The following is a 55886-nucleotide window of genomic DNA, read 5'->3' as shown; positions in this document are numbered from 1 at the left end:
GATCGACTCGACCGGAAAAGCATGCGCCTGCGAAATTGCCGAAAGGTTAACGAAGGCTTTCCGGGCCGCGGCCTGCCTTTCGCGTGAAGGGCGTCTCGGACACCGGCGTCAGGGCCGCGCCGCGCTCGAACCAGGCGAGGAGATTGTCCGCCACGAGATCGGCCATGGCATCGCGCGTCGCCACCGAGGCCGAGGCGACATGCGGCAGGAGCGAGACGTTCGGCAGGTCGAGCAGCGCCTGCGGCACATTCGGCTCGTCATAGAACACGTCGAGCCCCGCCGCCGCGATCACGCCGTCCTTCAGCGCTCCGGCAAGCGCATCCTCGTCGACCGTCCAGCCGCGCCCGACATTGATCAGCACGCCGTCCGGCCCCAGCGCGCGCAGGATGTGCGCGTCGATCGTCTTGTGCGTCTCGGCCGTCTTGGGCACGATGGCGATCAGGATATCCACCGCCTCCGCCAGTTCGGCGAGCGAGGGATGGTAGGCAAAGGGCACGCCCGCCCGCGGGCGCCGCGTGTGATAGGCGATTTCGATGCCGAAACCCTTCAGCCGCTCGGCGATCGCCATGCCGATGCGGCCGAGGCCGTAGATGCCGGCCCTGCGGCCGCGCAGGCTGAGCGGCGTCAGCGGGAAGGCGCCCTCGCGCACCCAGCGCCCCTCGCGCAGCCAGGCCTCGGCCTGCGGGAAACGGCGCAGCGTGTTGAGCAGCAGGCCGATCGTCGTGTCGGCCACCTCGTCGTTCAGCACGTCCGGCGTGTTGGTTACGGTTATGCCGCGCGCGGCCGCGGCCGCCACGTCCACGCCGTCATAGCCGACGCCGAAGCTCGAAATGATCTCCAGCGCCGGCAGGTGCTCGATCATCGCCGCATCGAGCCCGCCGGAGACGGCGACGCCGGAAATGCTCGCCGCCTCGGAACGGGCGAGCAGCGTCGGGTCGGACCGTTCGATGCGCACCACGTCGAAGGCGTCCTTCAACCGGTCGAGCACGCGCTCGCGGATCGTACCGGGCACGAGAAGACGTGTCTTGGCCGTCATGGCGGAATCTCCCTTTGCCTGGTGCTCAGCCTTCCGGATGGGGCTTCAGCGGACCGGTGGATTGCCGGATGCGCATTTCCGGCTTGATGAGGTGGATGCCGTCAGGCTCGTGGCTGCCCGAGAGCTTGTCGAGCAAAGCGCGGGCGGCGTTGCGCCCGACCTCGGACTGGCCGTTCCAGACGGTGGTGAGCGCGGGCGTGGCGATCGCCGCCTCCTCCAGGTCGTCATAGCCGGTGACGGAGACGTCGCGGCCGGGCACGAGGCCGGCGCGGGCGATGCCGTTCATCAGACCGATCGCCACGAGATCGTTCCAGCAGACGGCCGCGGTCGGCTTCTGCGGCAGCGAGAGGAAATGCACCGCCGCCTCGAAGCCACCCTGCTTGGTGCGCGGGCCGGGAATGCGCAAGGACGGATCGACCTCGATATTGGCCTTGCGCAGCGCGTTGACATAGCCCTGGTAGCGGTCGCGGCCGGTCGACGTCTGGTCCGTGCCGCCCACCATGGCGATGGTGCGGTGGCCGAGGCCGATCAGGTGGTTGGTGGCGAGCGAGATGCCGTAGCTGTCGTCGCCGCGGAAGATCGGCACGTCCAGCCCGTCGATCGAACGGGCGATCAGGATCGCCGGCATGCCATTGTCCTCGGCAAGCCGGATATCCTCCGGCGGCGTACCGATGGCCGGCGACATGATGACCCCGTCGCCGCCGAGCTGCAGCAGCGTCTCGACGAAATTGCGCTGCTTTTCGACCGAATCGTAATGGTTGGAGAGGATGAAGGTCTGCCGGTCGCGGTCGAGCTCGCTCTCGATGGCCTTCAGGATTTCCGCATAGAACGGGTTCATGATGTCGTGCACGACGACGCCGATGATGCCGGAGCGGGAGGTGCGCAGGCTGGCGGCGCGGCGGTTGTAGATATAGCCGAGCGCGCGGGCCTGTTCCTTGATCTTTTCACGCGTGGAGGCCGCGACGAGCGGACTGTCCCTGAGCGCAAGCGATACCGTCGCCGTGGAAACACCGAGCGTTTCCGCGATGGTGGAAAGCTTGATTTTCTGTGCCACGACTCCTCCCCGACGAACGCCGAGCAACGCGGCGTTTAAAACCGTTTATTTAAACAGTTTAAATCTCGTCGGCAACTGCCTTTTCGACCTCGCGCGGCGCATCCGCCAGGCCCCCGTGCAGGTTCTCGTCCATGGCGCGCAAGAGCTTGAGCAACTGGCGCACGTCCTTCTCGCTCAGGCCTTCCGCCGCCTGCTGCTCGCTGATCCGGGCCGCCTCGGTGATGCGGTCGACGGAGGCCTCGCCAGCTTCGGTGAGGTGCACGACGGTGAGCCGGCCGTCCGTCTCGTCCGGCCGCCGCGCCACGAAACCTTGGGCCTCCAGGCGTCCGATCGTGCGCGTCATGGTCGGCGCCTTGACGCCGAGCCGGGCGGCGAGCGCGCCGGCGGTCAGGCCCCCCTCTTCCGCCAGCGCCAGGATCACACCGTCCTGGCCCGCATAGAGGCCGGTGGCGAGAAGGTTGCGCGACAGCACGGTGCGCATGGAGCGGGCCGCATTGACGACGGCGGCGGCAAGGCCTGCGCCGGAGACGTCTTCGTGCCCCTTCTTCTTCTTGCCCTTCTTGCCGTCCTTGTGCTTCTTGCCCATCGATCGCCTCCGCCTTACCGTTCCCTGCATCACCCTTGCATCGCGGGCATGGCCTTGTATGACTCATGTGACAGTCGGGCGGCAAGACGGGACAGAGGCAGACGATGACGCATCCCAAGCTGCGATGGAGCGAGAACGACCCGGCTCTGCCAGCCAAGGACCGCGCGGAGTGGATCGCCGTTCTGCCGCTCGGCGCCCATGAGGGCCACGGCCCACACCTGCCGCTGGAGACCGATACGCTGATCGCCGAGGGGATATCCGCGCGGCTGATGGTCGTGCTGCCGGCGCACCTGCCCGTCACCGTCCTGCCCACGGAGCCCGTCGGCTATTCGCCGGAACATCTCGACGTGCCGGGCACGCGTTCGCTCGGCTATGCGGAAGCGGTGGAGCGCTGGCTGGGCCTTGCGGAGGACCTGCATCAGAAGGGCGTGCGCAAACTCGTCCTTTTGAACGCACATGGCGGCAATTCGCCGCTGATGGCGATCGTCGCCACCGAGGCCCGCGTGCGCTTCAACATGCTGGTCGTCGCGACGGCCTGGACCCGTTTCGGCCAGCCGGACGGTTGGATCGCGCCCGAGAACAAGGCGATCGACATCCACGGCGGCGATATCGAGACCTCCGTCATGCTCGCCCTCCATCCGGATCGCGTCCGCATGGACAGGGCGGAACATTTCGGCTCGCGGCAGGCGGAGTTCGCCGCGCGCTTTGCCCATCTGCGCGCCTATGGCCCGCACGCCTTCGGCTGGAAGATGGCCGACCTCAACCCGAAGGGCGTCGCCGGAAACGCGGCGGCGGCCACCGCGGAACGGGGCGAAGCGCTGATCGCCCACGCCATCAGCGGTCTCGTCGCCCTTCTGGAGGATGTTGCGGCCTTCGACGTGGAGGTGCTGCGCTGAAGAAGCGCCGGACGGTTTTGCATGACAGCAAGAGCCGGATCGCATTTGCGCTGGCCGGTCCGATCTCCTATATCAGACGCCAACCGGACGCCGCACGCGTCCCCGCCATCGCTCGAGGTTCCCATGACCGAAACAGCCCTTCCCAAGCCCATTCCCGTCACCGTGCTCACCGGCTATCTTGGCGCCGGTAAGACGACGCTGCTCAACCGCATCCTGACCGACAACCACGGCAAGAAATACGCCGTCATCGTCAACGAATTCGGCGAGATCGGCATCGACAACGACCTCATCGTCGAATCCGACGAGGAAATCTACGAGATGAACAACGGCTGCATCTGCTGCACCGTGCGCGGCGACCTGATCCGCGTGGTGGAAGGCCTGATGCGCCGCCCCGGCCGCTTCGACGCCATCATCGTCGAGACGACGGGCCTTGCCGATCCTGTACCGGTCGCCCAGACCTTCTTCATGGACGACGACGTGCGCCAGAAGACCGAACTCGACGCCGTCGTGGCGCTGGTCGATGCCAAGCACCTGCCGCTGCGCCTGAAGGACAGCCGCGAGGCCGAGGACCAGATCGCCTTCGCCGACGTCGTGCTGATCAACAAGACCGACCTCGTCAGCCCGGAAGAGCTGGCACGGATCGAGGCGACGGTACGCGTGATCAACCCGTCGGCCCGCATCCACCGCACCACCCGTTCCGAGATCGACCTTTCCAAGGTTCTCGACCAGGGGGCGTTCAACCTGGAACGGGCGCTGGAAAACGATCCGCATTTCCTCGACCACGATCACCCGGACCATGTCTGCGGCCCCGATTGCGGCCATGACCATCATCATCACGACCACGATCACCACCATCATGATCACGACCATCACCACCACGATCATGACCATGGCCACCACGACCACGACGTCTCGCCGATCCATGACGTCACGGTGCAGTCGATCTCGCTGCGCGGCGGCGAGATGAACCCGGACCGCTTCTTCCCGTGGATCCAGAAGATCACCCAGACGGACGGCCCGAACATCCTGCGCCTCAAGGGCATCATCGCCTTTGCCGGCGATGACGAGCGCTACGTCGTGCAGGGCGTGCACATGATCGTCGAGGGCGACCACCAGCGCGCCTGGAAGGACGGCGAGAAGCGCGAGAGCCGCCTCGTCTTCATCGGCCGCGACCTCGACCGCGAGAAGATCGAGCGGACCTTCAAGGCCTGCGAGGCGCAGCAGGCATGATGCCGGGACATGTGAAACGCTGCCCTGAGACCGTCCTGCGCATGAGAGACGAGACCTGATGCCGACCGTCGCCCCTCTCGATCTCGACGGCCACGTCGTCGCGGCCGCCTTTCTCGGCGACGTGCCGTTCTTCGCCGCCGCCTCCGGCGCGATCCATCGCCTCGATCATGGCCAGAAGGTCACGGAGGCGCATGACGGGCTGCTCGCCTGCATTCGCGACGAGGCGAACGACACGCTGATCACCGGCGGCGAGGACGGCAAGGTGCAGCGCGTGGCCGCCGACGGCACCGCGACGCTTCTTGCCGAGGTGCCGCGCAAGTGGATTTCCGTCGTCGCCGCCGGGCCGCAGGGCGCGGTCGGCTTCGCGGAGGGCCGCACGGCGCGCGTGCGCCTCGCCGACGGCACGATCAAGGAATTTGCCGAAAGCCGCTCGGTGGAAGGCATCGCCTTCGCGCCGAAGGGCCTGCGCATCGGCGTGGCGCGCTACAACGGCGCCTCGCTGCACTGGTTGGCGATGGCCGGCCAGCCGGTCGACCTGGAATGGAAGGGCGCCCATACCGGCATCACCTTCTCGCCCGACGGCCGCTTCGTCGTCACCAGCATGCAGGAAAATGCCCTGCACGGCTGGAAGCTCGACACCAAGCCCGGCGCCGATACCCGCCACATGCGCATGACCGGCTATCCGGCCAAGGTGAAGTCGCTCTCCTGGTCGGTGAAGGGCAAATGGCTCGCCTCCTCCGGCGCGCCGGCGGCGATCGTCTGGCCGTTCTCCGCCAAGGACGGGCCGATGGGCAAGCCGCCGCTGGAGCTGGGCACGCGCGCCGACGTGATGGTGACATCCGTCGCCTGCCATCCCGCCGAGGAGGTCGTCGCCATCGGCTATTCCGACGGCATGGTGCTGGCTGCAAGGTTCGCCGACAGCCGCGAGGTGCTGCTGCGCCGCCCCGGCAAGGGCGCGATCACCGCGATGGCCTGGAGCAGGAACGGAAAGCTTCTGGCTTTCGCCAGCGAAGCCGGCGATTGCGGCGTCATCGATCTTGCGGGATAGGAGCGGCATCGTCGCCCGCCTCCCCTGAAAGCGGGAAGACCCGGGAGAGCGATGCTCTTCCGGGCCCACGGACCGCACGGGCGGGGATGGATGCGGTCAGTGCTTGCGCTTCTTGCAGCCGCAGTCGCTACCGCCGAGTATCCCCAGCGTGTTGCCGTTGAGGATGCCCGACAGGGTGCCGTTGAGCACGCCGTTCAGTACATTGTTGCCGTGATTGTCGCTGAGGATGTTGCCGACCCCGACGCCGACACTCGGGGCGACCACGACGCCGCCCGTCCTGTTGTTGTTCAGGATGCCGAGGCCGCCGAGCAGGCCGCCAGCCGAGGCCTGGCCGGCACCGGCGATTGCGAGGACGGTTGCGATAGCGATGATACGGGTCTTGTTCATGCTCTCTCTCCTTCGGTTGCGCACCTTGCTGATGCACAATCGAAGGTAATATAAGCATCGATTAACTCAACCGGATTCCCTAGTCGTAGCAAATAGTTAACCATAACGTAGACAAGTTTAACAGTTTCCAACCAATAGCACTTATAGATAGTATAAATTGCCATATCCGGTTTAATATCAACCTTTGAGAGAATTTTTAACCATGCAACTTTAGGATTCTGTTCCAGAAACGGACAGGAGCAGAATCCGATGCGCTTCCTTGGCGGCCTCCTTTGCGCGGCGTCGATGCTGGCCTGGCACAACCCGGCAAACGCCGATTCAACCTTCGATTACAAGATCGGCACCGACTGGAGTTCGAATATTTTTCAGGATGCAAGCGACCTTCCAGCCTCTTTCAGCGAGGCAAAGCTCGCCTTGCGCGGCAGTCTGGCGCTGGAGGACTCCCAGTTAGCCTATGCGCTGAGCGCGAGCGCCCGGCGCGTTGCGAAATATCGTTTCGCCGACCAGCGCACGGCCGGGCTGGAGCTTGGCTACACCCGTGATCTCGGCAGGGCGGTGAAATTGACGCTGAAGGGCGCATCCAGCGTCGGCGCAACGGCGACCTGTTTCTCGCCTTGCCCGGCGCGTTGATCGGCTATCGCAAGGACGACGTCTTCGCGTCGGCGAGCGCCGGCGTGACGGTCGACCATTGGGGCGGCCGCAGCCACCTGACCGCGACCGTCTCGAAACTCGATCGGGGCAAGGCGCATTTCACCCTTGCCGACCTGAACCCGACGCAGCTCGAAGCCGGCTACGGGCTGCTCGACGTCGCCGGCGGCCATATCCGCCCACTGCTCGGCGGCGAGGCCGGCGCGACGCTGCAATACAGGGCAAGCCGCATCGGCGATGACGAGCGCAGGACGTTCGGGCGCTTTCCGGCCGAAACGCTGCGCGGCTCGCTCGCCTATGGCCGGGCCTACGCCAACGGCATCATCCTGATGGCCGAGGCTGGCGTCGTCGGCATCGCCAGCGCCTATCTCGGCACGACCGTGGAGCGCGCTCGCCCCTTCCTCAAGGGCGAGGTGGCCTGGCAATTGCCGCGCGGCACCGTGCTGAAGGCGAAACTTGCGCGCGACATCCAGCTTGCCGATATCGACGATCCGCTCGGCGAGGACGTGCGCACCGTCGGCCTCTCGCTGGAAAAGGCGCTGACGGAGAAGCTGAAGGTCACCCTCGCCTATGAGCAGGCCCAGAGCGACTGGCTCTACTACGACTACCGCACCCGCACGAAATCGCTCGCCGCCACGCTGGCCTATACATTGCCCAAGGGCGCGACAGTGGCTTTGGAATACAGCCGTCTCGTGCGCCGCGAAAACGACAAGGCCGCCGACTTTAAGGTCGACGGCCTTGCTGTTCGGTTTGCCGGCTCGTTCTGAGGGCCTCACCATTCCAGTTCGAGATGCGGGCGGCCGTTCGACGTCTTCTCCGCCGTTCTGCCGGTCTCGTCGACGGTGCAATGCACACGCTGGCGGAAGGCGGAAAAGCTGTCGAAGGTCACCACGTCGACCGGCTCGTCGAAATGCAGCACCATGCGGTAGCGGCGGGGCTCGCCCGCCAGCGCCTGCACGCCCCGCACCTCGGCATCGAAGGGCTGGCCGAGATAGTGGCCGCGCACGCGCGCGCCGAGCATCCACGGATTGAACGGCGGCCGGTTGCCGACGACCGCATGCAGCGTGTTCCAGTCGCGAAAGCCGTATTGGGCGGCGATGAGTTCGAGGGCACGGGAATGAGAAACGGCCTGGCCGCCGTCGCAGAAGCGGGCACGAAGCCGCTTTGCCTGGTCCTTCAGGGCGTCGAGCGATGGAAGAGGCGTCGACGATGGACGCATGTCGGATCTCCAGTGGGCGCATGCGTCTTTTCGGAGGGAGCCCGCATTGCCACCGGTTCGCATGCCTGATGCTGGAAGACCGATTGTCCTGTAAGAGAGACTTCACCAAAGCTTGCGCTCGCGGACGGCAGGGGCTCTCACCCTGCCTCCGCACATAAGGCCTTGCCGGCCGTCTGTCAAATCCGGCCCGTCTCAGGCCGCCCTGCGCAGCTCCGTTCCCACCCGGCGGCGGCCGCTTGCGACGAGCACGCCGGCGGCGCCGTTGAGCCAGCCGTCCTTCAATTCCAGCCCGAGGAAGCGGCGGCGCTCGAACGGGCCGGGCATGACGAGGTGCTGCGCCGGCTCAGTGAAGAAGCCGAAGCGCTCATAATATTCCGGATCGCCGACCAGCAGCACCGCGCCGTGGCCGCGGCCCTGCGCCTCGGTGATCGCCGCACGCATCAGCGCGCCGCCGATGCCCCTACCTTCGTGGTCGCAATCGACGGCGAGCGGGCCGAGCAGCAGGGCCGGCACGGCATTGCCGTCGGAATCGACGCCCGCCTCGACATTCCACAGGCGCACGGTGCCCACGACATGGCCGTCCGCATCGCGGGCGACGAGTGCGAGGCCTTCGGCCGGCACGCGGCCGCGGCGGATCTTTTCCGACGACTTGCGAAAGCGGGCCTCGCCCATGACGCGGTCGAGCAGGCGCTCGCGCGCCACGACGTCGCCGGCATTTTCCTGGTCGATGGTGAAGGCGGCATGCGCGAAGAACGCGCGGACAGAATCAAGAACAGTGGCCATCTCCGGGCCTCCCGTGCTCAAAACCGATTCAAACGGTATCCGGAACGAATTGTGGCGGTGGCGCTCCCGCAGGGACGGGAGCGCCGGGTGGTCAGATGACGTAGGCCTTGAGCGGCTCGAAGCCGTTGAAGGCGACGGCCGAATAGGTCGTCGTGTAGGCGCCGGTGCCCTCGATCAGAACCTCGTCGCCGATCGAAAGGGTGATCGGCAGCGGATACATGTTCTTCTCGTACATCACGTCGGCCGAATCGCAGGTCGGGCCGGCGAGCACGCAGGGCTCCATCGCGTCCTGATCGCGGGCGGTCCGGATCGGGTAGCGGATCGCCTCGTCCATGGTTTCGGCAAGGCCGCCGAACTTGCCGATGTCGAGGAAGACCCAGCGGTGGTTGTCGTTGTCCGACTTCTTCGAGACGAGAACGACCTCCGCCTTGATGACGCCCGCATTACCGACCATGCCGCGGCCCGGCTCGATGATGGTTTCCGGGATCTGGTTGCCGAAGTGCTTCTTCAGCGCACCGAAGATCGCCTGGCCATAGGCTTCGGCAGACGGAACGTCGCGCAGGTACTTCGTCGGGAAGCCGCCGCCCATGTTGACCATCTTCAGCTCGATGCCCTGCTTGGCAAGCTGCACGAAGACGCGCTTGGCATCGGCGAGCGCCGAATCCCAGGCGTCGAGCTTAGTCATCTGCGAGCCGACATGGAACGAGACGCCATAGGACGTCAGGCCGAGCTGGTGGGCGTAGACGAGCACGTCGACGGCCATCTGCGGCACGCAGCCGAACTTGCGCGACAGCGGCCATTCGGCGCCCTCGCCATCCGTCAGCACGCGGCAGAACACACGGGCGCCGGGCGCGGCACGGGAGATCTTCTCGACTTCCTCATGGCTGTCCACGGCGAAGAGCGAGACGCCGAGCGCATGGGCCTTGGCGACGTCGCGCTCCTTCTTGATCGTGTTGCCGAAGGAGATGCGCGAGGCGGTCGCACCGGCATCGAGCGCCATTTCGATTTCGGCGACGGACGCGCAATCGAAGTTGGAGCCCATGGAGGCGAGCAGGCGCAGCACTTCCGGCGCCGGATTGGCCTTGACGGCATAGTAGATGGCGCTGTCGGGCAGCGCGTGGCGGAACGCCCTGAAATTGTCGCGCACGACATCGAGGTCGACCACGAGGCACGGGCCGTCGGGACGTCGGGTGTTCAGGAAGTCGATAATGCGTGCAGAGGCCATGTCGGTATTCCCCATATCCAGGTTGCTCCGGGAACAATCCCAGAGGACAAAGGGCAGAATGCAAGCACGCTCTGGAACCAGCCGGTGGAGACCCCGGAACCAAGCATGCGCATCATGCGCGAACGGTGAACCGAAGCCCGCCTAGGCTTCAATTCGGCTTTGTCTGCCATGGATTGGCGGGAGAACCCGACCGCACGTCCGGCAATGAAGGTGTGCCTCTTCAGTAATCCCGGCTGATGGAAAGCCGGAAGACACCAGAAAGGCCCGCACCGTCGTTGCTTCAAGATGTCCTCGCTCTTCCGGTTGGCCGGAGAAACGACTGGAGGGGTTAATTCCAGGTACCTTACCGATTTCCTCACCAAATCGAGGGTCGGCGGACACCCACAGGCACGTGCGACTTTGGGCAAGGGGGAGATAAGAAGAATCGCTGTCGTAATCAAGAGGTTTTTTGCGGAATGCTATTGAAAATATTCTGCCAGCCACGACATTCGCCGGACTGGCTTTCCAGAGAATGATGAAACGCACCGGCCTTTCGTTCTGGCCGCAGCCGCGTGGGGACACATGGACACACTGACCCGAATCCGGGCCTTCATCGACGTCATCGATGCCGAGGGCTTTTCCGCCGCCTCCCGCAAGACCGGCCGGTCCAAGGCGCTCCTGTCGAAATATGTGCGCGAGCTGGAAGACGAGCTCGGAACGCTTCTCCTGAACCGCACGACCCGCCAGTTCTCGATGACCGAGGCCGGCCATACCTATTACCGCACCGCCTCCGACATCCTGAAGGAGATCGACAACCTCGCCGATCTGGTGCGCGAGAAGAACACGGACCTGCGCGGCAAATTGAAGGTCTCCGCCCCGCGCACCTTCGTCGACGCCGATATCGGCCAGTCGCTCATCGACTTCGGCAAGGAACATCCGGAACTTTCCCTGGAAATCGTCTCGGACGACCGCTTCGTCGATCTCGTCGAAGAGGGCTTCGACGTCGCCGTGCGCATCACGCGCCTGGAGGATTCGGCCCTCATCGCGCGCAAGCTCGGCGATTTCTACCTGAAGATCTGCGTGAGCGCGGAGTTCCTGGAGCGGGTCGGCCCGATTAACCACCCGAGCGACCTCGCACGCCTGCCCTGCATCATCGACACCAACGGCAAGTCGCACAGCAACTGGCGCTTCGTCGACGAGAAGGGCAGCGGCTTTTCGGTGCCCGTCAGCGGCCATATCGAGGTGAACAGCCCGACGGCGGCGGTGCGCGCGGCGGCAAGCGGCCTCGGCGTCGCGCAGGTGCCGGCCTTCATTGCCCGCCATTGCCTCGACAGCGGCAAGATCGTCTCGATCCTGGAGGATTATCTTCCAACCGACCGCGGCATCTACGCGATCTACCCGCACCGCCGCTATCTGCCGGCGAAGGTGCGCGCCTTCGTCGATTTCCTGCACGGCTGGTTCCGCCGCAATCCCGGCATAGAGGCATAGGGCACCGCGGCAAGGTCCCAATTCCGACCCATTTGCATTACATTCAGCCGGTCGATCCTGAACGCTGCCGCAAGAGGACATATCCCATGCGCTTCCTCCCCCTCCTCGTTGCCGGAGCAGCCTGCGCCGCCCCGGCTGCGGCCCTCGCCCATCCGCATATCTTCGCGGAAGCGCGGCTGGAAGTGGTGGCTGGCGAGGACGGCACGGTCAGCGAATTGCGCAATGTCTGGCGCTTCGACGAGATGTTCTCGGCCAGCGTCGTGATGGACTTCGACAACAACAGCAATGCGGCACTCGATCCGGACGAACTGGCGGACGTCGGCCGGACCGTTCTCGAATCGCTGGAGGAGTTCAGCTACTACACGACGATCACCGAGGACGGGAAAGCCATCAAGGTCGCCAGGCCCGACGCGATCAACGTCGACTACCAGGACGGACAGCTCCTGATGTTCTTCACCGTCAAGCCGGGCGAGGCCATGCCGCTCAAGGGCAAACTCACCTTCGGCGTCTACGATCCCACCATGTATGCCGCCATGGACTTCGCCTCGGACGACGACCTCATCACCGTCGGCGACAAGTTCGCCGCCTGCAAGCGGACCGTCGTGCGGCCGGACCCGGACGAGGTGCTCGCCCAGAACCAGGACAGCCTGACGGAAGCCTTCTTCAACGATCCGACGGGCACCGACATGTCGAAGCTCTTCGCCACCCGCCTGGAGCTGACATGCTGATGCGCGGCCGGGCTCTCGTCCTTCTCACGCTGACGCTCGTAATCGCCGCGACCGCCGGCCTTGCCCACGCCCAGTCGCCGCTCGGTATCGGCTCGGCCGAACCCGGCTTCAACACGACGGGCACCTTCGGCAGCCTGTTCGGCTGGATCAACGCGCAACAGCAGGGCTTCTACCGCGCCATGACCGGCGCGCTGAAGGAGATGCGCGAAAATCCCTGGGCCGCCTCCACGCTGGTCGGCCTCTCCTTCGCCTACGGCGTCTTCCATGCCGCCGGCCCCGGCCACGGCAAGGCCGTCATCTCCTCCTACATGCTGGCAAACGAGGTCGAGCTGAAGCGCGGCGTCTTGCTCTCCTTCCTCTCCTCGATCCTGCAGGGCATCGTTGCCATCCTGCTCGTCGGCGCGGCCTATCTCTTCCTGCGCGGCACCACGGTCTCGATGACCGATGCCACCCGCGCGCTCGAAATCGGCAGCTATGCCCTCATCGCCCTTTTCGGCGCCTGGCTGCTCTTCAGGAAGCTGCGGCCGGCGCAGCGGCGCGCCTCTACGCTCGGCGCGCAGGCGGTCGAGGTGCACGATCATGGCCACCACGGCCAGGCCCATCACCACGACGCCGGCGAAATTTGCGCGACCTGCGGCCATGCCCATGCGCCGGATCCCTCGCTCCTCAAGGGCGAGCGCTTCGCGCTACGCGAGGCCTGGTCGGCCATCGTCGCCGTCGGCCTCAGACCCTGCTCGGGTGCGCTGATCATGCTCAGCTTCGCGCTTCTGAACGGCCTTTACCTCGGCGGCCTGCTCGCCGTCCTCGCCATGTCGATCGGCACGGCTATCACCGTGTCCACCCTCGCGATCCTCGCCGTCACGGCCAAGGGTGCGGCCGTGCGCTTCGCCGGCAGCGGCTCGGCCGCCGCCCGCGTCGGCACCGCCATCGAGATCGGCGGCGCGGCGCTGGTCATGGTGCTGGGAGTGCTGCTGCTCGGCGCGGCGCTGCAGGGCTAGTTGCCGCGGCTGCGCTGATAGCGCGCCCGCAGCCAGAAGAGCAGGAAGAAGCCGAGCACGAGCAGCGTGCCGAAGACGCCCGCCAGCCACGGCGAGACGTCGCCGAGCGCGATCATCACGCGCGGCAGGAAATAGAACACCACCCCCGTGCCGAGGAGGATGAAGAGCGCCGCCAGCGCCGGCGACCTGCCCTTGCGTTCCGGCTCGCCGCTCATGCCGAAATCCCGGCGCGGATGTCTTCGAGACGGCGCTTCTGCCGGCCCTCGGCATCGAAATTGTCAGGCGACAGCCAGGCATCGAACGCCTTGGCGAGGACCGGCCATTCCCCGTCGACGATCGAGAACCAGGCGGTATCGCGGTTCTCGCCCTTGGAGAGCATGTGCTGGCGGAAGACGCCCTCGAAGGTGAAGCCGAGGCGGGCGGCGGTGCGCTTGCTCGCCGCGTTGCCGTTGTGGCACTTCCACTCGTAGCGGCGATAGCCGAGATCCTCGAAAGCATGTTTGGCGAGCAGGTACTGCGCCTCGGTGGAGAGCGGCGAACGGGACATGCCGCCGCCATGGGCGATGCCGCCGATCTCGACGACGCCGTTCGCGGGATCCGGCCGCATGTAGTGCGCCATACCGACGACCTTGCCGGCCGCCTTGTCGATGATGACCTCGCGCACCCAGCCGGACGCGATCGCGGCTTGCGACCAGGCATCGAAATCCTCGATGCCGGCAAAATCGGCCTGCGTGAAATAGCGCAGCAGCGGATTGATCTCCATGCCGCCGAACGCATCCCAGAGCGCCTGGAGGTGTTTTTCACGCTGATAGGGCTCGATGCGCACGGTGCGGCCTTCGAGAGCGACGGGGGCCGGCGGCGGGCAGCCCTTCCAATCCGTAAGATCGCGCATGAAAATCCTCCTTCGGTCTTTGGCGAAGGGATAGAGCAGGCGGCCTGCGCGCGCAATGTGGAAAGCGGGGAGCGGCGTTCGGCCGCTCCCCGTAAGGTTCAGACCGTGGCGGCGGAAACCGTCGCCTCGATATGGTCGACCAGCGCGTCGGCAAGGCCGAGGCGGCCGGCAAGCAGGTCGAGATAGCCGCGCTCGGCGCGCGACTTCGGCTCGATGGCGAGGCGCGAGGCGGTGTAGAGTTCGACGCGCTGCTCTTCCGTCGTCGCCGCGGCGATGATCGCATCGAGATCGACCGGATTGGCAAGCTCGTCCTCGAGGAACTGCGCGGCATCGGCGCCAAGGCCGGAGACCTTCAGCTTGTCCATGATGCGCTCGCGCTCGGCCTCGTCGATATGGCCGTCGGCGCGCGAGGCGGCGATCATGGCGCGCACGAGGATGAGGGCGAAATCGGTGCTGACGGCCTCGGGATGGAAGCCGGAATCGGTCGGCGGGGGCAGCAGTTCGGGCGTGGAGCCTTGCGCCGTCTCGGCCGGGTTCTGGCCGGCCTTGTAGTTCTTGTAGGCCTGGTAGCCGAGGCCGGCGATGGCGGCGAGGCTGCCGAGCTTCAGCGCGGAGCCGGCGACCTTGCGCCCGCCGTCCGTGCCGAGCAGGACGCCGGCAATGGCGATGGTGGCAAGCGGATTGTCCTTGGCAAGCTGCGTCACCTGGCCGGCGCGATCGCGCACGGATCCACCGGCGCCGGGCACCTGCGAACCGAGGAACTGGTCAAGCAACTTCTTGGCGTCAAACATGGGCGGTCTCCGTTTCGCTTGTTCTCTTGCATCGCAAGGGCCGACTGCGAGGCAAGATAGGAATGCACGACCGCAATTACAAACGCATAACGGGCGACCGAGGGCCGCCCGCCTGCAAATCCGCTGAACCTGCCTGCCTCAGCCCTTCAAGGCCGCGGCTTCCGCAGCAAGCTTGGTGATGCCCGCCCAGTCGCCCTTGGCGACGAGGTCCTTCGGGGCGACCCAGGAGCCGCCGACGCAGACGACATTGGGCAGAGAGAGGTAATCGCGGGCATTGGCAAGCGAAATGCCGCCCGTCGGGCAGAACAGCGTGCCGGCGAGCGGCGAGGACAGCGACTTCAGGTAAGCGGCGCCGCCCGCCTGCTCGGCCGGGAAGAACTTCAGCACCTGGTAGCCCTCCTCGCGAAGGCCCATGACCTCGCTGGCGGTGGCTGCGCCCGGCAAAAGGGGGACTTCCGAATCGGCGGCCGCGTCGATCAGCTCCTGCGTCGTGCCGGGGCTGACGATGAACTGCGAGCCGGCCTCGACGGCCGCCTCGAACTGCGCGGCGTTGAGGATCGTGCCTGCGCCCGCAACGGCGCCCTCGACCTCGTTGGCGACCGCGCGGATCGCCTCCAGCGCCGCAGGCGTGCGCAGCGTGATCTCGATGGCCTTGAGGCCGCCCGCCACCAGCGCGCGCGCCAGCGGAACGGCGCTCGAAACGTCGTCGACGACCAGCACCGGAACCACCGGCTGCAGCTTCAGGACGGAAAGGAGCTTGGCGTTCTTCTCGCTCATGGCACCACCTTTTAAAACGATTGAATTTGAATCCGAATAGCGCGTCTGCGACGTCGTGTCGAGCCTAAAGCACAAAGGCTTGTCTTGTCATGGCAGACTTATCGTGTAGTCTTCCCCTCGCCCAAGCCCATCTCCAACAGCGAAAGCGAGCCTATGGCGAAAGAGATCGAGCGGAAGTTCCTGGTATCGGGCCAGCGGTGGCGCACCTTCGCGGATGACGGCATCGCCATACGGCAGGCCTATGTCGTCGCCCAGGACGACCGGTCGCTGCGGGTCCGCATCTACGGCAACGGGCAGGCGCGCATCACCCTCAAGGTCGGGCATACCGCGCTGGTGCGCGACGAATACGAATTCGAGATCGATCGCGACGAGGCCGAGGACATGCTGCGCCACGCCATCGGCAATGTCATCTGCAAGGTGCGCTATAAGGTGCCGCACGAGGGCCATGTCTGGGAGGTCGACGTCTATGACGGCGCCCATCGCGGGCTGGTGATCGCCGAGGTCGAGCTCGCATCGATCCATGACGACCCGGCGCTGCCGAACTGGGTGGGCCGGGAAGTGACGGGCGAAAGCCAGTATTCCAACCAGTCCATGGCGCTCGGCATGAGCGAGGGCGCGCAGCTGCACCGGCTCGCCTGAGCCGCTACGCCGCATTGCCTGGAAAGCGGCGAGGTTGTATGTGGCGGCCATGACCCAGGAGATTTCTTCCCTCGCCCCGGCCAGCGGCTTCCTCGTCGCCGCGCTCTACCATTTCGTCTCGGTGCCGCGTTTTGCCGAACTGCGCGCGCCGTTGCAGGCGCTCTGCGAAGAAAACGGCGTGCGCGGCACGCTGCTGCTGGCCCACGAGGGCATCAACGGCACGATCGCCGGGCCGGCCGACGGCATCCGCCGGGTGCTCGCCTTCCTGCGCGGCCAGCCGGAATTTTCCGCGCTGGAACACAAGGAAAGCCATGCGGCCGAGATGCCCTTCCTGCGCATGAAGGTGCGGCTGAAGAAGGAGATCGTCTCCATGGGCGTCGAGGACATCGACCCCACGCGCTGCGTCGGCACCTATGTGGCGCCCGAGGACTGGAACGCGCTGATTTCCGACCCCGAGACGATCGTCATCGACACGCGCAACGACTACGAGACGTCGATCGGCATGTTCAAGGGCGCGGTCGATCCGAACACCAGGACCTTCCGCGAGTTTCCGGACTGGGTGCGGGAGAATGCCGGCCTGCACAACAAGCCGAAGATCGCCATGTACTGCACCGGCGGCATCCGCTGCGAGAAGGCGACCGCCTTCATGAAGGAACAGGGGTTCGACGAGGTCTACCACCTCAAGGGCGGCATCCTGAAATACCTCGAAGAGGTGCCGGCCGAGGAAAGCCTCTGGGAGGGCGCCTGCTTCGTCTTCGACGAGCGCGTCTCCGTGCTGCATGGCCTGGAAGAGGGCGAGCACAAGCTCTGCCGCGCCTGCCGCCACCCGCTGACCGCCGAAGAGATCACCTCGCCGCTCTACGAGGCCGGCGTCTCCTGCCCGCATTGCCACGCCACGCGCAGCGAGGACGACCGCCTGCGCTTCCGCCAGCGGCAGAAGCAGATGGATCTTGCGAGGAAACGCGGCGAGCGGCATCTCGGCAAATAGGGGGCAAGGGGCCGCCCCTACCCCGCCCGGTGGTTCCCCTTCGGGAATTCGCCGGCGAGCGCTGCATACCATTTACCGCTCTTCTTGACCGTGCGCACCTGCGTCTCGTAGTCGACGTGCACGATGCCGAAGCGCATCCGGTAGCCTTCCGCCCACTCGAAATTGTCCATCAGGCTCCAGGTGAAGTAGCCGCGCATCGGATAGCCCTCGCCGATGAGGTCCGCGGTGACGCCGAGATGCTCGGCGATATAGTCGAGGCGCGGCTGGTCGTCGACCACGCCGTCCTCGGCGCCCATATTGTAGCAGGCACCGTTTTCCGTGATGTAGCAGGCGGGCAGCGCGTAATCCGCATTCAGCTTGCGGATGAGATCGCCGAGCGCGGGCGCGAACACCTCCCAGCCGATATCCGTCCGGGTGTCGGCGACCGGCGGCGCGGGCACGGTCGCGGGGAATTCCGCCCCCTCCGCCGGATCGTGCGCGACGCGCATCGGCGTATAGTAGTTGAGCCCCCACCAGTCGAGCGGCTGGCTGATCGTCTCCATGTCGCCGGGCTCGATGGCCGGCATGCGATGGCCGAGCGCGGAGAGGAAGCTCTCGGGATATTCGCCCTTGAAGACCGGGCCGAAGAAGACGCCGTTGTGAAAATCGAAGGCCCGCGCGGCCGCCGCGCGGTCGGCCTCACTGTGGCTGCCGGCCTGGATGGAGTGCGCATTGAGGACAAGGCCGGCGGCAAGCTGCGGGCGCTCGGCGCGGATCGCCGCCACGCCGAGGCCGTGCGCCAGGTTGGTGACGTGCAGGGCATGGAGCGCCGCGTCCATGCTGCGCTCGCCCGGCGCGTGGAGGCCGTAGAGATGGCTGAGCCAGACGGAGCACCAGGGCTCGTTGAAGGTCGCCACCGCATCCAGCCGGTCGCCGAGCCGGGCGATCACCGTTTTCGCATAGCGCTGGAAGGCATAGGCCGTCTGCCGCGCCGTCCAGCCGCCATCGCCCGCCAGCATCAGCGGCAGGTCCCAGTGGTAGAGCGTGGCGAAGGCCTTGATGCCGCGGGCCTTCAGGCCGTCGACAAGACGATCGTAGAAATCCAGCCCCTTCTCGTTCACCGCGCCCGTGCCTTCGGGGATGATGCGCGGCCAGGCGATGGAGAACCGGTAGGCCGACACGCCAAGCGACTGGATGAGATCGAGGTCCGCCTCCAGCCGGTTGTAGTGATCGCAGGCCACATCGCCGTTGTGCCGGCCGAAGACCCGGCCCGGCATGTTGGAAAACGCGTCCCAGATCGACGGCTTGCGGCCATCCGTCTTCGCAGCGCCCTCGATCTGGAAGGCGGCTGTCGCCACGCCGAACACGAAGTCGCCGGGAAACCGGCCGGCAAGGGTCTTGGGATCGCTCATTTTCGTCTCTCAGGGTCGGCGCGCGCGAATCTTGTTACTGCAACGTTGCAGTATGAGCATGATATGCAAAAATCAACGGTTTTTCACGCGCGGCCGGATTGCGCCCCGATAACCGGAAGCCGTCTTTAAACAGGGATTGCTTAAACAACGGTTAGGACTTGCCCTTTAGACTGCCGATAGCCCGGGACGGAGGCACTGGCGTGGTACGACGGATTGCAAAGCATCTCGTGCGCAAGGGCATGTTCGTGGAATCGCTGGAGTGCCCGAACGCCGAATTCTCGGGGCGGCGCTTCCTCGTCCAGTCCGACGAGACCGTGCGGGCGATCCTCGCCACCTCCGCCGCCTATGCGCTGGTCAATCCGCAAAAGAGCACGGTGGACATAGACCTCGCCACGGACACGGCCCCGCCGGCGCGAGCCGCCGAGGAGCGCAAGCACACGCTGGAAACCGTCGCGCAATCGGCCCGCTCGCTGCGCAACAGTTTCGACACGGTGCGCAGCGGCGAGCTGGAGATCGGCGCCCTCTCGCCGGTCGCCGACGAGATTTCCGCGCGCATCGACGCCGCGCCCGACGTCTTCCTGAAGGTCACGCGCCTCAAGACGAAAGACGAGGGAACCTATGTGCATTCGCTGACGGTCGGCGCGCTCATGATGCGTCTTGCCCGCCTGCTCGGCCATGGCGACGACGCGGTGCGCGAACTCGGCGTGGCGGGCCTGCTGCACGATGTCGGCAAGCTGATGATCCCCAACACGGTGCTCAACAAGAGCGGTCGGCTGGACAGCGACGAAAAGCGCCTGATACGCGGCCATCCCGAACTCGGATACCGCCTGCTGAAGGAACAGGGCAACGTGTCCGACCTCGTGCTCGACATCTGCCGCTACCATCACGAGATGCTCGACGGCAGCGGCTATCCGCTCGGCCTCAAGGCCGACAAGCTGAGCCCGGAAATCCGCATCGCCACCATCTGCGATGTCTTCGAGGCGCTGACGAGCACCCGCCCCTACAAGCGGCCGTGGACGACGCGCGAGGCGCTGAACTGGATGTTCGACCGGGGCCACATGTTCGACAAGAAGCTGGTGATCCGCCTCGGCAGCATTTTCGCCTGAAGCGCCCGCACGCCGCATCAGGGCGGCGGCCGGGCGATCCGGCTGAAGCCTAGACCTTCACCCAGGCGCCGTTCTTCCTGGAGGACTGCACGCAGGCATCGACGAAGAGCATGCCCTTGAGGCCGTCGTCCACCGTCGGATAGGTGACGGCGGGATCGAGCGGCGTGCCCTTGCGCTTGGCATGGATGGCGCGCGCGGCTTCGGAATAGATGTTGGCGAAGCCTTCCAGATAGCCTTCCGGATGGCCGGGCGGCACGCGGCTGACGCGGGCGGCGGCGGTACCCGACCCCGCACCGCCCCGGGTGATCAGGCGCTTCGGCTCGCCGAAGGGCGTGTACCAGAGATAGTTCGGATCGGCCTGCACCCATTCGAGCCCGCCCCTGGTGCCGTAGACGCGAACCTTCAGGCCGTTCTCGTGGCCGGGCGCCACCTGGCTGCACCAGAGCATGCCCTTGGCGCGCGCGCCGTCCTTCTCCCTGAAGCGCATCATGACATGAGCGTTGTCATCGAGGCGTCGGCCCGGCACGAAGCTGTCGAGATCGGCGGAGAGCTCTTCCAGTTCGAGACCGGAAACGAAGCAGCCGAGATTGTAGGCATGGGTGCCGATGTCGCCGGTGGAACCACCCGCACCCGACTTGGTGGGGTCCGTGCGCCAGGCGGCCTGTTTCTGGCCGCTGCTCTCGATATCCTCCGTCAGCCAGTCCTGCGGATATTCCATCTGTACGAGCCGGATCGTGCCGAGTTCGCCGCGCGCAACCATCTCGCGGGCCTGCCGGACCATCGGGTAGCCGGTGTAATTGTGCGTCAGCACGAAGAGCGCCTCGCCCTCCTCCGCCAGCTTCTTCAGCTTGCGCGCATCGCCGAGCGTCGAGGTCAGCGGCTTGTCGCAGATAACGTGGATGCCGCGCTTCAGGAATTCCTTCGCGGCCTCGTAGTGCACATGGTTCGGCGTGACGATCGCCACCGCCTCGATGCCGTTCTTCAGCTTGGCCTCGCGGATCGCCATTTCCTTGAAGCTGCCGTAGCTGCGCGAGGGGTCGAGCCCCAGTTCGCGCGCCGACTGCTCCGCCTTTTCCGGCGAGGACGACAGCGCGCCGGCGACGAGCTCATAGTGATCGTCCAGCCTTGCAGCGATGCGATGCACCGCGCCGATAAAGGCGCCCGAGCCGCCGCCGACCATGCCGAGCCGGATGCGGGGTTCCCGCGCCTCGCCGGCGCTTCCTTCGATTGCCATGAAAATCCTCCTTGATGTTGTGCGGGAGGCTCACCCCCCCTCTGTCACTTCGTGATCCCCCACAAGGGGGGAGATCAAATCGTGGCACCGCTTCGCTCCAAGCCGCTCTCCCCCTTGTGGGGGAGATGCCCGGCAGGGCAGAGGGGGTATTTCCACCTAGCCTCTCAAAGCCCCAGCATGCGCCGGTTCGCCGCCTGGTCGGTGCCGCCGTCGGCGAAATCGTCAAAGGCCTTTTCCGTCACGCGGATGATATGCGCCTTGACGAATTCCGCGCCCTCGCGCGCGCCGTCCTCCGGATGCTTCAGCGCGCATTCCCATTCGACCACGGCCCAGCCGGCGAAATCGTTGGCCGCCATCTTGGAGAAGACGGCGCCGAAATCGACCTGACCGTCGCCCAGCGAACGGAAGCGCCCGGCGCGGTTCACCCAGCTCTGGTAGCCGCCATAGACGCCCTGCCGCCCCGTCGGGTTGAACTCGGCATCCTTCACATGGAACATGCGGATGCGGTCCTTGTAGATGTCGATATTGTCGAGATAGTCGAGGCACTGCAGCACATAGTGCGAGGGATCGTAGAGCATGCAGGCGCGGGCGTGGTTGCCGGTACGCTCCAGGAACATCTCGTAGGTGATGCCGTCATGCAGGTCTTCGCCCGGATGGATCTCGTAGCAGACGTCCACGCCGCAATCCTCAGCATGGTCGAGGATCGGCTTCCAGCGCTTCGCCAGTTCGTCGAAAGCCGTCTCCACGAGACCGGCGGGGCGCTGCGGCCAGGGATAGACGAAGGGCCAGGCAAGCGCGCCGGAGAAGCTCGCCATGGCATCGAGGCCGAGATGCCTGGACGCCGTCAGCGCGAGCTTGACCTGCTCGACCGCCCATTCCTGACGCGCCTTCGGGTTGCCGCGGACCTCCGGTGCGGCGAACCCGTCGAAGGCCTCGTCATAGGCCGGGTGCACGGCGACGAGCTGGCCCTGCAGGTGGGTCGACAGTTCCGTGACCTCGACGCCGTTCTCGCGCGCCTTGCCGGCGAACTCGTCGCAATAGGCCTTGGAGGAGGCCGCCTTCTTCAGGTCGATGAAGCGTCCGTCCCAGCTCGGGACCTGCACGCCCTTGTAGCCGATGTCGGCGGCCCATTTGGTGATCGAATCCCAGGAATCGAACGGCGCGGCATCGCCGGCGAACTGGGCGAGAAACAGGGCCGGGCCCTTGATCGTCTTCATCTGTGGCGTCCTCCATGGACCGGGCCATCCGCGCGGCCGGTCTGATATATTCTTGCGGTACGTACCGCAGCGCGTGGCAGGCTACCGGTCTTTGGCCGGGCGGGCAATGTGGAAAACCGCCCGGGCCGTCATGGCCCGGGCGGCTCGTTTCCGTCAGATCAGAACGGGGAGTCCGGGAAGTAGAAGTCCTTCGCGTTGTCCTTCGTCACCAGCGTCGCGTCGATCGTGTAGACGCCGCGCACCGGCACCTGGCCGTAGAAGTTGGCGGCCGTCATTTCGAGCGCGGTGCCGACCATTGCCGGCGGATAGAGCACGTCGACCGGGATCATCTTGTCGCCGTCCATGACCTTCTTGATCATGTCCTTCGAGCCGGCGCCGGCCACGACATACTGGATGTCCGTGCGGCCGGCCTGTTCGATGGCCTGCAGCACGCCGACGGCCATGTCGTCGTCCTGGCACCAGACGACATCTATCTTCTGGTACTTGGTGAGATAATCCTGCATGACCTTGAAGGCGTCGTCGCGGTTCCAGTTGCCGTACTGGCGGTCGAGAACCTTGACGCTCGAGCCTTCGATGCCCTTGTCGAAACCGTCCTGGCGCTCCTGGTCGATCGGGATCGGCATGCCGCGGATGACGACGACTTCGGCTTCCGGCGTCGTGGCCTTGATATATTCACCGGCCGTCTGGCCGAGCGCGAAGTTGTTGCCGGCGACGTAGAGGTCACGCACCGAATTGTCGTTGGTGCTCGGCGCACGGTCGACCAGCGCGACGAAGGTGCCGCTGTCCTTGATCTCCTTGATCGCGTTGACCAGCGGATCGGGATCCGTCGGCAGGATGACGAGCGCGTCGATGCCCTGCGTGGCGAGATCCTGCACGGCATTTGCCTGGCTTGCCGGGTCCGGCGAGGTCTTGACGACGACGTTGAGGCCCGGATGGCTCGCCATGAGAAGCTTGGCGACGCGCTCGGCGTGGAAGATCACGCCGGCCGTCCAGCCATGGCTGGCCGCCGGGATCGAGACGCCGATCGTCACCTTCTTCTCTTCCTGTGCGTGGGCAAAGCCGGTGAAGACGGCGAACGCCGCAACCGTCAGGCCCAGTAGTTTCTTGCGCATGAGTTTCCTCCCAAAAGCAGGTCTTTGTTCCGAACCGGGCGACCCGTAGACCCGGCTACTTCCCCGCGGTTCCAGGGCTGGAACCGCCTGGTCTCACGATTTGCGCACCAGCGAGCGCTGGACGAGCATCGCAATGATGATGATCGCGCCCTGGATGGCCCCGATCAGGTATTCGCTGATGAAGTTGGAGAGCAGCATGATGTTGCCGACCAGCTCCAGGATGAAGGCGCCGCAGATCGTGCCCCAGACGCGGCCCGCCCCGCCCTTCAGCGCCGTGCCGCCGACGACGACCGCCGTGATCGCCTGCAATTCCCAAAGAATGCCCGTCGTTGCCGAGGTGGAGCCGAGGCGCGGCACGTAGAGCAGCACGGCGATGGCGACGCACAGGCCCTGGATAACGAAGGCGATGGTGCGCACCCGGTCGACCGGAATGCCGGAATAGCGCGCCACGTCCCGGTTCGAACCGACGGCCACGACATGCCGGCCGTAGCGCATGCGGTAGAGGACGAAGGCGGCGATGGCGGTGACGACGAAGATGACGGCGATCGGCACCGGCACGCCGAGGATCGAGCCGAAATAGGCCGGGCGATAGAGCGCCTGCAATTCCGGCTCGCGCAGCGTGATCGCGCCGCCCTGCGACAGCCAGGTCGTCAGGCCGCGATAGATGCCCATCGTGCCCAGCGTGGCGATGAAGGGCTCGATCTTGCCGACGGTGGTGATGAGGCCGTTCAGAAGGCCGCAGCCCGCGCCGATGACCACCGCAAGCACCATCGCGGCCGTCAGCATCAGCGAGGGATCGGCGATCGCGCCGGAATTCATGAAGAGAATCATGAGGCTGGCGACGAAGGCGACCATGGCGCCGACCGACAGGTCGAGGTCGCCGGACGAGATGACGAAGGTGGCGCCGACCGCGATGATCGCGATGAAGGCGCTGCGTGTCGCGACGTTCGCCAGGTTGGTGAAGCCGATGAAATTGGGATTCACCAGCGCACCGACGACGAGCAGCAGGGCCAGCGCCGCGAAGGGCGCGACGGCCCTCAGATCCACATCCCGCCAGCTGCGGCCCCTGCCCTTCGTTTCGACCGCGTCGTCGCTTGCCGTCATCTTCGTCCCCAACCTGATTTTCGTGTGATGCCGCCGGCGCGAGGCTCAGGCGGCGGTCTTCTTCTTCAATCCTGCCGAATAGCGCATGATCTCCTGCTCGGAGATTTCCTCGCCTTCGAGAATGCCGACGATCCGCCCTTCCCGCATCACGGCAACGCGCGTGCACAGGCCGATGATCTCGGGCATCTCGGAAGAGACGACGATGATCGACTTGCCGTCGCGGGCGAGCGCCGAGATGAAATGGTAGATCTGCTGCTTCGTGCCGACGTCGATGCCGCGCGTCGGCTCGTCGATGATGATGACGCCCGGCTCGGTCTCCATGACCTTGGCGAGCAGCAGCTTCTGCTGGTTGCCGCCCGACATGCGGCCGGCGACGACGCGTCCGTCGCGCACACGGATGTCGAAGCGCCGGCGGGCGCGCTCCAGCGCCTCCGCCTCGCTCTTCGGGCTGAGATAACCGTAATTGCCGTGCTTCTCCAGCGATTGCAGCGTGAGGTTCGCCGTCATGCGGGAGTTCAGGAGCAGGCCCTTTTGCTTGCGGTCCTTGGTCATGTAGGCGATGCCGACGCGGTTGGCGGCATGCACGTCGCCGCCCGGCACGCTCTCGCCGCGCACCGAAACCTCGCCGGAAAGGCGCGGGCGGAGCCCCGCCACGGCCTCCATCAGCTCGGAACGCCCGGAGCCGATCAACCCGGAAAAGCCGAGGATCTCGCCCTTGCGGACTTCGAAGCTCGCATCCTTGACGTAAGGCGTCGAAAGGCCCGCCACGGCGAGCGCCACCTCCTCGTCGACGCTCGGCTCCTGCTTGGACGGATAGAGGCTGGAAAGCTCGCGGCCGACCATGAGCTGCGCGATCGATTCGCCGTCAAGGATGTTCGTCGGCGCCGTCTTCACCCATTGCCCGTCGCGCAGCACGGTGACGCGGTCGGTCAGCTCCATCACCTCGTCCAGCTTGTGGGAGACGAAGACGAAGGAGGTGCCCTGCTCGCGCAGCTTGCGCACCTGGCGGAAGAGGTAATTGGTCTCCTCGCGCGAGAGCACGGCGGTCGGCTCGTCCATGAAGATGATGCGCGCATCGCGGCTGATGGCTTTCGCGATCTCCACCATCTGCTTGTCGGCGATGGAGAGCGAGCTGATCAGCGCATTCTCGTCCACATGGGAGCCGAGCTGGTCGAGCACGCGGCGCGTTTCCGCGCGCATGAACTTGCGGTCGAGCACGCCGTAGCGCGTCACTTCCCGGCCGAGGAACAGGCTCTCGGTGACGGTCAGGTGTTCGGCGAGATTGAACTCCTGGTGGATGATGACGATGCCGAGCTGCTCGGCCTGGCCGTTCGGCGGCAGCCTGACCGGCCGACCGTCGAGAAGAATCTCGCCGGAGGTCGGCTGCTCGAAACCGGAGAGGATCTTGACGAGCGTCGACTTGCCGGCGCCGTTCTCGCCCATCAGTGCATGGATCTCGCCGGCACGCAGCTCGAAATTGACGCTGAACAGCACCTGCACGCCATTGAAAGACTTGGCGATGCGGCGTGTAGCGAGAACGACGGGAGCCCCGTCGGCAGCGTCCGGATTCATGATGTCCTCCTTGCGGCTCCTCGACCGCTTGAGGAACGATGTAAACCTTTACATCGAATATGTAAAGGTTTACATCGTTGGATATCGGGAATTTCCACCAAGCGCCGTTTGACCCCCAGTCCAGTCTGTGTAGTGTCCCCGCACTTCGTTTGTTAATGCAATTCCGGATGCACCGTCGCACCCCCCGCCGGAATAGCCCGTACCGAGTGAGAGCCAGTTTGTCGACGTCCAGCCCTGCCACGATCGAGGATGTCGCGCGGATCGCGCAGGTCTCGATCGCGACCGTATCGCGGGCGATCCACACGCCGGAAAAGGTGGCCAACTCGACGCGGCTGAAGGTCAACCAGGCGATCGCCATCACCGGTTATACGACCAATGCGATGGCACGCAGCCTGCGCCTCGGCCGGTCGAACATGATCCTCGTCGTGGCGCCCGATATCGGCGACCCGAACTTTTCCAACATCCTTGTCGGCCTGGAAAACGAGGCGCGCGCGCATGGCTACGGCATTCTCATCGGCCATACGCAGAACGATCCGCAACGCGGCCTCGAATACCTGAAATTCCTGAATTCCAACCAGGCGGCGGGGCTGATCCTCTTCACGGGCATCCTGCCTTTCGGCCACCAGTCGATGACCGCCCGCCTGCCGCCCAGCGTCGGCGTCTTCGAGCCGGTCTATAACGGCGGCATCCCCTATGTCGGCGTCGACGACATCGAGGGCGCACGCAAGGCGGTCGACCTTCTCATCGCCGAGGGGCACCGCAACATCGCCTTCATCGGCGATTCGCGCACGCGCCTCGCCTATAGCCGGCGCCGCCAGGGCTACGAGGCCGGGCTCGACGCCGCGGGCGTGCCGGCCGGCGGGCGCCTCGTCCTGGAGGGCGACGGGACGATCGAGAGCGGACGCCTCGCGCTCGAACAGCTCTTCATGCGCGACACGCTGCCGAGCGCCTTCATGTGCGTCAACGACCAGACCGCGATCGGCGTGATGATCGGCCTCGGCGCGCGCGGCTACGACATTCCGACCGACTTTTCCGTCACCGGCTTCGACGACGTGCCGCAGGCGAGCTTCATGACGCCCTCGCTCACCACCATCCGCCAGCCGCGCACCGCCATCGGCAAGAGCGCCATGGCGCTGCTCTTCGAACTGCTCTCCGACAGCGAGCCGGCCGAAACGGAAATCCTGCTTCGGCCGGACCTCATCGTGCGCAATTCGGTCTCCGCGCCGGCGCGGCGGTTCTTGAAGCGGTAGCCCTTTCTTGCCGCGTCCGAAGCACGCCCTCATCCCTACCAGGGCCGCAACGAAAAAGGGCGCCGTCCGGCGCCCTCTCCCGATATCGCAATCGCCGTTCAAACGTAGCGGTTGACCACGTTTTCCAGCAGCTCCTGCCGGCCGGAGCGCGGCTGGGGGTTGACGCCGTTCTTCAACACATGGGCTTCCAGCGCCTCCAGCGAGGAGCCGCCGGCAAGCAGCTTCTGCGCTTCCGGCGTCTGCCAGCCGGCATAGCGCTCGGCGAGCGGGCCGGACAGCGCCTTGTCCTCGATCATCTTCACCGCAGCCTTCAGGCCGCGCGCGCAGCAATCCATGCCGCCGATATGGCCGATCAGGAGATCCGCCGGGTCGATCGACTGGCGGCGCAGCTTGGCGTCGAAGTTCGTGCCGCCGGTGGTGAAGCCGCCGCCGGAAAGCACCTGGTAGAAGGCAAGCGCCATTTCCGGCACGTTGTTGGGGAACTGGTCGGTGTCCCAGCCGGACTGGTAGTCGTTGCGGTTCATGTCGATCGAGCCGAAGATGCCGAGCGCGTTGGCAAGCGCCAGCTCGTGCTCGAAGGAATGGCCGGCGAGGATCGCATGGCCCTGCTCGATATTGACCTTCACCTCGTTTTCCAGGCCGTACTTCCTGAGGAAGCCGTAGACCGTCGCGACGTCGAAATCGTACTGGTGCTTGGTCGGCTCCTGCGGCTTCGGCTCGATGAGGATGGCGCCCTTGAAGCCGATCTTGTGCTTGTATTCGACGACCATGTTGACGAAGCGCCCCAGCTGGTCGAGCTCCTGGCCGATATTGGTGTTGAGCAGGGTCTCGTAACCCTCGCGGCCGCCCCACAGAACGTAGTTGTCACCTCCGAGGAGGTGCGTGGCGTCGATGCAGGTCTTCACCGTCGCCGCGGCGAAGGCGAAGACGTCCGGATCGGGGTTGGTCGCCGCACCGCCCATGTAGCGGCGGTTGGAGAAGAGGTTGGCCGTGCCCCACAGCAGCTTGACGCCCGTCGCGGCCTGCTTCTCGGCGAAATAGTCGACGATCTCGTTGAGGTTCTTCGTGTTCTCGACGAAGTCCCTGCCTTCCGGCCTGACGTCCGCGTCATGGAAGCAGTAGAAGGGCACGCCGAGGAGCTGGAAGAATTCGAAGGCGACGTCGGCCTTCAGCTTGGCGGCCTTCATCGTGTCCTCGAACCACGGGCGTTCGAAGGTCTGCCCTCCGAAGGGATCGCCGCCCGGCCAGACGAAGGTGTGCCAATAGGCGACGGCGAAGCGCAGGTGATCCTCCATGCGCTTGCCCGCGACGATCTCGTCGGGATTGTAGTGGCGGAAGGCGAGCGGGTTGGTGCTCTCAGGACCTTCATACTTGATCTTGGCAATATCGCCGAAGAAGCCGGTGGCCATGGATGTCTCCTCTTGTGTGTCCGTTGATCAGTAGGCGGCGCGGATCGCCGGGTAGAGGCGGCGATAGCGCTGGTAGGCGTCCTCGTAGGCGGCCGTGAGGGCCGCCTCCGGTTCGATGGTTTCGGCCGTGGCCGGCGCGCTGCAGACCGCGACGGGATCCGCCCCGGTCGCGGCAACGAGGCCGAGGCGGGCGGCGCCGAAAGCCGCGCCGAAATCGCCGTCCGCCGGCAGGTCGACGGGCAGGCCCAGCGCGGTGGCGATCGATTTCAGCCAGTAGCGCGAGCGCGAGCCGCCGCCGATGGCCGTGACGCGCGAAAGGCTGGTGCCGGCAGATTTCAGGGCTTCGAGATTGTCGCGAAGGGCGAAGGATACGCCCTCCAGCACGGCCTGCGTCAGCACCACCCGGCCGCTCTCATGGCCGAGCCCGAGGAAGGCACCGCGGATCGCCGCGTCGTTGTGCGGCGTGCGCTCGCCCGAAAGATAGGGCAGGAAGGCGACGCCCGTCGGCGCCTTGAGCGCATCGCCAAGCTCCTGCGTGAGATCGGCGGCGGAGGCGCCGGTGACGCGCGAATGCCAGTTCAGCGCGTCGGTGGCCGAAAGGATGACGCCCATCTGGTGCCAGGTGCCCGGCAGCGCGTGGCAGAAGGCGTGAACGGCGCTTTCGGGGTTCGGCAGGTAGCTGCCATTGGCCGCAAACAGCACGCCCGACGTGCCGAGCGAGACGAAGGCCGACCCCTCGCGCACCGTGCCCATGCCGCAGGCCGAGGCCGCATTGTCCCCCGCCCCGCCGGCAACGACGACGCCGGCGCCGAGGCCCCATCGCACGGCAAGCTCCGGCCGCAGGGTGCCGGCAGCCTGCGTGCCTTCCACCAGCGCCGGCATCTGGCGCTCTTCGAGCCCGGTCGCAGCGAGAAGCTCGCCCGACCATGCGCGCGCGCCCGTATCGAGCCAGGACGTACCCGCCGAATCCGACATTTCCGACATATGCTCGCCGGTAAGCCAGACGCGCAGGAAATCCTTCGGCAGCAGCACCCAGCGGACCTTCGCGAAGATGTCCGGCTCGTTGTTCTTCACCCAGGCGAGTTTCGGCGCGGTGAAACCGGGGAAGACGATGTTGCCGGTGATCCTGCGGAACCGCGGGTCGGCATCGAGCGCCGCCGCCTCGCGGTGGCTGCGCGTGTCGTTCCACATGATGCAGGGCCGCAGCATCCTGTCTTCGGCATCGAGCAGGGTCGCGCCGTGCATGTGGCCGGAAAGGCCGATGCCGCGGACGGCGGCAAGCGCTACGGGATGGGCGGCGCGAAGGCCGGCGATCGCCTCCTCCGTCGCGCGGATCCAGTCCGCCGGGTCCTGTTCCGACCAGCCGGCCTGCGGCCGCGCGGTCTCCACCTCTGTGCTGGAGGCCGAGCCGACGACCGTCTGGTCCGCGTCGATCAGCATGGCCTTGACGCTCGACGTGCCGAGGTCGATCCCGAGATACATGGCGTTCTCCTAGTTGCCGTCATCCCCGTCCGGTCCGGCCGGGAGGTTGTCCTTGATGAAGATGTCGAGACGGATGCGCTCCTGCGCCGCGATGACGGGCAGGCCGTCCGCCTTGGCGCGCAGCACGCGGATGGCGCTGCGCACCTCGTGGCCGGCATCCTGGTTGAGCACGGCGTCGATGGCGCCGGTTTCGAGCCCGGCGCGGGTATGGGCGGTCAATTCGTGGGCGATCACGCACATGTCCCTGGCGTGTTCGGCGGCAAGCGCCGCGACGAGGCCCTGATTGCCAGCGCCGAGGCTGTAGATGCCGGCGAGATCTGGCACGGCAGCGAGGCATTCAGAGATCAGCGCGCGGGCGCGGGCGGGATCGTCCTGTCCTTCCAGCACCGGCAGAATGGCGCGGGCGACGGGCATGTCCGCCATCGCGGCGCAAAACCCCTCCAGGCGCTCGCGGTGGTCACGAACGCGCATCGAGCCGGCGAGAACGGCGACGGGGCCGGGCAGGCTGCCGAGGAAGCGCCCCATCAGGCTGCCGGCCGTCCGGCCCGCGGCGATGTTGTCGACGCCGACGAAGTGATCGCGCCCGGAACCGGCAAGGTCGGAGACCAGCGTGACGAGGGGAATGCCGGCCGCCTGCGCCCGGCCGATGGCGTCAGAAACCTCCGGCGCATCCACGGCGACGGCGGCGATGCCGGCGACCTTTTCGGCGACGGCACCGTCGATGGCCTTCGCCAGCGCACCGGCATCGAAGGCGGGCACGGTGACGACGGAAAGGCGGGTGCGCTCGCTCGCCGAATGCAGGCCGGCGCGGCGCACCTCCGCCTCCAGTCCGCGCATGAAGGGATTGTCGCCCTGCGGCAGGATGAAGACGAGCGGATAGACCCGGCTCTTGGCGAGGTTCGCCGCCGCCACGTCGCGCACATAGCCGAGCGCGGCGATCGCCGCCTCCACCTTGGCACGCGTTACGCCGCGAACGCCCGGGCGGTCGTTCAGCACGCGGTCGACGGTCGCCAGGCTGACGCCCGCCTTGTCGGCAATATCGTGAACCGTGGGTCGCATCTCTCCTCCGTGCCGAGACCCATAGAGGAATTTCTGATGTACGTAAATCAAAAATTTCCGACGGGCGGCCGACACCGATCCTTCCGCCGGCAAGACGCCTCTCGGGAGGCATGGGATGAGGGTGTTCGGGCCGCGACGTTCAGCGCAAAACGGCGTCAGGCGCGGACCGGGATCGCCCGTGACGCGGGGTCAGTGCCCGCCGCCGCCCCGCACCGCGCCCTGCGGCTTGCGGATCGCCACGACGCAGACGATGAGCGTCGCGAAAAGGCCGGTCAGCAGCACGAAGACATCGATGAAGGACAGGATATAGGCCTGCTGCTGCACCAAGCCGACCATCTGCTTGACGGCGATGGCGGGCCCGTCGAGGCCGTGGGCGCTGTAATTGGCGGCCATGTTGCCCATGCGCTCGACGGCTTCGGGATTGCCCCACTGCACATGCTCGGAAAGGCGCAGGTAGTGTTCCTGGGAACGCTGGGTGAGGATCGTGTTGATGACCGCCAGGCCCACGGCGCCGCCGAGGTTGCGCGTCAGGTTGAACAGGCCGGAAGCATTGCGGATGCGGTCGGGCGACAGGGTGCCGAGCGCCACGTTGTTGATCGGCACCATGCAGATCATCAGCGACACGCCGCGCAGGATCTGCGGCACCAGCAGTTCGTAGAAATCCCAGTCCGCGGTCAGCTGCGTCATCGACCATGTACCGAGCGCGAAACCGGCGAAACCCATCATCATCATGACGCGCGGATCGAGCCGCGACGACATCATGCCGGCGATCGGCGCGGTGCAGAACATGGCGAGGCCCGAAATGAACAGGGTTTCGCCGATCATCAGCGAATCATAGCCGCGGATGCGCGCGAGATAGAGCGGGTAGAGATAGGTGAGGCCGTAGAGGCCGATGCCCATGGTGAAGGAGAAGATCGAGCCGAAGGCGAAGTTGCGGTTGGCGAAGGCGCGCAGGTCCACCACCGGGAACGGCACCTTGAAGGCGCGCCAGAAGAACACCGCCGCGCCGACCACCACGGCGACGGAGCCGAGAACGATGTGCTCGTCGCTGAACCACTCCTTGTTGTTGCCCTCCTCCAGCACGTATTCGAGCGAGCCGAGGAACACCGCCATGGAGATGAGACCCCACCAGTCGAAGCGCTTCATCAGGCTGAATTCCGGCTTGTCGAAGTCGATGAGGTTCCAGGTGAGAACCGTGACGATGATGCCGGGGATGATGTTGACGAGGAACAGCCAGTGCCAGGAAAAGGCGTGGCTGAGATAGCCGCCGACCGTCGGTCCGATGGTGGGCGCGAGCGTTGCGACGAGGCCGATCATCGGCGAGACGATGTTGCGCTTGGAGGGCGGGAAGATGGTGAAGGCGGCCGCGAAGACCGAGGGGATCATGCCGCCGCCGATGAAGCCCTGGATGGCACGATAGACGATCATCTGGTCGATGTTCGTCGCGGTCGCGGCAAGCGCGCTCGCCATGGTGAAGCCGGCGGCCGAGAAGGCGAAGAGCACGCGCGTCGAGACGATGCGCGCGAGCGTGCCCGACAGCGGGATCATGATGACCTCGGCGATGAGGTAGGAGGTCTGCACCCAGGCAATCTCGTCGGCGCCCGCACCGAGGCCGGCCTGGATCTCCGACAGCGAGGCCGAGACGATCTGGATGTCGAGGATCGACATGAACATGCCGAAGACCATCGCGAAGAACGCGACGACGCGGCGGACGGGAACCTTGTCGGCCTGCGCGGGCGCCGCCATCAGGGCGCCGGCTGCCGGTTGAGCGGTCGCGGCCATGGCCCGCGCTCCTTTGCTGGAGGTCTTACTCGGCCTTGGCGGCGAGCGCCGTGCCGGCCGGCGCCGTGCGGCTGTCGACGTCGACGACGACGCTGAGGCCGGCGCGCAGCTTGCCGCTGTCCAGCACCTCCTGCGGGATGGCGATGCGGACCGGCACGCGCTGCGTGACCTTGGTGAAGTTGCCCGTGGCGTTTTCCGCCGGCAGCAGCGAGAAGACCGAGCCGGAGGCCGGCGCGATCGAATCCACAATGCCGACAATATCGTCATCCTCAAAGGCATCGACATGCAGATGCACCTTCGAGCCCGGCACGAGACGGGCGATCTGCGTTTCCTTGAAGTTCGCCTCGATATAGAGGTCCTTCACCGGAACGAGCGCGGCAAGGCGCTGGCCGGCCGAGACGAGATCGCCGACCTGCACGGAAATGTTGCCGACGACGCCGTCATAGGGCGCCTTCAGCACGGTGAAGCCGAGGTCGCGCACCGCCTTGTCGCGGGCAAGCTCGAGCGTGCGGATCTGGCTCTCGGCCTCCGCGCGCTGCGCCTCGAGCACGGTGATCGCCGCCCTGGCGGCGACGATATTGGCATCCGCGCCGACGAGGTTGGCCTTGGCCTGGTCCAGCGCCACGGTGGCGCTGTCGAGCGAGGCGGTGGTGCCGACGGCCTTGGCGTTCAGTTCCTTGGCGCGCTTTTCGGCGACTTCCGCGCCACTGAGGGCGGCCTGATAGGCCGCCTTCTGGGCATCCGCCTGGGCAAGGCTCGCCCTGGCGCCTTCGATCTGCGCGTCGATGCGGCCGAGCGAAAGCTTCTGCGTCGCGATCTGCGCCTCGGCCTGCTCGCGGGCGAGCCGGTAGTCGCCGTCGTCGAGCGTGACGAGCGGATCACCGGCCTTCACCCTCTGGTTGGCGACGGCATTGACCACGTCCACATAGCCGGATACCTTGGGGGAGATGGAGGCGATGTCGCCCTCGATATAGGCGTCGTCCGTCGAGATCATGAAACGGCCGTTCGTCCACCATTCGTGGGCGTACCACCCGCCAGCGGCGATGAGCGCGACGGCGAGGATCGGCAGCGCAAGACGCCGGCCGCCCTTCTTCTCCTGCGGCGGGGCAACGGCGGGCGCGGCCTCCGCCGGTCGCGCCTCGGCGGTCTCAGCCTGGAAATCGTCGTTGACCGGACGAACCTTCGCTGTGCCGGCGCCATGGGAAGTCGACATGGGATTGCCACCATCTCTGGGATAAAATTCCGAACTGAACCGTTCGGTTCGATTTGACATAGACTCCTTTCTCGCGCATATCAAGTACCAATCGAACCGCTTGGTTCGAAATAGTTGACACTAGGTTTCGAACACGGGAACGGAGATGCACACGACGGAAGACAAGCCGGTCGCCCCCCATAGTGGGCGCCGCATCGCCGGCGAGGACCCCGCCAAGCGCGAGCAGATCCTCGACGGCGCCAAGCGCGTGTTCATGGAAGAGGGCCTCGAAGCCGCCAGCATGAACGACATCACGCGCGCCGCCGGCGTTTCCAAGGGCACGATCTACGTTTATTTCGAGAACAAGGAAGACCTGTTCGGCTCGATGATCGAGCGCGAGCGCCGGCGGATCACCGAAACGGTGCGCCATGTGCTCGACGGCAGGAAGCCGATCGCCGAGACGCTGATGGAATTCGGCGTGTTGTTCGCCACCCACATGACGGCGGACCCGACGATCCGCGCCATGCGCATGGTGATCGCCGCCAACCACCGCCTGCCGAAACTCTGTAGCCGCTTCTTCTCCGCAACGCCGATCAACCCGGTTTCGGTGCTGCAGGAATATCTCGACCGCCAGGTGGCGGCCGGCATCGTCGTTGCGGACGACACGGCCCAGGCGGCCAAGCAGTTCATCGAACTCACCACGGTCGGCCTCTTCAAGCCCCGCATCTTCGGCTCGATGGAAGACGTGCCGCAGAAGACCGTGATCGAACAGAACGTCGCCTCGGCCATAAGGGTCTTCCTCGCCGCCTATGGCGCAAAGCCTTAAGGCCTGGGAAACCGCCGCCCATCAGATGACGAAAGCGTGATATGGGCGCGAACGGCAATCGCTCAGCTTGCCAGCGGTCGAATTCTGCATAAATACGGAAGTCCATTCTCAACCCCGTATTCTGGAGAGGAAGACCGGATGGACAGCATTCTTGCGCTCGTGCAAGACCCGGCCGCCTGGATAGCCCTCGTCACACTCATCGTGATGGAGGTGGTTCTCGGCATCGACAACCTCATCTTCATCTCGATCCTGACGAACAAGCTGCCCGCCGAGCATCGCGAACGGGCTCGCCGCATCGGCATCGGCCTTGCGCTCGTCATGCGCCTTGCGCTGCTCGGCACCATCGCCTGGATCGTCCAGCTGACCACCCCGGTCTTCGAGGCCTTCGGCCACGGCTTCTCCTGGAAGGACATGATCCTGATCGCCGGCGGCCTCTTCCTCGTCTGGAAGGCGACGAAGGAGATCCACCACAATGTCGATCCCATCGACCACAAGGAAGACATGGTCGGCGGCGCGGTCTCGAACAGCTTTACGGCGGCGATCGGCCAGATCCTGCTGCTCGACCTCGTCTTCTCCATTGACAGCATCATCACCGCCGTCGGCATGACGCCGCACCTGCCGATCATGGTGATCGCCGTCCTCGTCGCGGTCACGGTCATGCTGCTGGCAGCGACCCCGCTCGCCAACTTCATCGAGAGGAACCCGACGATCGTCATGCTGGCGCTGGCGTTCCTGCTGATGATCGGCACCACGCTGATCGCCGAGGGCATGGGACTGCATGTGCCCAAAGGCTACATCTATGCCGCCATGGCCTTCTCGGCCCTCGTCGAGGTGCTGAACATGTTCTCGCGCAACGCGCGGCAGAAAGCCAGGGGTTCGGGCACACACTGAAAGGCGACCGGCGGGATCGTCATCCCGCCGGTTTCGCTTTTGAAGCCTGCTGAAGACGCGCCGGACGGGTGGGGAGCTCGACTGCCGTTTCGTTGGCCACGGGAAGAAACCGGAAAAACGCCCGTGTTCTCCATCTCCGTCGCGTCCGGTTGACACGGCCCGCCTTCTCTTGGCAAACCTTGCGGCGGATGGATTGTTCCGCGAAAGTTTGGAACCGGTTTGCGCGGGCCCGCGGGAACCGGTCGGCCCGCACGCAAATCCTGCCGAGCATCCTCCCGGCGTACGGACCACGATATGACCCTTGAGCAGACCTTCGCCTTCGTCGTCATCGCTCTGATGATGGCGGCGTTCATCTGGGGACGGCTTCGCTACGACCTCGTTGCCGGTTGCTCGCTGCTCCTGGCGCTTGCACTCGGCATAGTACCCTTCAACAAGGCCTTTTCCGGCTTCAGCGACGACATCGTCATCATCGTCGGCAGCGCGCTGATGGTGAGCGCGGCCGTCGCCCGCTCCGGCATCGTCAACCTCGTGGTCAAGCGCTTCTTCCCGAACCTCACCTCCGGGCGCGCGCAACTCGCGCTGCTGCTCGTCTCGGTGGCTGTGCTGTCGGCCTTCATCAAGAACATCGGCGCGCTCGCCATCATGATGCCGCTCGCCTTCCAGTTCGCCAAGAAATCCGGCACGCCCGCCTCGAAATTCCTGATGCCCATGGCCTTCGCCGCCCTGCTCGGCGGCCTGATGACGCAGATCGGCACCTCGCCGAACATCGTCGTCTCGCGGCTGCGCCAGGAGATCACCGGCGAGAGCTTCACCATGTTCGACTTCACGCCGGTCGGCGCGCTGCTCGCCGTCTGCGGCATCCTGTTCATGCTGTTCTTCAACCGCCTCGTGCCCGAGCGCACCAACAGAAATGCCAGCATCGAGGAATCGCTGGAGGCCGCCGCCTATTCCTCCGACGCCACGGTGGATGAGGGCTCACCCTCGGTCGGCAAGTCGCTGAACGACGTCTTGAAGCATGGCGACGGCGAGGTGATCTCCACCGCCATCATCCGCGGCCATGTCCATCTCTCCCCGCTGCCCGACGTGCGCCTTGCCGCAGGCGACACGATCCTGATGGAGGGCAAGGCGAGCGCGCTCGACAAGGTCGTTTCCGCCGCCGGCCTCACGCTGTCCGGCAAGCCGATCCGCGCGGGGCGGGGCGAAGCGGGCGAAATCAGCGCCATCGAGGCCGTCGTCGGCAACGATTCCCGGCTCATCGACATTTCCGCGCGCAGCATCGCGCTGTTTCATTCCTACGGCATCAACCTGCTCGCCGTCAGCCGGCAGGGCGAGCGGCTGCGGGAGAAACTCTCAGAAGTGCGGCTTCGCCCCGGCGACATGATCGTGCTGCAGGGCAACAATCGCACGCTGCCGACACTCCTGCCGGAACTCGGCCTGCTCCCCCTCGCCCAGCGCGAGATCCTGCTCGGCGCGCCCCGCCGGGCGATCATCCCCGTCCTGATCCTCATCGCCGCGATGGCGTCCACCGCCCTCGGCTTCGTGCCGGTCGCCACTGCCTTCTTCGCTGCCGCGGTCGCCATGGTGCTCTTCCGCGCCGTGCCGCTGCGCGAGGCCTATACGGCGCTCGACGGGCCGATCCTCATCATGCTCGCCTGTCTCATTCCCGTCTCGGACAGCCTGCGCACGACGGGCGCCAGCGAACTCATTGCCGGCTGGCTGGGTAACGTCGCCGTGCACCTGCCGCCCTTCGGCGCACTCGCCCTCATCCTCTTGACCGCCATGGCCATCACGCCCTTCCTCAACAATGCCGCGACGGTGCTCGTCATGGCGCCGATCGCGGCGAGCTTCGCCGGCGCCCTCGGCTACCGGCCAGAGGCCTTCCTGATGGCGGTGGCGATCGGTGCGGGCTGCGATTTCCTCACTCCCGTCGGGCACCAGTGCAACACGCTGGTGATGGGCCCGGGCGGCTACAAATTCGCCGACTATCCGCGCGTCGGCCTGCCCTTGTCCTTCCTCATCGTGCTGGTCAGCGTACCGGCCCTGCTCTACGTCTGGCCGGTGCACTAGGCGCGGCTGACTTTTTCTTGACGCGCCGGGCTGAATATGGTCTCACCCAGCCCAACGGAAAGCCCTTTCCTGCCGCATGTCCGGCGCAAAACCGGGCTCTCCCTCCCTAAAGTGACGCCTTCGCCGCCGGCATCCCGGCCGAGGGCGTGAAACCATGTCAAGACGGGCCAAACCATGAGCACTTCCGCAACCGCCTCGGGCGTTCGCGTCCGCATCGCCCCCTCGCCGACCGGCGAGCCGCATGTCGGCACCGCCTATATCGCGCTGTTCAACTACCTCTTCGCCAAGAAGAACAACGGCACCTTCATCCTGCGCATCGAGGACACGGACGCCACGCGCTCGACGCCGGAATTCGAGCAGAAGGTGCTGGACGCGCTGAAATGGTGCGGCCTCGAATGGTCGGAAGGCCCGGATATCGGCGGCCCCTACGGTCCCTATCGCCAGTCTGACCGCAAGGACATCTACCGTCCCTTCGTCGACAGGATCGTCGCGAACGGCCACGGCTTCAAGTGTTTCTGCACGCCCGAGCGGCTGGCGGAGATGCGCGAGGCGCAGCGCGCCAGCGGCAAGCCGCCGAAATATGACGGCCTGTGCCTGCACCTTTCGGCCGAGGAAGTGACCCGGCGCGTCGAAGCGGGCGAGCCGCATGTCGTGCGCATGAAGATCCCGACCGAAGGCTCCTGCAAGTTCGTCGACGGCGTCTACGGTCCGGTCGAAATCCCGTGGGATGCCGTCGACATGCAGGTCCTGCTCAAGGCCGACGGCATGCCGACCTACCACATGGCGAATGTCGTCGACGACCACCTGATGAAGATCACCCATGTCGCGCGCGGCGAGGAATGGCTCGCCTCGGTGCCCAAGCACATCCTGCTCTACCAGTATCTCGGCCTCGAGCCGCCGGTCTTCATGCACCTGTCGCTGATGCGCAACCACGACAAGTCGAAACTGTCGAAACGCAAGAACCCGACCTCGATCTCCTACTATTCGGCACTCGGCTACCTGCCGGAAGCGCTGATGAACTTCCTCGGCCTGTTCTTCATCCAGATCGCCGAGGGCGAAGAGCTCCTGACCATGGATCAGCTCGCGGAGAAATTCGATCCGGAGAACCTTTCCAAGGCCGGCGCGATCTTCGATATCCAGAAGCTCGACTGGCTGAACGGCCGCTGGCTGCGCGAGCAGCTTTCGGAAGAGGAATTCGTCCAGCGCGTGCTTTCCTGGGCGATGGAGAACGACCGCGTCCGCCAGGGCCTGAAACTCTCGCAGTCGCGCATCTCCAAGCTCGGCGAGCTGCCCGACCTCACCGGCTTCCTCCTGAAGTCCGACCTCGGCCTGACGCCGGAGGCCTTCGCCAAGGTGAAATCAACCCCTGAAGAAATCCTCGAAGTCCTCAACCAGGTTCAGCCCGACCTCGAAAAGATGCCGGAATGGACCGTCGAGAGCATCGAGGCGGAACTGCGCGCAAGCGCCGACAGGCTCGGCAAGAAGCTGAAGGTCGTCGTCGCCCCGCTCTTCGTCGCCGTCTCCGGCTCGTCGCGCTCGCTGCCGCTCTTCGATTCGATGGCCATCCTCGGCCGCTCCGTCGTGCGCCAGCGCCTGAAAATGGCCGCGCAGGTGATCGCCTCGATGGCCGGCAGTGGAAAGTAAGGAACCAGGAAGAATGAACGAAAAGACAGAAACCGCCCTTTCCTCCGACCCGACGGAAGTCCGCCGCCAGAAGCTCGACCAGTTGCGCAAGACGATCGGCGACGTCTATCCGGCGCATTTCCACCGGACGATGACGAATGCCGAGCTTGCAGCGAAATACGAGGGGCTGGACCTCGACACCGAGAGCGGCGACGTGGTGACGGTCGCCGGCCGCGTCTATTCCTCGCGCAATTCCGGCATGTTCATGGACATCCATGACGCCTCCGGCAAGATCCAGATCTTCAGCCACAAGGACACCACGCCAGAAGAGGCGCGCGCCCTGCTGCCGATGATCGACATCGGCGACATCATCGGCGTAACCGGCGTCGTGCGCCGCACAAAGCGCGGCGAACTGACGATCAACGCACAGCAGATCGTCATGCTGACGAAGACCCTGCTGCCGATGCCGGAGAAGTGGCATGGCGTGGCGGACGTCGAAATCCGCTACCGCAAGCGCCACCTCGACATCATGACGAACGAGGAATCCAAGCTCCGCTTCCAGCAGCGTTCGAAGATCGTTTCCGGCATCCGCCGCTTCATGGAAAACGACGGCTTCATGGAAGTCGAGACGCCGATGCTGCATTCCGTCTATGGCGGCGCGACGGCCGAGCCCTTCAAGACGCACCACAACACGCTGAAGCTCGACATGTACCTGCGCATCGCGCCGGAACTGTTCCTGAAGCGCACGCTGGTCTCGGGCCTGACCGACAAGGTGTTCGAGATCAACCGCAACTTCCGCAATGAGGGCGTGTCGACGCGGCACAATCCCGAATTCACCATGATGGAGTGCTACTGGGCCTATGCCGACTACGAGGACATCATGGACCTCGTGGAACGCCTTTTCGCCGAGCTGGCGATAAAGATCCACGGCTCGACCGAGTTCGCCTATGGCGACAAGCAACTCTCCTTCAAGGGCCCGTTCAAGCGCGTGCCGATGCCCGAGGCCGTCAGGCAAGCGACCGGCATCGACTTCCTCGCCCTCAAGACCGACGAAGAAGCCCGCGCCGCCGCCAGGGCGGCCGGCTTCGAAGTGGAGAAGGACTGGACCTGGGGCGAATGCCTCGCCTTCCTCTTCGAGGAGAAGGTCGAGCCGACGCTGATCCAGCCGAGCCATGTCACGCATTTCCCGAAGGACATCTCGCCCTTCGCCAAGGAAGTGCCGGGCGAACCGCGCCTCGTCGAGCGTTTCGAGACCTATTGCAACACCTGGGAACTCGGCAACGCCTTCTCCGAGCTGAACGACCCGGAAGAACAGCGCGCCCGCATGGTCGAGCAGCTCGAGCAGGCCCATGCCCGCGGCGAGAAGGACAAGCAGCTCGACGACGAGTTCCTAGACGCCATCGACCAGGGCATGCCGCCTGCCGGCGGCCTCGGCATCGGCGTCGACCGGCTGATCATGCTGCTCACCAACGCCCCGTCGATCCGCGACGTCATCCTCTTCCCGGCGCGCCGCGCGAAGGCGGATTGAGACCTACACGCCGCCGGCATGGCCCCTCATCCGCCTGCCGGCACCTTCTCCCCGCAAGCGGGGCGAAGGAACAAGGCTCCATGGTTTCCTAAAATCAGGAAGCCGATTCCGCATATCCCTTCTCCCCGCTTGCGGGGAGAAGGACACGGCAGCGGGATGAGGGGCAATTTCACTCCGCCATCAAAGCTGTTCAGTGTTCGCTCGCGGCAACCTCATGCGAGCCTTCTTCGGCCGCAGCATGCTCGCCACCGCCCTCGCCCTCCGCAGCATGGCCTTCCGCCGGCGCTTCGTGGCCGCCTTCGGCCTTCGCCTCGCCGTGCCCGGCGGTCTCGGTGCCTTCCGCATTCAAGTCGATACAGTCCGCCCGGTCCTCCATCGCGGTGACGATGGTCTTGATCTCGTCCAGCGAAAGCTCCTTGCGCTCGCCGTAGAATTCGCCGTTGCCCGCCGGCTGGCCGGTCGTGTAGCGCGCGACGAACGGTGCCGTCATGCCGGGAATGGCGGAGGGATCGCGTGCGAAAAGCACCTCGGCGCCGATGGCGCGGCCGCGCATGTCGGCCCGGTTCACGGGGCCCGCGGCATCGAGCAGGATGACCTGGTAGAGATCGGCTTCCTCGTGATTGGACACGGCGCCGGCGACGCGCAGCGCCGTCTTGATACGCACGTCGCCGTCCTTGGCGTCCGAGCGCACATATTTGCGCAGCCAGTTCTGGCCGTTGCGGTCGAGGCGGACGGTGGACACCGTCGTGCAGGCCGCGCCCGACACCTGTTCCGCCGGGGGGCCGAGCAGCGCATCGCGCCCGACGAAGATCGCGGCCGCCCCCGAAGCCCCCGTCAGCACGACGACGCCGGCGACGATGATCAGGAGCTTCCGGGACAGGCGGAATGAGGTCGGAAGGAACTTCACGGGCGATGGACTTCTCTTGGAACGCAGGAACACGAACGCGCCGAGAGCACGCGAACTGCGCGCACTCTACAGGGCGGGCGTTTCGGAAGTTTTAAACGTGGCGCGTCCGGTTTCGGGACATTATTGCGAATGATTTGCAATTGCGTTGACAGGGCCAAAACGGCCCTATAGTTTAATGCAACTCATTCGCAAAAGCAGATCCAGGAGAACCGATGCTCCGCCGTTCGTTTCATGCCCTCTTGCTCGGCCTGCCGCTCCTTGCCGCAGGTCCCGCCCTCGCCCAGGAAAAGCCGAAGGTCGTCACGACCTTCACCATCATCGCCGATATCGCGGCGAATGTGGCGGGCGATGCCGCCGTGGTGGAATCCATCACCAAGCCCGGCGCGGAGATCCACAACTACCAGCCGACCCCGCGCGACATATTGAAGGCACAGGATGCCAGGCTCGTTTTGTGGAACGGGCTGAACCTCGAACTCTGGTTCCAGAAATTCCTCGCCAATCTCGGCGACGTGCCGAACGTCACCGTCAGCGAGGGCATCGCGCCGATGAGCATCGTGCAGGGCCCCTATGAGGGCAAGCCGAACCCGCATGCCTGGATGTCGCCGGCTAACGCGCTCATCTATGTCGAGAACATCCGCAAGGCGCTGGTCGCGCTCGACCCCGCCAACGCAGCGACCTACGACGCCAACGCCAAGGCCTACGGCGAGAGGATCACCGCGCTCGGCGCCGAGATGAAGGCGAAGATCGATGCATTGCCCGAGGAAAAGCGCTGGCTCGTCACCAGCGAGGGCGCCTTCAGCTACCTCACCCGCGATTTCGGCCTGAAGGAACTCTTCCTCTGGCCGATCAACGCCGACCAGCAGGGCACGCCCAAGCAGGTGAAGGCGGTGATCGACGCGGTGCGCGAACACGATATCCACGTCGTCTTCTCCGAAAGCACCGTTTCCGACGACCCGGCAAGGCAGGTCGCCGCCGAGACCGGCGCGGCCTATGGCGGCGTGCTCTATGTCGATTCGCTGAGCGAGGCGGACGGCCCCGTGCCGACCTATCTCGATCTCCTGCGCGTCACGTCGGAGACCATCGTGAAGGGACTTTCCCAATGATGATGGGCGGCAGGCCGAGGAAGGTGGACGGCATTCTCGCCGAGGACGTGACCGTCACCTACCGCAACGGCCACACGGCGCTGACGCACGCCAGTTTCTCCGTGCCGAAGGGCACGATCACCGCCCTTGTCGGCGTCAACGGCGCCGGCAAATCCACGCTCTTCAAGGCGATCATGGGCTTCGTGCCGGTCGCCGCGGGCAAGGTGACGATCCTCGGCCTTTCCGTGAAGGAGGCGCTGAAGAAGAACCTCGTCGCCTATGTGCCGCAGGCCGAGGAGGTCGACTGGACCTTCCCCGTGCTCGTCGAGGACGTCGTCATGATGGGCCGCTACGGCCACATGAACTGGCTGCGCATCCCGACGAAGCACGATCACGAGATGGTCGACGAGGCGCTGTCGCGGGTCAACATGAGCGACTTCCGCAAGCGCCAGATCGGCGAACTCTCGGGCGGGCAGCGCAAGCGCGTCTTCCTCGCCCGCGCGCTCGCGCAGGAGGGCCAGGTGATCCTGCTCGACGAACCCTTCACCGGCGTCGACGTCAGGACGGAGGAGCAGATCGTCGAGCTGCTCGGCAAGCTGCGGGAGGAAGGCCGCGTCATGCTGGTCTCCACCCACAATCTCGGCAGCGTGCCGGACTTCTGCGACCGCACCGTCTTCGTGAAGGGCACCGTCATCGCCTCCGGCCCGACGGCCGAGACCTTCACCGAAGCCAATCTGGAGCGCGCCTTCGGCGGCGTGCTGCGTCATTTCATCCTCGGCGGCCACGACCTGCACGACGACGAGGACAAGCGCACCGTCAAGGTCATCACCGACGACGAGCGCCCCTTCGTCATCTACGGCGAGCGCGACCCGGAGAAGACGCCGTGATCGACACGCTCCTCGAACCCTTCGGCTACGGCTACATGGTGAACGCTATGTGGGTGAGCGCGCTGGTCGGCTGCATCTGCGGTTTCCTTTCCGCCTATCTCATGCTGAAGGGCTGGTCGCTGATCGGCGACGCGCTTTCCCATTCCATCGTGCCCGGCGTCGCCGGAGCCTACATGCTGGGCCTGCCTTTCGCGGCCGGCGCCTTCCTCTCCGGCGGGCTCGCCGCCGCCGCCATGCTCTTCCTCAACCGGAAGACCAGGCTGAAGGAAGACGCCATCATCGGCATGATCTTCTCCTCCTTCTTCGGCCTCGGCCTCTTCATGGTCTCACTCGCCCCGACGCCGGTGAACATCCAGACCATCGTGCTCGGCAACATCCTCGCCGTCAGTCCGGAGGACACGATCCAGCTCGCCATCATCGGCGTCGTCACGCTTATCGTCCTCCTCCTGAAGTGGAAGGACCTGATGGTCACCTTCTTCGACGAGAACCATGCCCGCTCCATCGGCCTCAACCCGACGGGCCTGAAGATCCTGTTCTTCACGCTGCTCAGCGCCTCGACGGTCGCCGCCATGCAGACGGTCGGCGCCTTCCTCGTCATCGCCATGGTGGTGACGCCGGGCGCGACGGCGTATCTCCTCACCGACCGCTTCCAGCGGCTGATCGCGATCGCCGCCGCGCTCGGCGCCGGCACCAGCCTCGTCGGCGCCTATATCTCCTATTTCCTCGACGGCGCGACGGGCGGCATCATCGTCGTGCTGCAGACGGCGATCTTCCTTCTCGCCTTCCTCTTCGCGCCGAAACACGGCCTTCTCGCCGCGCGCCGAAGGGGCCGCCTCGCGCTTGAGGCGCTGGAGGCGAAGCAACCATGAACGAGACGCTCGAACTCGCACTTCTGCCCTTCCAGCTCGCCTTCATGCAGAATGCCTTCCTGGTGACGCTGATGATATCGGCGCCGATGGCGCTGCTCTCCTGCTATCTCGTGCTGAAAGGCTGGTCGCTGATGGGCGACGCGGTCTCGCATGCCGTGCTGCCGGGCGTCGTCATCGCCTATGTCCTGGGCCTGCCCTTTGCCGCCGGCGCTTTCGTCGCGGGCCTGTTCTGCGCGCTTTCGGCGGGCTACCTCAAGGATAACAGCCGGGTGAAGGAGGATACGATCCTCGGCATCGTCTTTTCCGGCATGTTCGCGCTCGGCCTCGTGCTCTATGTGAAGATCCAGCCGGATATCCATCTCGACCACATCCTGTTCGGCGACATGCTCGGCATCGCCGCCGCCGATCTCGTGGAGACGGCAGCGATCGCCGCGGCCTCGACGGCCTTCATCCTCTTCTTCCGCAAGGACCTTCTGGTGCATGCCTTCGACCGGCAGCATGCTTCGGCCATCGGCCTGCCGGTGAAGCTGCTGCATTACGGCCTGCTCGCCGTGCTGTCGCTCGTCGTCGTCGGCGCGCTGAAGGCGGTGGGCATCATCCTCGCCATCGCCATGCTGGTCGCGCCGGGCGCCATCGCCGCCCTCCTCACGCGGCGTTTCGCAAGCATGCTCATGGTCGCCGTCGCCGTCGCCCTCGGCGCCACCTTCTTCGGCATCTGGCTGAGCTTCCTCATCGACAGCGCCCCCGCCCCGACCATCGTGCTGCTGATGAGCACGCTCTTCGCGCTCGCCTTCCTGTGGCAGGTGCTGCAGAGCCGCAAGCCGGCACAGGAGACCTGAGCGGGCTCGGTCGACAGCCGTGTGCTTTCCGTCTATCGTCCGCCGCAACCTGTCGTTCCTGCTTCGCGGAGGGCGGCGCAACGAACGAAAACAACACGCAACGGGACGGCATGGCGCATATCGGTATCGTCGGCGGCGGCCTCATGGGCTGCGCCACAGCGCTCAATCTCCTGGAACAGGGCCACGACGTCACCATTCTGGAGCGGGACGCCGGCGGCCTGCCGGCGTCGGTCGGCAATGCCGGCATCCTCGCCGTGCCGGAAATCGATCCGCTCGCCCGGCTCGACATGCTGCTCTCCGTGCCGAAATGGCTGCTCGATCCGCTGGGGCCGCTGACCCTGCGCTGGCAGGACCTGCCGGCGCTCACGCCCTGGCTCGTCCGCTTCCTGCTCTCGGCCCGCGCCGGCAAGATCGCCGAAAGCCGCAAGGCCATGCTTTCCCTGATGAAGACGGCCGAGGCCGATCATGTGCGCCTCGGCGCTATGGCCGGCATTTCCGGCCATATGCGCGACACGGGCGCGCTGACGGTCTTCGACAGCACCGCGGCCCGCGACAAGGTGTTCGCCCACGAGGTGGAGAATGCCCGACTGATCGGCTGCAATGTCGAGAGGCTGGACGTAGAGGAGGCCCGCCGCCGCGTGCCGGCGCTCTCCGGCCCCTTCGCCGGCGCCATCTTCAGCGACGGCTACAAGACCTTCGAATATCCGCTGACCTTCCTGCGCCGCCTGCAGGCGCTGCTGCGCGAGCGCGCGACGCTGCTCGACGCCACCGTTTCAAGGGTCGCCCGGGCGGAGCGCGGCATCACCGTGACGACGGAGGGCGGCCGCACCTTCACCTTTGATCGCCTTGCCGTCACCGCCGGCGTCTGGTCGCGCCGCTTTGTTGCCGATCTCGGCCTGAAGGTGCTGCTCGAAACCGAGCGCGGCTACAACACCACCTTCATGAACCCGTCGACGACGCTCGAAATGCCCGTCTTCTTCTCCGAGCACGGCTTCGTGGCGACGCCCTTCGAGAACGCGCTGCGCATCGGCGGCGCGGTGGAACTCGCCTCGCCCGACGCCCCCGCCAACTACAGGCGCGCCGCCGCCATGCGCCGCAAGATGCGCCGCTACGTGCCGGATCTCCAGGAGGAAGGCGGCACCGAATGGATGGGGCGGCGCCCCTCCACGCCGGATTCGCTGCCCGTCATCAGCCTGCATCCAGACGACCCGCGCATCGCCTTCGGCTTCGGTCACGGCCATCTCGGCCTCACACTTTCCGCGACGACCGGCCGCCATGTCGCCCGGCTGCTTGCCGGCGAAGGCGAAAGCACGCTCGCGCCCTTCTCCATCGCCCGCTTCCAGTAGGCACGCGACCTCCATAGCGACAAGAAGAAAGATATCCGCAATGCACAAGGTTATTTTCGACACCGATCCCGGCGTCGACGACGCGATGGCGCTGCTGTTCCTGCACAATCATCCCGAGATCGACCTCGTCGGCATCACCACCGTGTTCGGCAACGCCTCGATCGAGACCACGACGCGCAACGCGCTGTTCCTGAAGCGCGAATGGGGCATTGCCGCCCCCGTCGCCCGCGGCGACGGCAAGACCTACAACCCCATGCGCAACCCGGTCGACTGGCCGGTGATGATCCACGGCCATGACGGGCTCGGCAATATCGACGTGCCCGAGACGATCGACCTGCCGCTCGATCCGCGCCCGGCGCACCGCTTCATCATCGAGACCGTGCGGGCCAATCCCGGTGCGGTGACGCTGATCGCCGTCGGCCGCATGTCGAACCTTGCCTATGCGCTGAAGGAAGATCCCGGCATCGCCGGCCTCGTGAAAGAGGTCATCATCATGGGTGGCGCCTTCGACGTGCCCGGCAACATCACACCCGCCGCCGAAGCCAACATCCACGGCGACCCGGAAGCCGCCGACGCGGTGATGACGGCGCCGTGGAAGGTCGTCGTCGTCGGCCTCGACGTGACGATGAAGACGGTGATGACCCGCAAGCGCCTTGCGGAACTCACCGAGCGGAACGGCAGGCACCTGAAGCTGCTCTCCGACATCTCGCAATTCTACATCGACTTCTACGGCCGGCATGTGCAGGACGAGGGCATGGTGGTGCACGATAGCTGCGCCTGCATCTACCTCGTCGCCCCGGAGCTCTTCACCACCCGCCCCGGCGCCATCCGCGTCGTCGCTGGCGGCATTGCCGACGGCCAGACGATCCAGAAGCCGGACACCCGCACATTCCCGCCCGGCAACTGGGACGACCTGCCGAGCCAGCATGCCTGCATCGGCATCGATGCGGAAAAGGTGATGGCGCTGCTCGACGAGACGCTCGTCCGCTGAGGCGCCTGCTCAGCCCGGCGTGCCCGGCAATTGCCAGTCGATCGGCTTGCGGCCGTGTTTCTCAAGGAAGGCGTTCGCCTTGGAGAACGGCCGCGTGCCGAAGAAGCCGTTATGCGCGGAGAGCGGCGAGGGGTGGGCCGAGCGCAGCACGAGATGGCGCTCGCGATCGACGAAGGCCGCCTTCTTCTGGGCATAGGAGCCCCAGAGGATGAAGACAACGGGCTTTTCCTGCTCGTTGACCGCGCGGATGACCGCATCGGTGAACCGTTCCCAGCCGCGGCCCTGATGCGAGGCGGCGCGGCCCATCTCCACCGTCAGCACGCTGTTCAACAAGAGGACGCCCTGCCTGGCCCAGTGCTCCAGGAAACCGTGGCGGGCCGGCGGGATGCCGAGATCCTCCTGCATTTCCTTGTAGATATTGACCAGCGACGGGGGGATGCGCACGCCGGGCTGCACGGAAAAGCAGAGCCCGTGCGCCTGCCCCTCGCCGTGATAGGGATCCTGCCCGAGGATGACGACGCGCACGTCTTCGAGCGGCGTCAGATCGAGCGCGCGAAAATATTCCGCGCCCTTCGGGAAGATGCGCCGCCCTTCCTGCTTCTGCTCCAGGAGAAAGGCCCTGAGATCGGCCATGTAGGGGCTCGAGAATTCCGCCGCCAGCGGCGCCTTCCAGCTCTCGCCGATTTTCACATCCGTCGCCGCCATTGCGCTCTCCCTTCAAGGAAAGGTGAGTTTAACGCCGGATGGCGGCAGGGACCGGCCAAACGGCCGGTCATCCACAGCTAATCTTGCCCGACGCCGAGCACCGTCATCAGGCTTCTCATGTGCGCGGCGGCGAGGTCCGGCCTGTCGAGCGCGTTCGCCCGGTCGGCGAGGCGGAAGACCTCGGCATAGTGCAGGAGGCCGCGAGCCGACTGCATGCCGGCCGGCATGGTGAAATGGTCCTGGTGGCCGTTGAGCCAGGCGAGGAAGACGACGCCCGCCTTGTAATACTGGGTCGGCGCCTCGAAGATCTTGCGCGACAGCGGCACCGTCGGCTCGATGACCGCGCGGAAGGTGGCGACGTCGCCGCCCGCAAGCGCTGCCAACGCTCTGGAGGCTTGCGGGGCGACCGCATCGAAGATGCCGAGCAGGGCGTGGCTGTACTTCTGCCCGTCGCCCTCGATGAGTTCGGCATAGTTGAAGTCGTCGCCCGTGAAGCAGAGCACGCCGTCCGGCAGCCGGTTGCGCAGCGCCACCTCGCAGGCATTGTCGAGCAGCGAAATCTTGATGCCCTCGACCTTGTCGCGGTTCTCCTCGATGATCGACAGGACCGTTTCCAGCGCCGGCGCGAAATCCCTCGCCCCCCAGTAGCCGGCAAGCTGCGGGTCGAACATGGCGCCCAGCCAGTGCAGCACGACCTTGTCCTTCGCCTGGCCAAGGATGCGGCCATAGACCTTGCGGTAGTCGTCCGGCGAGGCCGCGAGGCGCGCGAGCGCCCGGCTCGCCATCAGGATCGCCCGGCCGCCGTGCTTTTCCACGAAGCCGACCTGCTCCTCATAGGCCCTGATGACGTCATCGAGCGAACGCGCGTCGACAGGATTGAGATGGTCCGTGCCCGCGCCGCAGGCAAGGTCGGCGCCCGGTACGGTCTTCGCCTCGGTCAGCGAACGGCGGATCAGGTCCTGCGCGCCCGGCCAGTCGAGCCCCATGCCGCGTTGCGCCGTGTCCATCGCCTCGGCGATCCTGAAGCCGAGCGACCAGAGATGGTGCCGGAACGCCATCGTGCGCTCCCAGTCGACGGCCGGCGCCTCCCAGGGCCGCGTATCGCGCCGCGGATCGGAAACCACATGGGCCGCCGCATAGGCGATGCGGCTGAAGGCCGGCACCGCGGCGGGGCGCGGCGTGGGCGTGCCGACGAGGCCATAGGTTTCGACGCCTCCATCGGCACGCGGCAGGTACAGGTTGAGCGACATGAAATCCTCCCAAGAGTTTTTCAGGCAATAATTTAGATCGTTCCAAATTTCAAGGGCGATTTTTGAGAGCAACCTTCGAAAGGGCACGCCTGCCACTCACCGGAACGGGATGGGAAACCATCCGCCCACCCTCCTCCGTCATCCTCGGCCTTGAGCCGGGGATCCACGTAATCGAGCATTGAGCGTGCCAGATGGATGGTCGGGTCAAGCCCGACCATGACGAAAGGAGAGGGCGCGCATCCAGCCGCAACGCGCGAAAGGGCGAGCGGCCAGACTCCATCATCTCGCCAAATACCTCTTGACAAATTTGGAACGATCCAATTATCTGACCTCAACAAGCGGGTAAACGACACCCCGCACAGGGAGGAATGAGCGTGAACAAGGGCCGGGTGACCGTCGTCGACATTGCGCGCGCCGCCGGCGTGTCGAAGTCGACCGTCTCGCTCGTCCTGCAGGCGAGCCCGCTGGTGAACGAGGCGACCCGCGCGAAGGTGAACGCCGTCATCCGCGAGCTCGGCTATGTCTACAATCGCGGCGCGGCGAACCTGCGCCAGAAATCCGCTTCCTCGCGGATCATCGGCATCATCGTCAACGACCTCACCAACTCCTTCTTCGCCGAGCTTGCCGTCGGCATGGACATGGTCATGCAGTCGGCCGGCTACGTGCAGTTCCTGTCGAATTCGGCCGAAAGCGTCGATCGCCAGCGCGAGGTCGTCGCCTCCATGCGCGAGCACGGCATCGCCGGCCTCATCCTGTCGCCCGCCCGCGGCACGGAGGCGGGCGACCTGAAGCCGCTCGCCGCCAGCGGCATCCCGGTCGTCGCCGTGGTGCGCAATGTCGTCGGCGCCAAGGTCTCGACGCTGTTCTCCGACAATTATGCCGGCGCGAAGGATGCCGTGCGGCACCTCGTCTCGCTCGGCCATACCCGCATCGCCTTCCTCGGCGGCTTCGCCAACACCACGGTCTTCACCGAACGCGTCGAGGGCTGGCGGGATGCGCTTTCGGAAGCCGGGCTCGCGGCGCCGGACCGGCTGGTCATTGCCACGACCGCCTCGCGCGCCGGCGGCGTCGCCGCCATCGAGCGCGCGCTGCTTCTGCCCGAGGCGCCGACCGCCGCGCTCTGCTTCAACGACGCGGCCGCCTTCGGCGTCTGCGACGGCCTGCGCGCGGCCGGCAAGGAGCCCGGCCGCGACTTCGCCGTGGTCGGCTTCGACGACGTGATCGAGGCCGAGACCGCCGTGCCGGCGCTGACGACGGTCTCCGTCGACCCGCAGGGCATGGGCCGGCGCGCCGCGCAACTCTTGCTGAAACAGATCAATGCCGGCCGGGTGGAACCCGAGACCATCGTCAGTTCCGTGCGCCTCGTCGTGCGCCAGAGCTGCGGTGCCGGCCAGACGGACAGGACGAGGAGGATTTCCACATGACAAACTGGGGTTTGATCGGCGCAAGCACGATCGCGAAGGAATGGGTGATCGGCGCGATCCGCGCAACGGGCGGCGAAGTCGTTTCCGTGATGAGCACGAGCGCCGAGCGCGGCCGCGCCTATGCGGACGAACAGCGCATCGCAAAGTCGGTCACGACGCTTGCCGATCTGCTCGACGATCCTAAGATCGACGCCGTCTACATCTCGACGACGAACGAACTGCACCGCGACCAGGCCCTCGCCGCGGCGAAGGCCGGCAAGCATATCCTGTGCGAAAAGCCGCTCGCCCTGTCGCTCGGCGATGCCCGCGCCATGATCGCGGCGGCAGAGGCGGCCGGCGTCGTACTGGCGACGAACCATCACCTGCGCAATGCCGCGACGCACCGGGCGATGCGCGATGCCATCGAGGCCGGGCGCATCGGCAAGCCGCTGTCGGCCCGTGTCTTCCACGCGGTCTACCTGCCGCCGCACCTGCAGGGCTGGCGGCTCGACAAGCCGGAGGCCGGCGGCGGCGTCATCCTCGACATCACCGTGCACGATGCCGACACGCTGCGCTTCGTGCTCGACGACGATCCGGTGGAGGCCGTCGCCTTCTCCCAGGCCGGCGGCATGGGCAAGGCCGGGCTGGAGGATGCCGTGATGGGCGTGCTGCGCTTCCAGAACGGCGTGATCGCGCAGTTCCACGACGGCTTCACCACGAAATTCGCCGAAACCGGCCTCGAAGTGCATGGCACCGAGGGCTCGCTGATCGGCCGCAACGTCATGACGCAGCGCCCCACCGGCACGGTGACGCTCCGCAATGCCGATGGCGAGCAGGACCTGCCGCTCGACCATCGCAACCTCTATGAGAGCGCTCTCGCCGCCTTCCACGCCGCCATTGCCGGCAGGGGAGCGCCGTCCGCCACCGGCGAGGACGGCGCCTGGTCGCTGGCGACGGGCCTTGCCGTCGTCGAGGCGGCGCGCACGGGCCTGGCGGTCCGCATCGAGCCTGGACTGTGAGACCCATGAGCAAGCATATCACGCCCCGCCAGGCCGCCGACCTGATCCCCGACGGCGCCGTCGTCTCGGTCTCCTCCTCCTCCGGCCTCGGCTGCCCGGACCTGATGCTGAAGGCGATCGGCGAACGTTTCGACGAGACGGGCCATCCGAAGAACCTGACGACGCTGCACCCCATCGCCGCCGGCGACATGAGCGGCATCAAGGGCGTCGACCATATCGCCAGGAAGGGCCTCCTGAAAAAGATCATCGGCGGCTCCTATCCGTCCGGCCCCTCCTCGTCCGAGCCGCCGCTCATCTGGCAGATGATCGGTTCGAACGAGGTCGCCGCCTACAACATCCCCTCCGGCATCCTCTTCGACATGCACCGCGAGGCGGCCGCCAAGCGCCCCGGCGTCATCACCAAGGTCGGCCTGGAGACCTTCGTCGATCCGACCCGCGAAGGCTGTGCGATGAACGAAGCCGCCGCGAACGAACCGGTGGTGGAGAAGATCACCTTCGCCGGCGAGGAATGGCTCTACTTCAAGGCGATCGCGCCTCAAGTGGCGATCATCCGCGCCACCACGGCCGACGAGCGCGGCAACCTCACCTATGAACACGAGGGCGCCACTCTCGGCGGGCTCGACCAGGCGCTCGCCGCCCGCAACAATGGCGGCATCGTCATCGCGCAGGTCAAGCGTATCACCAAGAACGGCTCCCTGAAGCCGCACGACGTGCGCGTGCCCGGCGTGCTGGTGGACTACGTCGTGGTCGATCCGGACCAGAAGCAGACGACGCAGACGCTATACGATCCCGCCATTTCCGGCGAGATCTTCCGTCCGCTCGATACGTTCCGCGTGCCCGAGTTCAATATCCAGAAGGTCATCGCCCGCCGGGTAGCCGAGGAGTTGGAGGCCGGCAGCGCTGTCAATCTCGGTTTCGGCATCTCCGCCAATGTGCCACGCATCCTTCTTGAGGAGGGCCTGCACGGCGCCGTCACCTGGGTGATCGAACAGGGCGCCGTTGGCGGCGTGCCGTTGCTCGACTTCGCCTTCGGCTGCGCCTCCAATGCCGATGCCTTCATGCCCTCGCCCTACCAGTTCACCTATTTCCAGGGCGCCGGCTTCGATGCTTCGCTGCTCTCTTTCCTGGAAATCGGCAGGGACGGCTCGGTGAACGTCTCGAAACTCTCCTTCCGCCCGCATGTGACGGCGGGGGCCGGCGGCTTCGTCGACATCACCGCGCGGGCGAAGAAGATCGTCTTCTCCGGCATGTTCAATGCCGGCGCGAAACTCGCCATCGAGGGCGGCAAGCTGGTGATCGAGAAGGAGGGCAAGCTGAAGAAGCTCGTCAACGCCGTGGAACACGTCACCTTCTCCGGCCCGCGCGGCGTCGCGCAGGGGCAGGACATCACCTATATCACCGAGCGCTGCGTCATGAAGCTGACGCCCGGCGGCATCGTGCTCACCGAGATCGCGCCCGGCGTCGATCTCAAGACGCATATCCTCGACCAGTCGGAATTCGCGCTGATCGTTTCGCCCGACCTCAAGGTGATGGACGCCAAGCTCTTCACCGATGCACTGACCGGCCTGACGCTGGCCGAAAAAGCGCCGCGCACGCTGGCGGGAGCCGCCCATGACTGAGCCGCGCATCCGCATCGCCATCGACGGCCCCGTCGCGACGATCACCGTCGCGCGACCGGAAAAGCTGAACGCCTTCGATATCGACATGCTGAAGGAGCTTTCGGCGGCCTGCGACACGGTCGAGGCGAATGCCGCCGTACGCGTCGCCATCCTCACCGGCGAGGGCAAGGCTTTTTCGGCCGGCGGCGATATCCGGGCCTGGGCCGGCATGGAGCCGAACGAATTCGGGCATGCCTGGGTGCGCTTCGGCCACCGCGTCTTCGAACGGCTGGCGACGCTGCGCATGCCGCTGATCGCCGCCCTCAACGGCCACGCGCTCGGCGGCGGGCTGGAGCTGGCGGCGGCGGCCGATATCCGCATCGCAGAAGCCCAGGTGAAGATCGGCCTGCCGGAAGCCGGCCTCGGCATGGTGCCCGGCTGGTCCGGCACGCAGCGGCTGGTGAAACGGTTTGGCGCGCAGGCCGTGCGCCGCATGCTCCTCGGCGGCGAGGTGCTGACGGCGGCGGAAGCACAGGCCACCGGTATCGTCGACCATGTCGTCGAGACAGGCACGGCCGTCGAAGCCGCAAAAGCCTATGCCGCCCGCATCGCCGCGCGTGGGCCGGCGGCGACCGAAATTTCCAAGCTGATGATCGCTGTGGCGAACGGCGAGGACAATGGTGCGGCGGTGGAAGCCCTCGGCTCGATCCTCGTCGCCAAGACCGGCGACCGCAAGGAAGGCGTCGCCGCCTTCACGGGCAAGCGCCCCGCTGATTTCAAGGGAGAATGGTGATGACCGCGCATGTGAAACCCAAGGCGCCGGAAAACTTCAAGGCACGCGATTTCCGCATGCTGATCGACGGCGCCTGGGCGCAGGGCGCCGGCCAGCCGATCGAGCGCACCGCGCCCGGCCACGGCATCGTCGTCAGCCGCTATCCGGCCGGCAGCAAGGCCGATGCCGAACGCGCCATCGCCGCCGCGCGCAAGGCCTTCGACACCGGCCCGTGGCCGGCCATGACCGGTGCCGAGCGCTCCAACATCCTCCTGAAGGCCGCCGACCTCATTGCCGCCCGCGCGGAGGAACTCGCCTTCCTCGACTGCATCGAAAGCGGCAAGCCGATCAGCCAGGCGAAGGGCGAACTCGGCGGCGCGGTCGATATCTGGCGCTACGCCGCCGCGCTTGCCCGCGATCTCCACGGCGAAAGCTACAACACGCTCGGCGACGGCACGCTCGGCGTCGTGCTGCGCGAGGCGATCGGCGTCGTGTCGATCATCACGCCGTGGAACTTCCCCTTCCTGATCGTAAGCCAGAAATTACCTTTTGCGCTCGCCGCGGGCTGCACGACGGTGGTCAAGCCGTCCGAACTCACCTCGGGTTCGACGCTCGTCCTCGGAGAGATCCTCATCGAGGCAGGCGTGCCCTCGGGCGTGGTCAACATCGTCACCGGCACCGGCCCGGAGGTAGGCAGCGTGATGACGACGCATCCGGATGTCGACATGGTCTCCTTCACCGGCTCGACCGGCGTCGGCCGCCTGACCATGGCCAATGCGGCGCAGACCCTGAAGAAGGTATCGCTCGAACTCGGCGGCAAGAACCCGCAGATCGTCTTTCCGGATGCCGATCTCGACGCCTTCATCGACGCGGCCGTCTTCGGCGCCTATTTCAACGCCGGGGAATGCTGCAATGCCGGCTCGCGGCTGATCCTGCACAAATCCATCGCGGCCGATGTGACGGCCCGCATTGCGGAACTGG

At 65.9% G+C, this 55886-nt stretch carries 53 protein-coding genes (1 of these 53 cut by a window edge); 28 read left to right on the top strand and 25 right to left on the bottom strand.

Translation table 11 applies throughout. The features are described 5' to 3' along the window. Positions 1-46: 46 nt before the first annotated feature. Genes AB3G45_RS09820 through AB3G45_RS09810 form a run of 3 tightly spaced genes read right to left on the bottom strand, consistent with a single transcriptional unit; the run spans position 47 to position 2676 of the window. Entirely contained in the window at positions 47-1036 is a 990-nt protein-coding gene (locus AB3G45_RS09820) for a 2-hydroxyacid dehydrogenase (RefSeq protein ID WP_367830373.1), read from the bottom strand. A 25-nt stretch (positions 1037-1061) separates the two neighbouring features. Continuing rightward, entirely contained in the window at positions 1062-2090 is a 1029-nt protein-coding gene (locus tag AB3G45_RS09815) for a LacI family DNA-binding transcriptional regulator (protein ID WP_367830372.1), read from the bottom strand. Between the two features lie 58 nt (positions 2091-2148). Next, positions 2149-2676 (bottom strand): MarR family winged helix-turn-helix transcriptional regulator, encoded by a 528-nt coding sequence (locus tag AB3G45_RS09810; protein WP_367830371.1) that lies wholly within the window; start codon positions 2674-2676, stop codon positions 2149-2151. 104 nt (positions 2677-2780) lie between these two features. Here AB3G45_RS09810 and AB3G45_RS09805 point away from each other — a divergent pair, with 104 nt between their 5' ends. From AB3G45_RS09805 to AB3G45_RS09795, 3 genes are all read left to right on the top strand, one after another. Continuing rightward, positions 2781-3572, top strand: a complete 792-nt coding sequence (locus AB3G45_RS09805) for a creatininase family protein (protein ID WP_367830370.1) — start codon at positions 2781-2783, stop codon at positions 3570-3572. Positions 3573-3695: 123 nt separating this feature from the next. After that, positions 3696-4802: a GTP-binding protein gene (locus AB3G45_RS09800; protein ID WP_367830369.1), complete on the top strand. Its 1107-nt coding sequence runs from the start codon at positions 3696-3698 to the stop codon at positions 4800-4802. A gap of 58 nt (positions 4803-4860) precedes the next feature. Further along, positions 4861-5850 (top strand): WD40 repeat domain-containing protein, encoded by a 990-nt coding sequence (locus tag AB3G45_RS09795; protein ID WP_367830368.1) that lies wholly within the window; start codon positions 4861-4863, stop codon positions 5848-5850. Positions 5851-5946: 96 nt separating this feature from the next. Here the strand turns inward: AB3G45_RS09795 and AB3G45_RS09790 are convergent, their stop codons facing one another. Further along, on the bottom strand, positions 5947-6237 hold the full coding sequence (locus AB3G45_RS09790) for a hypothetical protein (protein ID WP_367830367.1): 291 nt from the start codon (positions 6235-6237) through the stop codon (positions 5947-5949). A gap of 249 nt (positions 6238-6486) precedes the next feature. Between AB3G45_RS09790 and AB3G45_RS09785 the strand changes: the two genes are divergently transcribed. Further along, the gene (locus tag AB3G45_RS09785) at positions 6487-6867 is read left to right on the top strand and encodes a hypothetical protein (protein WP_367830366.1); all 381 of its coding nucleotides are present in this window, start codon (positions 6487-6489) and stop codon (positions 6865-6867) included. Further along, positions 6852-7652: an outer membrane beta-barrel protein gene (locus AB3G45_RS09780; RefSeq protein ID WP_367830365.1), complete on the top strand. Its 801-nt coding sequence runs from the start codon at positions 6852-6854 to the stop codon at positions 7650-7652. Before AB3G45_RS09785 ends, AB3G45_RS09780 begins: the two co-directional genes overlap by 16 nt. A 5-nt stretch (positions 7653-7657) precedes the next feature. Here AB3G45_RS09780 and AB3G45_RS09775 read toward each other — a convergent pair whose 3' ends face one another. From AB3G45_RS09775 to odc2, 3 genes are all read right to left on the bottom strand, one after another. Further along, a complete protein-coding gene (locus AB3G45_RS09775) occupies positions 7658-8104 on the bottom strand; it encodes a glyoxalase superfamily protein (protein ID WP_367830364.1) in 447 nt (148 codons plus the stop codon). Between the two features lie 192 nt (positions 8105-8296). Beyond that, positions 8297-8887: a GNAT family N-acetyltransferase gene (locus AB3G45_RS09770; RefSeq protein WP_367830363.1), complete on the bottom strand. Its 591-nt coding sequence runs from the start codon at positions 8885-8887 to the stop codon at positions 8297-8299. A 91-nt stretch (positions 8888-8978) separates the two neighbouring features. Next, on the bottom strand, positions 8979-10112 hold the full coding sequence (gene odc2 / locus AB3G45_RS09765; RefSeq protein WP_367830362.1) for an ornithine/lysine decarboxylase: 1134 nt from the start codon (positions 10110-10112) through the stop codon (positions 8979-8981). Positions 10113-10673: 561 nt separating this feature from the next. Here odc2 and AB3G45_RS09760 point away from each other — a divergent pair. The 3 genes from AB3G45_RS09760 to AB3G45_RS09750 all read left to right on the top strand — a co-directional run bounded on the left by AB3G45_RS09760 (position 10674) and on the right by AB3G45_RS09750 (position 13305). Further along, the gene (locus AB3G45_RS09760) at positions 10674-11579 is read left to right on the top strand and encodes a LysR family transcriptional regulator (protein ID WP_367830361.1); all 906 of its coding nucleotides are present in this window, start codon (positions 10674-10676) and stop codon (positions 11577-11579) included. Positions 11580-11665: 86 nt separating this feature from the next. Beyond that, positions 11666-12307 carry a DUF1007 family protein gene (locus AB3G45_RS09755; RefSeq protein ID WP_367830360.1) on the top strand — a complete coding sequence of 214 codons (642 nt, stop codon included), beginning with the start codon at positions 11666-11668 and terminating at the stop codon, positions 12305-12307. Then, positions 12301-13305, top strand: a complete 1005-nt coding sequence (locus AB3G45_RS09750) for a nickel/cobalt transporter (protein WP_367830359.1) — start codon at positions 12301-12303, stop codon at positions 13303-13305. Before AB3G45_RS09755 ends, AB3G45_RS09750 begins: the two co-directional genes overlap by 7 nt. Here AB3G45_RS09750 and AB3G45_RS09745 read toward each other — a convergent pair. The 4 genes from AB3G45_RS09745 to AB3G45_RS09730 all read right to left on the bottom strand — a co-directional run bounded on the left by AB3G45_RS09745 (position 13302) and on the right by AB3G45_RS09730 (position 15765). Next, positions 13302-13520: a hypothetical protein gene (locus AB3G45_RS09745; protein WP_367830358.1), complete on the bottom strand. Its 219-nt coding sequence runs from the start codon at positions 13518-13520 to the stop codon at positions 13302-13304. The genes AB3G45_RS09750 and AB3G45_RS09745 overlap by 4 nt on opposite strands. After that, positions 13517-14197, bottom strand: coding sequence for a GNAT family N-acetyltransferase (locus AB3G45_RS09740; protein ID WP_367830357.1), 681 nt, complete (start codon positions 14195-14197; stop codon positions 13517-13519). Before AB3G45_RS09740 ends, AB3G45_RS09745 begins: the two co-directional genes overlap by 4 nt. A gap of 98 nt (positions 14198-14295) precedes the next feature. Beyond that, the gene (locus AB3G45_RS09735; protein ID WP_367830356.1) at positions 14296-14988 is read right to left on the bottom strand and encodes a tellurite resistance TerB family protein; all 693 of its coding nucleotides are present in this window, start codon (positions 14986-14988) and stop codon (positions 14296-14298) included. Between the two features lie 138 nt (positions 14989-15126). Beyond that, positions 15127-15765 carry a 2-dehydro-3-deoxy-phosphogluconate aldolase gene (locus tag AB3G45_RS09730; RefSeq protein ID WP_367830355.1) on the bottom strand — a complete coding sequence of 213 codons (639 nt, stop codon included), beginning with the start codon at positions 15763-15765 and terminating at the stop codon, positions 15127-15129. A gap of 153 nt (positions 15766-15918) precedes the next feature. On the opposite strand from AB3G45_RS09730, the gene AB3G45_RS09725 reads away from it, so the two are divergent. Both AB3G45_RS09725 and AB3G45_RS09720 read left to right on the top strand, forming a co-directional pair. Further along, positions 15919-16404: a CYTH domain-containing protein gene (locus AB3G45_RS09725; RefSeq protein WP_367830354.1), complete on the top strand. Its 486-nt coding sequence runs from the start codon at positions 15919-15921 to the stop codon at positions 16402-16404. A gap of 49 nt (positions 16405-16453) precedes the next feature. Next, complete coding sequence (locus AB3G45_RS09720) at positions 16454-17392, top strand: rhodanese-related sulfurtransferase (protein ID WP_367830353.1); 939 nt, start codon at positions 16454-16456, stop codon at positions 17390-17392. Positions 17393-17409: 17 nt separating this feature from the next. Here AB3G45_RS09720 and AB3G45_RS09715 read toward each other — a convergent pair whose 3' ends face one another. Further along, a complete protein-coding gene (locus AB3G45_RS09715; RefSeq protein ID WP_367830352.1) occupies positions 17410-18783 on the bottom strand; it encodes a GH1 family beta-glucosidase in 1374 nt (457 codons plus the stop codon). 200 nt (positions 18784-18983) lie between these two features. Between AB3G45_RS09715 and AB3G45_RS09710 the strand changes: the two genes are divergently transcribed. After that, entirely contained in the window at positions 18984-19889 is a 906-nt protein-coding gene (locus AB3G45_RS09710; protein WP_367830351.1) for an HD-GYP domain-containing protein, read from the top strand. A 49-nt stretch (positions 19890-19938) separates the two neighbouring features. Here the strand turns inward: AB3G45_RS09710 and AB3G45_RS09705 are convergent, their stop codons facing one another. From AB3G45_RS09705 to AB3G45_RS09685, 5 genes are all read right to left on the bottom strand, one after another. Then, the gene (locus AB3G45_RS09705) at positions 19939-21123 is read right to left on the bottom strand and encodes a Gfo/Idh/MocA family protein (protein ID WP_367830350.1); all 1185 of its coding nucleotides are present in this window, start codon (positions 21121-21123) and stop codon (positions 19939-19941) included. Positions 21124-21287: 164 nt separating this feature from the next. Beyond that, positions 21288-22340 (bottom strand): sugar phosphate isomerase/epimerase family protein, encoded by a 1053-nt coding sequence (locus AB3G45_RS09700; RefSeq protein ID WP_367830349.1) that lies wholly within the window; start codon positions 22338-22340, stop codon positions 21288-21290. Between the two features lie 158 nt (positions 22341-22498). After that, positions 22499-23452, bottom strand: a complete 954-nt coding sequence (locus tag AB3G45_RS09695; protein ID WP_272806591.1) for a substrate-binding domain-containing protein — start codon at positions 23450-23452, stop codon at positions 22499-22501. A gap of 93 nt (positions 23453-23545) precedes the next feature. Then, entirely contained in the window at positions 23546-24556 is a 1011-nt protein-coding gene (locus tag AB3G45_RS09690; protein ID WP_367830348.1) for an ABC transporter permease, read from the bottom strand. A 45-nt stretch (positions 24557-24601) separates the two neighbouring features. Next, positions 24602-26128: a sugar ABC transporter ATP-binding protein gene (locus tag AB3G45_RS09685; RefSeq protein WP_367830347.1), complete on the bottom strand. Its 1527-nt coding sequence runs from the start codon at positions 26126-26128 to the stop codon at positions 24602-24604. 218 nt (positions 26129-26346) lie between these two features. On the opposite strand from AB3G45_RS09685, the gene AB3G45_RS09680 reads away from it, so the two are divergent. Then, positions 26347-27378 (top strand): LacI family DNA-binding transcriptional regulator, encoded by a 1032-nt coding sequence (locus AB3G45_RS09680; protein WP_367830346.1) that lies wholly within the window; start codon positions 26347-26349, stop codon positions 27376-27378. Positions 27379-27476: 98 nt separating this feature from the next. On the opposite strand, the gene xylA is transcribed toward AB3G45_RS09680, so the two are convergent. From xylA to AB3G45_RS09655, 5 genes are all read right to left on the bottom strand, one after another. Then, entirely contained in the window at positions 27477-28787 is a 1311-nt protein-coding gene (gene xylA, locus AB3G45_RS09675) for a xylose isomerase (RefSeq protein WP_367830345.1), read from the bottom strand. A gap of 27 nt (positions 28788-28814) precedes the next feature. Next, a complete protein-coding gene (xylB, locus tag AB3G45_RS09670) occupies positions 28815-30269 on the bottom strand; it encodes a xylulokinase (RefSeq protein ID WP_367830344.1) in 1455 nt (484 codons plus the stop codon). A 9-nt stretch (positions 30270-30278) separates the two neighbouring features. Next, positions 30279-31328 (bottom strand): LacI family DNA-binding transcriptional regulator, encoded by a 1050-nt coding sequence (locus AB3G45_RS09665; protein ID WP_367830343.1) that lies wholly within the window; start codon positions 31326-31328, stop codon positions 30279-30281. A 189-nt stretch (positions 31329-31517) separates the two neighbouring features. Further along, positions 31518-33074, bottom strand: a complete 1557-nt coding sequence (locus AB3G45_RS09660; protein ID WP_367833548.1) for a DHA2 family efflux MFS transporter permease subunit — start codon at positions 33072-33074, stop codon at positions 31518-31520. 61 nt (positions 33075-33135) lie between these two features. Then, positions 33136-34323, bottom strand: coding sequence for an HlyD family secretion protein (locus tag AB3G45_RS09655; RefSeq protein ID WP_367830342.1), 1188 nt, complete (start codon positions 34321-34323; stop codon positions 33136-33138). Between the two features lie 145 nt (positions 34324-34468). Here AB3G45_RS09655 and AB3G45_RS09650 point away from each other — a divergent pair, with 145 nt between their 5' ends. The 5 genes from AB3G45_RS09650 (at position 34469) to lysS (ending at position 41237) form a co-directional block, all read left to right on the top strand. After that, the gene (locus AB3G45_RS09650) at positions 34469-35128 is read left to right on the top strand and encodes a TetR/AcrR family transcriptional regulator C-terminal domain-containing protein (RefSeq protein WP_367830341.1); all 660 of its coding nucleotides are present in this window, start codon (positions 34469-34471) and stop codon (positions 35126-35128) included. Positions 35129-35266: 138 nt separating this feature from the next. Next, positions 35267-36019 (top strand): TerC family protein, encoded by a 753-nt coding sequence (locus AB3G45_RS09645; RefSeq protein WP_367830340.1) that lies wholly within the window; start codon positions 35267-35269, stop codon positions 36017-36019. Between the two features lie 294 nt (positions 36020-36313). Continuing rightward, positions 36314-38086: an SLC13 family permease gene (locus tag AB3G45_RS09640; protein ID WP_367830339.1), complete on the top strand. Its 1773-nt coding sequence runs from the start codon at positions 36314-36316 to the stop codon at positions 38084-38086. 174 nt (positions 38087-38260) lie between these two features. Further along, positions 38261-39730, top strand: a complete 1470-nt coding sequence (gene gltX, locus AB3G45_RS09635; protein WP_367830338.1) for a glutamate--tRNA ligase — start codon at positions 38261-38263, stop codon at positions 39728-39730. A 13-nt stretch (positions 39731-39743) separates the two neighbouring features. Then, positions 39744-41237, top strand: coding sequence for a lysine--tRNA ligase (lysS, locus tag AB3G45_RS09630; protein ID WP_367830337.1), 1494 nt, complete (start codon positions 39744-39746; stop codon positions 41235-41237). A 190-nt stretch (positions 41238-41427) separates the two neighbouring features. Here the strand turns inward: lysS and AB3G45_RS09625 are convergent, their stop codons facing one another. Further along, positions 41428-42144, bottom strand: coding sequence for a hypothetical protein (locus tag AB3G45_RS09625; RefSeq protein ID WP_367830336.1), 717 nt, complete (start codon positions 42142-42144; stop codon positions 41428-41430). A 212-nt stretch (positions 42145-42356) separates the two neighbouring features. Here AB3G45_RS09625 and AB3G45_RS09620 point away from each other — a divergent pair, with 212 nt between their 5' ends. The 6 genes from AB3G45_RS09620 to AB3G45_RS09595 all read left to right on the top strand — a co-directional run bounded on the left by AB3G45_RS09620 (position 42357) and on the right by AB3G45_RS09595 (position 48158). Further along, the gene (locus AB3G45_RS09620; protein WP_367830335.1) at positions 42357-43247 is read left to right on the top strand and encodes a metal ABC transporter substrate-binding protein; all 891 of its coding nucleotides are present in this window, start codon (positions 42357-42359) and stop codon (positions 43245-43247) included. Continuing rightward, a complete protein-coding gene (locus AB3G45_RS09615) occupies positions 43244-44113 on the top strand; it encodes a manganese/iron ABC transporter ATP-binding protein (protein WP_367830334.1) in 870 nt (289 codons plus the stop codon). Before AB3G45_RS09620 ends, AB3G45_RS09615 begins: the two co-directional genes overlap by 4 nt. Then, positions 44110-44982 carry a metal ABC transporter permease gene (locus tag AB3G45_RS09610; protein WP_367830333.1) on the top strand — a complete coding sequence of 291 codons (873 nt, stop codon included), beginning with the start codon at positions 44110-44112 and terminating at the stop codon, positions 44980-44982. Before AB3G45_RS09615 ends, AB3G45_RS09610 begins: the two co-directional genes overlap by 4 nt. Further along, on the top strand, positions 44979-45821 hold the full coding sequence (locus AB3G45_RS09605; protein ID WP_367830332.1) for a metal ABC transporter permease: 843 nt from the start codon (positions 44979-44981) through the stop codon (positions 45819-45821). The genes AB3G45_RS09610 and AB3G45_RS09605 overlap by 4 nt, the downstream gene beginning before the upstream one ends. A 110-nt stretch (positions 45822-45931) precedes the next feature. Beyond that, positions 45932-47167 (top strand): NAD(P)/FAD-dependent oxidoreductase, encoded by a 1236-nt coding sequence (locus tag AB3G45_RS09600; protein ID WP_367830331.1) that lies wholly within the window; start codon positions 45932-45934, stop codon positions 47165-47167. A 40-nt stretch (positions 47168-47207) separates the two neighbouring features. Then, positions 47208-48158: a nucleoside hydrolase gene (locus AB3G45_RS09595; protein ID WP_367830330.1), complete on the top strand. Its 951-nt coding sequence runs from the start codon at positions 47208-47210 to the stop codon at positions 48156-48158. Positions 48159-48167: 9 nt separating this feature from the next. Here the strand turns inward: AB3G45_RS09595 and ung are convergent, their stop codons facing one another. Further along, entirely contained in the window at positions 48168-48863 is a 696-nt protein-coding gene (gene ung, locus AB3G45_RS09590) for a uracil-DNA glycosylase (protein WP_367830329.1), read from the bottom strand. Between the two features lie 77 nt (positions 48864-48940). Next, entirely contained in the window at positions 48941-50113 is a 1173-nt protein-coding gene (locus AB3G45_RS09585; RefSeq protein WP_367830328.1) for a dihydrodipicolinate synthase family protein, read from the bottom strand. Positions 50114-50487: 374 nt separating this feature from the next. Between AB3G45_RS09585 and AB3G45_RS09580 the strand changes: the two genes are divergently transcribed. The 5 genes in view from AB3G45_RS09580 to AB3G45_RS09560 are tightly spaced (at most 5 nt apart) and all read left to right on the top strand, a layout consistent with a single transcriptional unit that may run on beyond the window. After that, positions 50488-51537 carry a LacI family DNA-binding transcriptional regulator gene (locus AB3G45_RS09580; protein WP_367833547.1) on the top strand — a complete coding sequence of 350 codons (1050 nt, stop codon included), beginning with the start codon at positions 50488-50490 and terminating at the stop codon, positions 51535-51537. Further along, complete coding sequence (locus tag AB3G45_RS09575; protein ID WP_367830327.1) at positions 51534-52535, top strand: Gfo/Idh/MocA family protein; 1002 nt, start codon at positions 51534-51536, stop codon at positions 52533-52535. Before AB3G45_RS09580 ends, AB3G45_RS09575 begins: the two co-directional genes overlap by 4 nt. Positions 52536-52540: 5 nt before the next feature. Further along, entirely contained in the window at positions 52541-54154 is a 1614-nt protein-coding gene (locus AB3G45_RS09570) for an acyl CoA:acetate/3-ketoacid CoA transferase (protein ID WP_367830326.1), read from the top strand. Next, on the top strand, positions 54147-54926 hold the full coding sequence (locus tag AB3G45_RS09565) for an enoyl-CoA hydratase/isomerase family protein (RefSeq protein ID WP_367830325.1): 780 nt from the start codon (positions 54147-54149) through the stop codon (positions 54924-54926). Before AB3G45_RS09570 ends, AB3G45_RS09565 begins: the two co-directional genes overlap by 8 nt. Next, positions 54926-55886, top strand: the 5' portion of a protein-coding gene (locus tag AB3G45_RS09560; RefSeq protein WP_367830324.1) for an aldehyde dehydrogenase family protein. The gene runs 545 nt beyond the window's last position; only the first 961 of its 1506 coding nucleotides appear in the window; it begins with the start codon at positions 54926-54928; its stop codon lies beyond the right edge, outside the window. Before AB3G45_RS09565 ends, AB3G45_RS09560 begins: the two co-directional genes overlap by 1 nt.

Origin of the sequence: Shinella sp. S4-D37 (genome assembly GCF_040812195.1) — a bacterium.
GTDB lineage: Bacteria > Pseudomonadota > Alphaproteobacteria > Rhizobiales > Rhizobiaceae > Shinella.
This window is presented reverse-complemented; position numbering and strand designations above follow the sequence as displayed.

Bases quoted from the DNA above. Each gene is read 5' to 3' on its own strand.
- AB3G45_RS09645 (WP_367830340.1), top strand. From the start codon at position 35,267: ATGGACAGCATTCTTGCGCTCGTGCAAGACCCGGCCGCCTGGATAGCC.
- xylB (WP_367830344.1), bottom strand. From the start codon at position 30,269: ATGTATCTCGGGATCGACCTCGGCACGTCGAGCGTCAAGGCCATGCTG.
- AB3G45_RS09565 (WP_367830325.1), top strand. From the start codon at position 54,147: ATGACTGAGCCGCGCATCCGCATCGCCATCGACGGCCCCGTCGCGACG.
- AB3G45_RS09820 (WP_367830373.1), bottom strand. From the start codon at position 1,036: ATGACGGCCAAGACACGTCTTCTCGTGCCCGGTACGATCCGCGAGCGC.
- AB3G45_RS09660 (WP_367833548.1), bottom strand. From the start codon at position 33,074: ATGGCGGCGCCCGCGCAGGCCGACAAGGTTCCCGTCCGCCGCGTCGTC.
- AB3G45_RS09740 (WP_367830357.1), bottom strand. From the start codon at position 14,197: ATGCGCGATCTTACGGATTGGAAGGGCTGCCCGCCGCCGGCCCCCGTC.
- AB3G45_RS09695 (WP_272806591.1), bottom strand. From the start codon at position 23,452: ATGCGCAAGAAACTACTGGGCCTGACGGTTGCGGCGTTCGCCGTCTTC.
- AB3G45_RS09640 (WP_367830339.1), top strand. From the start codon at position 36,314: ATGACCCTTGAGCAGACCTTCGCCTTCGTCGTCATCGCTCTGATGATG.
- AB3G45_RS09585 (WP_367830328.1), bottom strand. From the start codon at position 50,113: ATGTCGCTCAACCTGTACCTGCCGCGTGCCGATGGAGGCGTCGAAACC.
- AB3G45_RS09805 (WP_367830370.1), top strand. From the start codon at position 2,781: ATGACGCATCCCAAGCTGCGATGGAGCGAGAACGACCCGGCTCTGCCA.
- AB3G45_RS09800 (WP_367830369.1), top strand. From the start codon at position 3,696: ATGACCGAAACAGCCCTTCCCAAGCCCATTCCCGTCACCGTGCTCACC.
- AB3G45_RS09775 (WP_367830364.1), bottom strand. From the start codon at position 8,104: ATGCGTCCATCGTCGACGCCTCTTCCATCGCTCGACGCCCTGAAGGAC.
- AB3G45_RS09665 (WP_367830343.1), bottom strand. From the start codon at position 31,328: ATGCGACCCACGGTTCACGATATTGCCGACAAGGCGGGCGTCAGCCTG.
- AB3G45_RS09810 (WP_367830371.1), bottom strand. From the start codon at position 2,676: ATGGGCAAGAAGCACAAGGACGGCAAGAAGGGCAAGAAGAAGAAGGGG.
- AB3G45_RS09760 (WP_367830361.1), top strand. From the start codon at position 10,674: ATGGACACACTGACCCGAATCCGGGCCTTCATCGACGTCATCGATGCC.
- AB3G45_RS09595 (WP_367830330.1), top strand. From the start codon at position 47,208: ATGCACAAGGTTATTTTCGACACCGATCCCGGCGTCGACGACGCGATG.
- AB3G45_RS09620 (WP_367830335.1), top strand. From the start codon at position 42,357: ATGCTCCGCCGTTCGTTTCATGCCCTCTTGCTCGGCCTGCCGCTCCTT.
- AB3G45_RS09615 (WP_367830334.1), top strand. From the start codon at position 43,244: ATGATGATGGGCGGCAGGCCGAGGAAGGTGGACGGCATTCTCGCCGAG.
- AB3G45_RS09720 (WP_367830353.1), top strand. From the start codon at position 16,454: ATGACCCAGGAGATTTCTTCCCTCGCCCCGGCCAGCGGCTTCCTCGTC.
- AB3G45_RS09685 (WP_367830347.1), bottom strand. From the start codon at position 26,128: ATGAATCCGGACGCTGCCGACGGGGCTCCCGTCGTTCTCGCTACACGC.
- AB3G45_RS09725 (WP_367830354.1), top strand. From the start codon at position 15,919: ATGGCGAAAGAGATCGAGCGGAAGTTCCTGGTATCGGGCCAGCGGTGG.
- AB3G45_RS09750 (WP_367830359.1), top strand. From the start codon at position 12,301: ATGCTGATGCGCGGCCGGGCTCTCGTCCTTCTCACGCTGACGCTCGTA.
- AB3G45_RS09600 (WP_367830331.1), top strand. From the start codon at position 45,932: ATGGCGCATATCGGTATCGTCGGCGGCGGCCTCATGGGCTGCGCCACA.
- lysS (WP_367830337.1), top strand. From the start codon at position 39,744: ATGAACGAAAAGACAGAAACCGCCCTTTCCTCCGACCCGACGGAAGTC.
- AB3G45_RS09795 (WP_367830368.1), top strand. From the start codon at position 4,861: ATGCCGACCGTCGCCCCTCTCGATCTCGACGGCCACGTCGTCGCGGCC.
- AB3G45_RS09705 (WP_367830350.1), bottom strand. From the start codon at position 21,123: ATGGCAATCGAAGGAAGCGCCGGCGAGGCGCGGGAACCCCGCATCCGG.
- AB3G45_RS09790 (WP_367830367.1), bottom strand. From the start codon at position 6,237: ATGAACAAGACCCGTATCATCGCTATCGCAACCGTCCTCGCAATCGCC.
- AB3G45_RS09655 (WP_367830342.1), bottom strand. From the start codon at position 34,323: ATGTCGACTTCCCATGGCGCCGGCACAGCGAAGGTTCGTCCGGTCAAC.
- gltX (WP_367830338.1), top strand. From the start codon at position 38,261: ATGAGCACTTCCGCAACCGCCTCGGGCGTTCGCGTCCGCATCGCCCCC.
- AB3G45_RS09700 (WP_367830349.1), bottom strand. From the start codon at position 22,340: ATGAAGACGATCAAGGGCCCGGCCCTGTTTCTCGCCCAGTTCGCCGGC.
- AB3G45_RS09745 (WP_367830358.1), bottom strand. From the start codon at position 13,520: ATGAGCGGCGAGCCGGAACGCAAGGGCAGGTCGCCGGCGCTGGCGGCG.
- xylA (WP_367830345.1), bottom strand. From the start codon at position 28,787: ATGGCCACCGGCTTCTTCGGCGATATTGCCAAGATCAAGTATGAAGGT.
- AB3G45_RS09770 (WP_367830363.1), bottom strand. From the start codon at position 8,887: ATGGCCACTGTTCTTGATTCTGTCCGCGCGTTCTTCGCGCATGCCGCC.
- AB3G45_RS09785 (WP_367830366.1), top strand. From the start codon at position 6,487: ATGCGCTTCCTTGGCGGCCTCCTTTGCGCGGCGTCGATGCTGGCCTGG.
- AB3G45_RS09570 (WP_367830326.1), top strand. From the start codon at position 52,541: ATGAGCAAGCATATCACGCCCCGCCAGGCCGCCGACCTGATCCCCGAC.
- AB3G45_RS09755 (WP_367830360.1), top strand. From the start codon at position 11,666: ATGCGCTTCCTCCCCCTCCTCGTTGCCGGAGCAGCCTGCGCCGCCCCG.
- odc2 (WP_367830362.1), bottom strand. From the start codon at position 10,112: ATGGCCTCTGCACGCATTATCGACTTCCTGAACACCCGACGTCCCGAC.
- ung (WP_367830329.1), bottom strand. From the start codon at position 48,863: ATGGCGGCGACGGATGTGAAAATCGGCGAGAGCTGGAAGGCGCCGCTG.
- AB3G45_RS09575 (WP_367830327.1), top strand. From the start codon at position 51,534: ATGACAAACTGGGGTTTGATCGGCGCAAGCACGATCGCGAAGGAATGG.
- AB3G45_RS09650 (WP_367830341.1), top strand. From the start codon at position 34,469: ATGCACACGACGGAAGACAAGCCGGTCGCCCCCCATAGTGGGCGCCGC.
- AB3G45_RS09715 (WP_367830352.1), bottom strand. From the start codon at position 18,783: ATGAGCGATCCCAAGACCCTTGCCGGCCGGTTTCCCGGCGACTTCGTG.
- AB3G45_RS09735 (WP_367830356.1), bottom strand. From the start codon at position 14,988: ATGTTTGACGCCAAGAAGTTGCTTGACCAGTTCCTCGGTTCGCAGGTG.
- AB3G45_RS09690 (WP_367830348.1), bottom strand. From the start codon at position 24,556: ATGACGGCAAGCGACGACGCGGTCGAAACGAAGGGCAGGGGCCGCAGC.
- AB3G45_RS09605 (WP_367830332.1), top strand. From the start codon at position 44,979: ATGAACGAGACGCTCGAACTCGCACTTCTGCCCTTCCAGCTCGCCTTC.
- AB3G45_RS09730 (WP_367830355.1), bottom strand. From the start codon at position 15,765: ATGAGCGAGAAGAACGCCAAGCTCCTTTCCGTCCTGAAGCTGCAGCCG.